Raw genomic sequence first — 56,327 nt, 5'->3', positions numbered from 1 at the left:
CTGTAGTGGCGGTCCAGCACGCGCATGGCGTGCGCGAGGCGCTCGTCGGAGAACAACCCGCGGTCGGCGAGCCGCCGGGCCGCGGCCGCGTCGGAGTCGGAGCCGACGACCTCCAGGCCCGACTCGCAGCGCGTCGTGTACGCCCGCATGCTCAGGTAGCCGCTCACACCGTCGAGCCCGGCCAGAAGCGAGGTCAGCGTCTCGGGCGAGTCGGTGGCGATGCGGCCGGTCAGCGTGTGGTCGCCGGTGTTGGCGTCCACCGCGACCACGCGGTCCTCGCGGTAGCGGGCCAGGGTGTGGCCGAGCATCAGCGTGGTCGTGGTCTGCCCCGCACCGCCCGTGCAGCCGAGGACGACGACGCGGCGGCTGCCCGCGAGCGTCGTGCGGGCCCTGGCCTCGTCCATCTCGATGCCGTCGTTGCGGTTCGGGCCGCCGCCGCCGACCACCACCTGGGCCAGCCGTCGCCAGCCGCCCGACTGGTCGCGTCCGACGACGGACTCGACGCGGCGGACGCGCGGCTCGTCTCCCGGACGGGGCACGGGCACGGGGACCGACGGCGCCGCCGGGTCGGCGGGCGCGCCCGGACCCGTGGGCACGGCGCGGATGGACAGCGGCGGCGCCGCCTGCTCGCGCGCGGCGGGCCGCGCCGGAACCCGCGGGGCGGCGGTCCTCGGAGCCTCGGTCCCGATGCCCTCGGCTCCACGACCACCCGCCCCCTCGGACGGGCGCGGCGCCGGCTCCGACCGCGAACCGGCCGCCTCGGAGGAACGCGGGGCGAAGGACGTGGCCTCGGACGGACGCGGCTCGGAGGCAGGGCTCTGGGACGCGCGCGGCGCCGAAGCCGGGGCCTCGGAGTAGCGCGGTTCAGAGGCGGGGCTCGGGGATGGACGCTCCGAAGAGAGGGCCCGGGAGGGGCGCGGCTCGGAAGCGGGGGTCTCGGAGGGGTGGGTGCGGGAGACCGGCCAGACCGTACGGGACTCGGGCAGCCGGTACTGCGGGGCGGCGGCACGAGGCGGCTGCCCCTTGCGGTGCTGCTCGCGGACGTCGGTCTCCCCGGCACCGGCCCGCGCACCGGCCACCGGCTCGCCCTGGCTCGGCTCCGCCCCAGGACGCCCGGTCCCGGCGACGCCGGGGGACCCTGCGACGCGAGAAGCGTCCGGAGCACCTGCCGTACCTGCCGTGGCGGCAGTGGCCTCCCCACCTGCTGCGGGCGCCGTATCCACCGTGCCTGCCGCGGGGAGCGTACCGGCCGTGGGCGCCGCACCAGCCGAGGACGGCGTGCCCGTCGTGGGCGCCGCACCACCCGAGGACGGCGTACTCGCCGTGCGCGCCGCACCAGCAGTGGGGGACGTATTTGTCGTGCTTGTCGTGCCTGCCGGGCTTGCCGTGGCGGCCGGATCCGGGGCAGGGGCGCCTGGGACGGGGATGCCCCCGGCGGGGATGCCGAGGCGACCGATACCCGAGGCAGGGGTGCTGCCGGGGACGCTGGTCGTGCCGCGGCTTTCCGCGGAAGCCGCGAGCCGGCGCAGGCGGCGCAGCGCCTCGGTGCCTATCGGCGGCGGCGTGGCCGAGATGCCCTGGCCCGGGGCGGGAGTCGCCTCCGCCTTCGCGCCGGACCGCTCCGGCGTCCCGGCGCCGGCGCCGCTGGTCGCGGCATCGGGCGCGGCGGAGGTGAGCCTGTGGGCGGCGGGCGCCGCCGGCGACTCGGCGGGGGTGCCCCCCGGAGCCGTGGACGCGACCGGCGATTCGGCGGAAGGCGATTCGGCGGCGGAGGCGGGCGTGCTCGGGGGGTACCCCGAAGCGGCTGCTCCCGCCTGCGGACGTCCGGAGACCGGCAGCCCGGCGGCACGGTCACGCGAGACCCCTTGCCGCTCGGAGACACGCTCACGTGACAGGCCCTGGTGCTCGGGAGCACGCTCACGTGACAGGCCCCGTTCCTCAGCGACGCGGTCACCTGACGGGCCCTGCGCCTGGAGGGCGCGGTCGCGTGAGAGGCCCTGCGCCTCGGTGACCCGGTCGCGTGAGAGGCCCTGTTCGGGAGCGGGGCGGCCGGGAGAGGGCAGGCGCGGGACGACGAGCCGGTCAGGGGCCGGATCGCGGCGGACGACGATGCGATCAGGGGTGGAGACGCGAGGCCGTGAAGGACCGGCGGGAGCCTCGGAGCCGGTCGGGGTGAGCCCGGAGACCGGCGTCGCCGAGCCGATGACCGGTGTGGCAGGGCCGATGGCGGGCCCGGGAGCGGACGTCGCGGGACCAATGGCCGGTGTCGCGCGGCCGATGCCGGACCCCGGAACGGACGTCGCGGGGCCGAGGGCGGGAGTGGCCGGGGTGGGTGTCGCGGTGCCGGTCGCCCGGGTCGCAGGGTCGTGGACGGGCGGTGCGATGGCGGGGAGGGCCGCGGCGGGTTGGGCGGCGGCCGTTCCCCGGGTGACGAGGGGGCGTTCGGCCTGGCGGGCGGGGGGCTCGGCGGCCGGCAGCGAGGTCACGGCCGCCGCGGCGGCGGCCACGGCCGGGCGCACCTCGCCCGGGCGTGCCTTGATGGAGGGGACCTGCCGTGCCGGGGCCCAGGAGGGGACGGCCCGCTTGCGGGGGGCGGTGTGCTTGGGCTTGGCGCGGGCGCCGCGCCGGGACCTGGAGGCGGACTTCGCGGTCTCGGCCGAGGCCAGGAGCGCGGCCTGCGGAGCCGACCGCCAGACCTTGGCGGTGAAGGTGATCTCGTCGGGCTCGTCGGCCGGCGCGAGGCGGCACCAGGTCTTCGGCTCGCCGAAGTAGCGGAGCTGGGACTGGAGCAGTTCGTTGAGCCGCTTGCTCTCGATCACCGGCCGGGTGGACAGCCACGTCACGATGCCCGGAGGCACCAGGTACAGCACGTGCCAGGGCATCTCCATGGGGACCTGGAGAAGGCGCAGGAGCACCGACCAGGGGACCAGCACGCCCAGGAACACACCGATCCAGACGATCGGAAGCGGCATCGGCAGCCGAAGGTCGTACAGCTTGTAGAGCCGCTTCTCAATGCGCCAGATATTGGTATAGGTAGGCAGGTCCACCCGATCCTCCTCTCCCTGTCACGGCAACCTGGTCGCGCTCATTTGATGCCGAGCGCTCCCGCGATCGCCCTGGCCGTCACCTCGATGACGTTGGGCACGTAGAAGATCACACCGATCGCGACCGCCAGAATGATGAACTGGACGAATCTGGTGATCTCCCGCGTGAAGAGGAAGAAAATGGCGACGACGGAGACCACGACGAGGAACAGCGGGGCGAAGAACCTCCGGAGGAAGTCGGCGAGCCCCGCGGTGTTCACGCCGCCGGTCGGCGGCGCCGACGGCGTCATGACCTCCAGCGCGTTCTCCACGATCATTTTCACTATCAACTCTGGTCCTCCTGCTCATGGTCGCGCTCGCCGGTCGGCCGACCCGCTTGGGATCGTCGCGCTCCCTTGGCCGCTCCCTCGCCGCCTCCCATAGTCGCCGCGGTCTCATTCAACGGTCCGCATCCCGCCGCGAATGTCCTTGACGTACCAGTTGCCACCCTGCTTGACCACCGTGAGCCGGTAGGCCTGGTCAAGCGCGCCGGTCTCTGTGGACTGGCCGCCCGAGGTGGCGGCCGGAGACGGCGCCACGCCCTGGGCGAACGTCCACTTGACCACGGCGGTGATCTCGCGGGTGGCGCCGCCCGGCGGAGCGCTGACGCTCTTCAGCTCGGCCAGCGTGACCTTCCCGTCGAAACCGTCGAGCGTCTCGCCTTGGATGACATAACGCTGCAACTGGGTCGGATCGCCGGCCGCGTAGGCCTTGAAGAAGTTCTCGAGTTGCGGTCGCAGTTCGTTTTCCGCGGTGTCGTCGTGGTCGGCCTGCGGAAGCTGGGGCAGGTTCGCCGGGCCGCCCGCGGGCATCAGCCCCGGTTGACCGGAGACGACGAACTTGCCCTCGGAGTAGTAGACCGGGACCGAGAGCTTCCAGCGCTGCGCGCCGGACTGGGCGAAAACCGTCACAACCGCATTTTGCGCGTCACTCACATCAATGCCAGAAAGCTGGAAATTACCGGCGGACATTCGCCCCACACCGTCCCAGCCGAATTGAGTGTCCGCCCCTACCGGGAGAAAAGGCTTCAATCGCTCGGCCCGGTCGTCGGGCTTGGCGGCGTCGTAATTCAAATACGCGAGCGCGAACTGGCTGGCGAACGCGGCGGCGTCGGCCTCCGGGAAGCCCGTGCCCGTAGGCGCGGCCGGCGCGCCGGTGGGCTGGTCACCCTGAGTCATGCGCTCGATGGGCGCGCGGACGCCGTTGACGACGATCACGATGATCAACGCCCACAGCACCGCTCTGCCCGTCCACACGAGCCAGCGCCCGCCCCCACCGGACCACCCGCCACGGCGTGGCGCACTGCGTCCGCGACCCGGCACGGGGTCAAGGTCCGGGTCGTAGGGCGAGGGAGGGTACGTCGAATGCTCGGGTTCGCCAGCGGTCCGCGGACCGTGCTGGACGTTTGACCTGCGAGCCATCACGCCTCCGCTCGCGCCGATCCCCCCGGCTGGCGCGGTGTCGTCTTACTATCGATCCTGTTATCCATGGTGAAGTATTCACTTTAGCGGCCTCACCAATTGTTCCAGGAAAGCCACGCCCATGGTGCAGGCATCGCCGTAGCAGACCAAGTCGGTCTTCCTCCGGTATCAGGAACGCCACTACCGAGTTCACGCAGGACAGAGTGCCCTTGTTCGTCCGCGAGCCTGGACTCACCTCCCCGACGAGATTCGCATTAAGGACAAAGCTCGCACCTGACAAGAAACCACCGTGAACCGGACATGCTGTGGAGGCATAACCGCTGCTCGGGCAGATGATGGGATCGCGTTCGCCGATCCATGGGGAGGTCGCGAAGTGCCCGCACGCACTGCCTCCCTTCCGCCAGGCCGCCCGCGCGGTCGGGCGCGCGGCGGCACGTACACGGCCGGCGGCCCCGGCGGAGCGCATGACCGACCCAAACACTGGAGAGTACGCGGGGCGCGCCGCCCTGCCGATCACCTGACGGCCACGCCTTACTATCCGCAGGTCACAGGCTCACGCACCGTCAGGCGCGTTTCGTGATGGGTGACGGCCGCACGGCCGATCCCGCTGCCTCGCACTATGTTGCCCTCTGTGGATACGCCATCCCCTCGCTTCCTCGTCGGGCGCTATCGGCTCATCTCCCTCCTCGGCAAGGGAGGCATGGGAACCGTCTGGCTGGCCTCCGACGACCTGCTGCGCCAGCACGTCGCCATCAAAGAGGTGCGGCTGCCGCCCGACCTGGACGAGGGCACGCGCGCCGAACTGCGCGAGCGCACCTTGCGCGAGGCCCGGGCGGCGGCCCGGCTGCGCGCTCACCCTTCGATCGTCACCGTGCACGACATCGTCATCGACGACGAGCGGCCCTGGATCGTCATGGAACTGGTCCAGGGCCGCTCGCTTCACCAGTTGATCCGCGATCACGGCCCGCTGCCCCCGCAGCGGGTCGCCGAAATCGGGCTGCGCCTGCTCGACGCCCTCGGCGCCGCCCACAGCTCCGGCGTCCTCCATCGGGACCTCAAGCCGGCCAACATCCTGATCACCGACGAGGGCCGGGTCGTACTCACCGACTTCGGCATCGCCACCCTGTCCGGAGACCCGTCTCTCACCCAGAGCGGCATGCTGACCGGCTCACCGGGGTTCATCGCCCCCGAGCGGCTCAGGGGCGAGGTCGACGGGCCGGCGTCCGATCTCTGGTCGCTCGGCGCCACTCTGTTCACCGCGGTCGAGGGCCATGCCCCCTACTCGCGGGAGAATCCGACGGCCGTGCTCGCCGCCGTGCTCATGCAGGAACCCCATCCGATGAGGCGAGCCGGGCCCCTCACGCCCGTTCTGGCCGGCCTGCTCGAAAAGGATCCCGCTCGGCGGGCCACCGGCGACCAGGCGATCCGGCAGCTACGGCCCGTCGCGGCCGGTGCCGCGCCACCGCCCATGCACCTCCCCAGGCCCGGCGGTCCGCCTTACGGAATCCCGGCAGGCCCGGCGACGCCTTCCGGGCAGGGCAGCGGCTTCCCGACCACCCAACCCTCTTCGAGCTCCGTGCCACCCCGACGGCCGACGCCGCGCGGCAAGTCGGTGCTTCTGGGATCGATACTCGCGGTGGTCATGGTCACCGCGGCCGGGGTCGCGACCCGCGGCGTGTGGCTGAAGACGCCGACGACGACGCCGAGAGGAAACACCGCCGCGCCAAAGAGCTCCGCGGCGCGCTCGTCCCCAGTCCAGGCCGAGAAGGGCCTGTACAAGAGAGACCCGGAGGCCTGCTCGCTGCTGACCGTCCAACAGGCCGGGCGGCTCCTCGGCACTCCGGTGAAACGCCAGTTCCAGACCCACGGTTCCTGCATGTGGATAAGGGAGGACATCGGGGTCTTCGTCAATCTGACGCTGATCCGCTCAGCGACATCGGACTTCGCCCACTCGTTCTTCGCCGCCACGCGCACCAGCATGGCGGAAGAGCCGAGAAGGAACCCTGGGACGCGGGTCCGCCAGGGACCGCCCGTGGGCGACGAGGCCTTCAGCTACACCCGAGGCGAGGTCATCGTCAGCACCCACATCTACCGGACGCAGGTCCTCTTCCGTAAGGACAACATGACGGCCGTCGTGTACCTCACGCTGCGCACGCCCGGGTACCGCCGTCCCGACCTGGCCGCGACGTGGGTGGCGGACAACCTGGAGTCATATCGATGACTACACGTTGAAGCGGAACTCCACCACGTCGCCGTCGCGCATGACGTAGTCCTTGCCCTCGATGCGGGCCTTGCCCGCCGAGCGGGCGGCGGGCATCGAGCCGGCCTCGACCAGGTCGTCGAAGGAGATGACCTCGGCCTTGATGAACCCGCGCTGGAAGTCGGTGTGGATGACCCCGGCGGCCTCCGGGGCCGTGGCGCCCTTGCGGATCGTCCAGGCCCGGGTCTCCTTCGGCCCGGCCGTCAGGTAGGTCTGCAGGCCGAGCGTCTCGAAGCCCACGCGGGCGAGCTGGGTGAGGCCCGACTCCTCCTGGCCCACCGACTGCAGCAGTTCGAGTGCCTCGTCGTCGGGCAGCTCGACCAGCTCGGACTCGATCTTGGCGTCCAGGAACACCGCCTCGGCCGGGGCCACCACCTGCGACAGGCGGGCGCGCAGCCCCTCGTCGGCGAGTTCGTCGGAGTCGAGGTTGAACACGTACAGGAACGGCTTGGCCGTCAGCAGGTGCAGCTCACGCAGGTCGGTGAGGTCCATGCCGGAGGCGTACAGCGTCGTGCCGCCGTCCAGGACCTTGGAGGCGGCCTCGGCGGCCTCCAAGACGGCCTTGCGGTCTTTGTTGGTCCGCGACTCCTTGGTGAGCCGCGGCAGGGCCTTCTCGATGGTCTGCAGGTCGGCCAGGATGAGCTCGGTGTTGATCGTCTCGATGTCGCGGCTCGGGGAGATGTCGCCGTCGACGTGCGTGACGTCGGGGTCGGTGAAGACCCGGATCACCTGGCAGATCGCGTCGGTCTCGCGGATGTTGGCCAGGAACTGGTTGCCCCGCCCCTGCCCGACCGAGGCGCCCTTGACCAGGCCCGCGATGTCGACGAACTCGACCTTCGCCGGGATGATCTTGGCGGAGGAGTAGATCTCGGCCAGTGCGGCCAGCCGGGAGTCCGGCACGCCGACGATGCCCACGTTGGGCTCGATCGTGGCGAACGGGTAGTTCGCCGCGAGGGCGTTGCCGCTCTTGGTCAGCGCGTTGAAAAGCGTGGACTTGCCGACGTTGGGCAGGCCGACGATGCCGATGCTCAAGCTCACGTTCGCCGAGTTTACGGTGCCCCGGCGCCGTTCCTGACACCCATGGGGGCGATGGGCCTGGAATCATGCGGAAGATGGACGTGATGGCACTCGCCTTCCAGCTGGCGGTGGGGCTGGCCGCCGGGCTGGTCATCGGCTTCGCCCTCGCCCGGTCGCGGGCGGCCGCCCGGCTGGCCGGCGCCGAGAGCCGGCTCGCGCTGGCCGAGGCCCGCGCGCAGGCCGCCGACGAGAAGGTCGCCTACGTCGAGGAGCAGATGACCCAGCGCTTCCAGTCGCTGTCCAACCGGGCGCTGGACGTCAACAACCTGCGCTTCCTGGAGCTGGCCGAGAGCCGGTTCGCCGCCTCCAGGGCCGACGCCGCGGGCGACCTGGAGCAGCGCAGGCAGGCCGTCGAGAACCTGGTCGCCCCACTGCGCGAGACCCTGGCCAAGGTGCAGGAGCAGCTCCGCGAGAGCGAGACGGGGCAGCGGGTGGCGCAGGCCGAGCTGGGCAAGCAGATGGAGTTCGTACGGCACAGCTCCGAGCAGCTCAAGGCGCAGACCGGCGCCCTGGTGCGCGCCCTGCGCCGGCCCGAGGCACGCGGGCGCTGGGGCGAACTGCAACTGCGGCGGGTCGCCGAGATCGCGGGCATGGCGCGGTTCTGCGACTTCGACGAGCAGGCGTCCGCCGTGACCGCCGACGGCGTCGTGCGGCCGGACATGGTGGTCCGCCTGGCGGGCGGCAAGAACATCGTCGTCGACTCCAAGGTGTCCCTGGCCGCCTATCTGGAGGCCGCGGAGGCCGCCGAGGCGGGGGCGCAGGAGGTCAGGCTGGACGCGCACGCCCGTCACCTGCGCGACCACGTCGACCGGCTGGCCGCCAAGACGTACTGGCAGGCGTTCAGCCCGGCCCCCGAGTTCGTGGTGCTGTTCATCCCCGGCGAGGCGTTCCTGGCCCCTGCGCTCGAGCGCGACCCGGGGCTGCTGGAGTACGCCATGCGCAGGCGCGTGCACATCGCCACCCCGACGACGCTGATCACCATGCTGCGCACCGCCCAGTACGCCTGGCAGCAGCAGGCGCTGAGCGAGAACGCCCGCGCGGTGTTCGACCTGGGCAAGGAGCTGTACGAGCGGCTCGGGGCGCTCGGCCGCAACGTCGACGCGGTCGGCAAGGCGCTCGGCCGGGCCGTCGTGGCCTACAACAAGACCGTCGGCTCGCTGGAGGGCCGCGTGCTCGTCACGGCGCGCAGGCTGAACGACCTGGGCGTGGTCGACGCCCCCCTCCCCCAGCCCGACCTGGTGGAGGACCTCCCCCGCACCCCCTCCATGCCCGAGCTCATCGGCGAGGAGCCCCTCCCCGGCGAAGCGGACGCGTCCCCCGACGGCGGGCAGGGACGGGAGGCAGAGACGCCGCCAGCCGCTGGTGAAGAGACGGCAAGCACGTTCCCGGCCCCTCGCCTGAACGGTAAGTTGACGCGAGACTTGTCATGAGGCCGGCCGGAGCGGCCGTGGGGCCCGGGCCCGGAGGGGGCGGCGGTGGTGGCACAGGAGCGAGCGCGACCAGGGGTCAGGCTGACCGCCCGCGGTGCCGTGGCGCTCATTTTCATCGCGACGCTCGCCTCCCGGCCGACCGGGTCGATGCTGGTCATCGGGCTGGTCTTCTGCGCCGCGTGCCTGGCCGCCGTCCTGCTCGTCCAGCCGCGTGACCTGCTCGCGCTGGTGGTCGCCCCGCCGCTGGTGTTCTTCGCCGCCACCCTGGTGAGCGCCCTGTTCGGCGGGTTGGGCGCGCCGTCGCTGCTCCAGGCGCTCGGTCTCGGCCTGTTCACCGGGCTCTCGGCCGCCGCGCCGTGGCTGTTCGGCGGCTCCGCGCTCGTGCTGGCCGTCGCCTGGTTCCGCGGACTGCCCGACAACGTCAGCGAACTGCGCGCCGAGCTGCGGGCCGGCCGCTCCGCCCCCGCGGCCACCGCGGCCGGAGCTCCCCGCCGGGCGCGGCCGGGCGCCGAGCAGGGCTACGTCCCCGAGCCCGAGGGCTATTTCGAGCCCCGCGTGTACGGCACGCCACGAGAGCCCGAGGCCTGACCGTGCGCGGGCGCCCGCCCGGGGTCATCGCCGTGGACGGGCCGTCGGGGTCGGGCAAGACGACGCTGGGCGGCGCGCTCGCCGGCGAGCTGGGCGCCACCCTCGTCCACATGGACGACCTGTACCCGGGCTGGGACGGGCTGCTCGGCGGCGCCGATCGGCTCGTCCGGTGGATCCTGCGCCCGCGCGCCGAGGGCCGTCCCGCCCGCTGGCGGCGCTACGACTGGACGCGGGGCGCGTACGCCGAGTGGCACGAGGTGCCCTCGCCGTCGCCGCTGGTGGTCGAGGGCGCCGGCGCGGGGTCCGTGGCCGCCGCGCCGTACCTCTCGCGCCTGATCTGGGTGGAGGCCCCGCCCGAGGTGCGCCGCACGCGGGCGCTGAGCCGCGACGGCGAGGCCTACCGGCCGCACTGGGAGCGCTGGGCCCGCCAGGAACGGGCCTACTTCGCCGCCGACCGCGTGCGCGACCGCGCCGACCTGGTCATCGACACCTCGCTGGTGCCCGACGCTCTGGGCGCCGTCCTCGGCGCCCGCTGACCCGCCTGCCGGAGGTGGAAAGGGCCGTCAGCGGGAGGCGGCGGGACGCAGGTCGCGGCGCAGCTCGTGGGGCAGGGCGAAGCGGACGTTCTCGGGGACCGACTCGACCTCCTCGACGTCGCCGAAGCCGCGCTCGGCCAGCCGGGCCAGCACGCCCTCGACCAGCTCTTCGGGCACCGAGGCGCCGCTGGTGACGCCGACCGTGGTGACGCCCTCCAGCCAGGCGTCCTGGATGAAGGAGGCGTTGTCCACCAGGTAGGAGGCGTCGGCTCCGGCGTCCTTGGCGACCTCGACCAGGCGCTTTGAGTTGGAGGAGTTGGTGGAGCCGACGACGATGACGAGCTGCGCCTCGCGCGCGATCTCCTTGACAGCGACCTGGCGGTTCTGCGTGGCATAGCAGATGTCGTCGCTCGGCGGGTCGATGAGGTTCGGGAAGCGCTCGCGCAGACGGGTCACCGTCTCGTTGGTCTCATCGACCGACAGCGTGGTCTGGGACAGCCAGACGAGCCGCTCGGGGTCGCGCACCTGGACCCGGCCGACCCCGTCGAGGCCGTCGACGAGCTGGATGTGCTCGGGGGCCTCACCCGCGGTGCCCTCGACCTCCTCGTGGCCCTCGTGGCCGATGAGCAGGATGTCGTAGTCCTTGGCGGCGAAGCGCTTGGCCTCGTTGTGGACCTTGGTGACCAGCGGGCAGGTGGCGTCGATCGTCTTCAGCGACCGCCGGGCGGCCTCCTCGTGGACGGCGGGAGCCACGCCGTGGGCGGAGAAGACGACGATGGCGCCCTCGGGGACCTCCTCGGTCTCCTCCACGAAGACCGCGCCGCGCTCTTCGAGCGTCTTGACGACGTGGGTGTTGTGCACGATCTGCTTACGGACGTAGATGGGGGCGCCGTAGCGTTCCAGAGCCTTCTCGACGGCCTGCACGGCGCGGTCGACCCCCGCGCAGTAACCGCGTGGCTTGGCCACCAGGACACGTCGGCTCGCAGAGGTCTCCGAAATCATGTGCTCATGGTATGTGCTCTCGCCGTCCTGGGTGGCCGTGGGCCCGGGTTCCGGCGGCACGCACGGTATATCTGCTTTCCTATGCTTGGGTGCGTGTGCGACGGCCCTGTCCGTCCGCCCCTTGACCTCATGCGGTCCAGTCCGATCAGACTGGTCGTCCAATATCAGACCCTCTGAGGGAGCCGGCATGTCACTGACCGACATCGTCCGCACCATAGCCAAAAACGTCCGACAAACCGTCACAGACCCCCGGGAACTGAAGGAGAAGGCCAAGGACCTGCCGCTCAACGTGCTGCAGACCGCGCTCAGCGGGGTCGGGCAGGCCCTGATGCTGAGCGACCGCGTCCGCACGGGCATCAAGCGGCTCATCAGCGACGACGACAAGGCCGCCGCCGACGAGCGGGCCTCCGGCGTGACCTCCCCGCAGGTCGTCATGGACGAGCGCGAGGAGCGGGAGGAGAAGCCCGCCAGGCGCGAGCCGGTCATCTTCGCCCCCCGGCCCAGGGTGTCCGCCGACCACCAGAACGGCGCGGCCGCCAAGCCCTCGGACGACGCCGCCACCACGGACTCGACCACCGCCCCGACCACGGCCGCGCCCCCGGCTCCCGCCGAGGCCGCGCCCCCGGCTCCCGTCGCGAAGCCCGCCGCCGGGACTCCGGCCCCGGCGCCCGCGGAACCGGCCGCCGCCGAGCCCGCCACGGAACCCGCCACCGCGGAGTCCGCTGTCACCGAGTCCGCCGTCGCCCCCGAGCCCGCCGCTGCTCGGGAACCCGCCGCCGCCACCGCCGAGCCCGCCGTCGCGCCCGAGCCCGCGGCGCCCGCCGCGCCCGCCGCGCCCGCCGGTGTCACGGCCGAGCCCGCGGCCGAGGCGCCCGCCGCGCCCGCGAAGGCCGCGCCCGCGAAGCGCGCGTCCCGGGCCGCCGCCAAGCCCCGCACGGCCGCGTCCGCCGCGAAGGCCGGTACCTCCGCCGCCGAGCCCAAGGCCAGGGCCACCAGGACCACCAAGGCCGCCAAGGCCACACAGAGCGCCGAGAGCGCCGAGAGCACGGCCACCGGCGAGGCCCCCGCGCCCAAGCCGCGGGCGCGCCGGGCCAAGACCGCGGAAGGCAAGCTCGCCGACGCGGTGACCACCACCGCCGCCGACGTCACCTCCGCGGCGCCTTCCCCGGCCGGCGACACGCCGACGCTCGCCGAGCCGATGCCCGGCTACTCCGAGATGACCATGGCCTCGCTGCGCGCCCGGCTCCGCGGCAAGTCCGCCGACCAGATCCGGTCGCTGATCGAGTACGAGCGCCAGACCGCCGCGCGGGACGACATCGTCCAGATGTACGCCAAGCGCCTGGCGAAGCTCGAAGCGGCCGAATAGCCGAGGACGGTTTGTAGGCTGCCCGCATGACGGCCAAGACCTCACCCGAGCAGCCACTGCCGATCCGGTCGGTGCTGCAGATGGTGGCCCAGTGGATCGGCAAGCTCGGCACCGTGTGGGCCGAGGGGCAGATCACCGAGCTGTCGTCGCGTGGCGGCACGGTGTTCCTGACCTTGCGCGATCCGGTGGCCAACGTGTCGGCGCGCGTGACCTGCCCGCGCAACGTCTACGAGGCGACCGTCCCCCGGCCGGTGGACGGCGCGCGGGTCGTCATGCTCGTCAAACCGGACTTCTGGGTCAACCGGGGCTCCTTCGCGTTCACCGCCCTGGAGATCCGTCCCGTGGGCATCGGCGAGTTGCTGGCCCGGCTCGAGCGGTTGCGGCAGGTCATCGTCGCCGAGGGCCTGGCCAACGCCGAGCGCAAGCGCCGCCTGCCCTTCCTGCCCGGCACCATCGGCCTGATCTGCGGGCGCGACTCGGCGGCCGAGCGCGATGTGCTGGAGAACGCCCGCCGCCGCTGGCCCGCCGTGCGGTTCAAGGTCGAGGCCGTCGCCGTCCAGGGGCCGTACGCCGTGGGCGAGGTGACCGAGGCGCTGCGCAGGTTCGACCTCGACCGCGAGATCGACGTGATCATCATCGCGCGGGGCGGCGGCTCCCTTGAGGACCTGCTGCCGTTCTCCGACGAGTCTCTGGTGCGCGCCGTCTCCGCCTGCCGCACGCCGGTCGTCAGCGCCATCGGCCACGAGCAGGACAATCCTCTGGTCGACCTGGTCGCCGACGTGCGCGCCTCGACGCCGACCGACGCCGCCAAGAAGGTCGTCCCGGACGTCGGCGAGCAGCTCGCCCTGGTGCGCCAGCTCCGCGACCGGGGGCGGCGCGTGGTGGGCGGCCGGCTCGACCGCGAGCTGTCCTGGGTGGCGGCACTGCGGTCCCGTCCCTCGCTGGCCGACCCGGTCCGCGAGGTCGAGCGCCGGGCGGAGCAGGTGGAGGGCCTTCGCGACCGGGCGCGCCGCTGCCTCACCTCCTCCCTCGACCGGGCCGAGGACTCCCTGGAGCACCTGCGGGCCCGCCTCGTCGCGCTGTCGCCCGCCGCGACGCTCGAACGGGGCTACGCCATCGTGCAACTGCCCTCCGGCGACGTCGTACGGCAGGCGGCGGGCCTGACGTCCGGAGACGGGCTGAGCCTCCGCTTCTCCGACGGCCGGGTCGAGGTCACCGTGGACAAGCCCGCCACCTGACCGGCCGGCGGGTCCGGATGCCCATAGGGTGGGACCCGTGGCTGAGGAGAAAGACGGGACGCCGTCGTACGAGCAGGCCCGCGAGGAGCTGACCGAGGTCGTGCGGCGCCTGGAGGCCGGCGGCCTCACCCTGGAGCAGTCGATCGAGCTGTGGGAACGGGGCGAGAAGCTCGCCGCCATCTGCGAGGAGTGGCTGCAGGGCGCGCGGGTCAGGCTGGCCGCGGCCATGGCCCGCCGCGAGGCCCCCGAGTCCGAGGCCGAGGCGGAGAACACCCCCTTCTGAGGCAGGGCTCGGCTCGCCTCCTGAGGTGGGGTCCGGCTTCCCTTCCGCCGCAGGAATCGGCTCGCCTCCCGAGGCGGGGTTCGGCCGCCCTTTCGAGGGAGGGCTCAGCTCGCCGTGGGGGTGGCGGTGATCTTGGGTTGCGCCTTGAGGGAGCTTGCGAGCCGTGTCAGCTCGTCCCAGTCGGCCAGACCGGTGACCACGACGGTCACGCCCGGCTGGACGAGCACGAGCGAGCGCTGCTTCTTGTCCGGGCGATAGCGCTCCTGCCAGGTCTGGCCGCCGATCTGCCGGCTTCCCGTGCTCTTGTCGGTGTTGGCCAGCCGGCTCGCGAACGCCTCGCCGGGCTCGTCGCTCTGGGCCAGCAGGGCGTGCGAGCGCTTGGCGGTGGCGAATCCCAGCCGCCAGGTGACGTGCCCCTTCTGGTCGACTTCGGAGCTGTTGGGCACCCAGCCGGCCGGCACCGGGTCGGGCACCCGCACCTCGTACGGGGCGACGCGGCGGAGGTTGGCGACGGTGATCGTGTAGTCCACCCGCGGGATGTGCTCTTCGCGGCTCTGGGGCGCTATGAGCAGGAAGATGCCCACGATCGCCAGGCAGAAGAGCACGGCGAACGCGTACCCGTAGAACCCTTGGGTGAATCGGCGCACAGCCAGGGAGAATACCGGCCGCGGCGGGCGCCCCCCGACTCAGCCCGCGCGGCGCGGGCTACGGGCGCGGGATCTGCCCGATGATCGCCAGGACCTCCTCGGAGAACTTCCGCGCCGCGGCGACGTCCTGCGAGAGCACGACCTCCGACACCGCGGCGGCCAGGGCGCCGGTCACCACGATGACCAGGGGGCCCTTGTCCTCCTCGAAGAGGGCGGCGTTGCGGCGCGCCCACTGGCGCATGCGGTCGCGCATGATCACCTCGAAGCCGGGCGGCCCGTCCCCGCGCAGGAACAGCGCGGCCAGTTCGCGCTCGTCGAAGCAGCCCTCCAGATAGGCGCGGGCGCCGGCGATGAACAGCCGCATCGGGTCGGTCTCGCCCTCGCCGCGGGCGGCCTGGACGGCCTGCTTGGTGCGCTGCGTCTGACGGCCCTGGAACTCCTCGAACAGGGTCAGGTAAAGGTCGGCCTTGCCGGAGAAATGGTGATAGAGGCTGCCGACACTGGCCCCCGCGCGGGAGACGACATCGGTGACCCCCGCGTCGGCGAAGCCCCGTGTGACGAAGATCTCTCTGGCGGCGTCCAGGAGCGCGCCTCGCGTGGCGGCGCCGCGTTCGGAGGTGCGCACAGTCACCGGTCGTTCCGTGTCGCTGCTCATGCGGTGACAGTATCCCTCCGTCGGCCACCGAAGGGGGACAACTACGATCGTGACGGCGTCCGCATCACGACGCCTGGATTAGACGGCGGGGAACCTGGTAGGTCCACTACAGGGCGTCCCGATCGCCATCGTCCAACTCAGAGGGGCTCGCACCATGTCGGAAGAGACGTCCGTACCCGCCGCGCTGGCCACCGAGGAGCGCGCGCCCGATCGCAACCTGGCTCTTGAGCTGGTCCGCGTGACCGAGGCCGCCGCGATGGCCGGGGCCCGCTGGGTCGGCCGAGGGGACAAGAACGGCGCCGACGGCGCGGCGGTCAACGCGATGCGCCAGCTCATCAACACCGTCTCCATGGACGGCACCGTGGTCATCGGCGAGGGCGAGAAGGACAACGCGCCGATGCTCTACAACGGCGAGAGGGTGGGCGACGGCAGCGGCGCCGAGTGCGACGTGGCGGTCGACCCGATCGACGGCACGCGGCTGACCGCACTAGGCATGCCGAACGCGATCTCGGTGATCGCGGTGAGCCCGCGCGGGTCGATGTACGACCCGTCGGCGGTGTTCTACATGGACAAGCTGGTGACCGGCCCGGAGGCCGCCGACGCGGTGGACATCGACGCGCCCGTGGCCGCGAACGTCGCCGCCGTCGCCCGGGCCAAGGGCTGCTCGCGGTCGGACGTCACGGTGGTCCTCCTCGACCGGCCCCGGCACGAGCGGCTGGCCAAGGAGGTCCGCGACACCGGGGCGCGCATCAAGTTCATCACCGACGGCGACGTGGCCGGCGCGATCATGGCGGCCCGCCGGGACACCGGCGTCGACCTGATGCTCGGCGTCGGCGGCACCCCCGAGGGCATCATCGCGGCCTGCGCCCTGAAGTGCCTGGGCGGGGTGATCCAGGGCAAGCTGTGGCCGCGGGACGACGACGAGCGCCGCCGGGCGCTGGAGGCCGGGCACGACCTGAACCGCGTGCTCACCACCGACGACCTGGTGACCTCCGACGATGTGTTCTTCGCCGCCTCGGGCATCACCGACGGCGAGCTGATGGGCGGGGTCCGCTATCGCGGCGGGGTCGCCGTCACCCACTCGCTGGTCATGCGCGGCAGGTCGGGCACGGTGCGCAAGGTCGAGAGCGAGCACCAGCTCTGGAAGCTCCGGGCCTACAGCGCGATCAACTTCGACACCGCCACCTGATCACCGGCCGGCCACCGTCCGCCGCGCTACGGCGTGCGGCGGCGCTACGGCCTGCGGCGGCGCTACGGCCTGCGGCGGCGCGCCCAGCCGCGTCTCGGCGGCCTGGGCGACTTGGCCACGACGTTGCCCATCATGATCACGCCGGTGACCTCGATGACGGGCGCGTCCGGCGCGGTCGTCTCGGGCACCTGGTTCCGCTTCCCGCCGACGACCGCCGAGGCCGGGATGACCACCCGCACGCCCTCGGGGACGATCAGCGTGAGCGTCGCGCCGACGACGGTGGCCTGCACGGTGATGTGGCTGCTCTGCAGCAGCGCCTCGCGCAGGTCCAGCGTGACGCCGCTGCCGACGGCCGTGACCGAGTAGTGCGAGGGGACCACCCAGCGGCCCTCGCGCTGTTCGGAGCGGAACAGCGCCATCACCGGACGCCCGTCGGCGCGCAGCGGCTGCAGGTGCTCGGGCAGCAGGTCGGCGGTGAGGACGGCCAGTTCGCCGAGCGTGCGGGCGGCGAACACCGCCTCGACGCGCTCCTCGTGCTCGTCGTGGGTGAGCCTGCCGTCGGCGACGGCGTCGCGGAGCACGGTGACCACGCGTTCGCGGTCGTCGTCGGACGCCCTGAGCTCCTGGGGCGCGGGCCCGCCGGCGTTGGACCGGCCGGCGGCGATGAAACCCGCCAGCAGTTGCCGCAGCACGGGAGCCCCCTGCTGCTGCCAGCGGCCGTTCCAACGGTCGTAGTGCGCTCCGCGCTCGGCTTCCACGCCTCGACACTAACTCCAGAGCCGACCCGGACCTACCCCTCTTCACAGGCCACCTGGCGGAACACGGCCGGGGAAAAGCACATTGAGCCGTGAGATCGGTCAGAATCGTGACCTCGGCCCTGTTCAGGCCGCCTTGCTCCATTGGCGGCCGCCCGTGATGACCGCCGACCCGTCCACGAAGGAGCCGAAACCGTGAACAACCGGGACGATGCCGCCTTCTGGGCGTGCCCCCACGGGCAGGACGCCCGCCGGGGCTGCGTCGCCTGCTACGAGGAGTTGGCCGCGCAGGAGCCGGAGGTCCCCATGTGGGACGTCGCCGTGTGGTTCACCTCCCGCCGGCCCATCCCCATCAAGGCCCTGAAGGACGTCCACCGGCACGGCAGCCGTTTCCTGCTGGACAAGCTCTCCGCTCCCTACATCTACTTGCTGACCGGCCACGCCCGCGCCGGCCAGGGCGTGCAGGCCGTCGCCGGGCTCGTCGGCTTCCTGGTCCACAACCGGCACGTGGTGGACGAGTTCTCGGTGCAGGAGACCCGGGCGGTGCGCATCTCGCCGTCCCCCGACACCCCCGTGACCGACCGGGTGTGGCCCTGACCTCTGGAGTGGCGTCAACAGACCATTGACCGGCGGGGGGCGCGACCGTAGCCTTGGCCAATCTTGAACCCTCCTCATGTTCTTCCGGAGCCGCAGTGCCCACCCCCCGTGACCGGCGTGCGCGCCTTTCCACCTTCGCGGTCTTCTTCGTCCAGGGTCTGACCTTCGCCACCCTGCTCACCCAGGTGGCCGAGCTACAGCGGAAACACCACCTGAGCGACGGCGAACTGTCGATCCTCCTGCTGGTGGTCCCCGTGATCGCGGGCGTCGGCAGCGTGCTCGCCGGTGAGATCGCCAAGCGGTACGGCAGCCGCCGGGTGCTGCGCGCCGCGCAGCCGGCGGCGGGACTCGCCGTGGTGTGCGCCGGCCTGGCGGCCGACGTGCCGCAGCTCGTCGCGGCCAACGTGCTGTTCGGGCTGTGTCTCGGCGCCGTCGACGCCGGCATGAACATGCAGGCGGTCACGGCCGAGCGCAGGTACGGCCGTCCCGTCCTCACCGGTTTCCACGCCCTGTGGAGCGCGGCGGCGGTCGTCGGGGCCGGGTGGGCGTCGGTGGGAGGCGCCATGCGGCTGACCCTGCCGGCCATCTTCACCGTCGCCATGGTCGTCGGCGTCGCCATCGCCCTGATCGCCGGCCGCACCCTGTTCACGGCCGAAGAGGAACACGTCGCCACACCGGCAGGCGACACCGGTCCGGCGGTCGATGCCACGCCGGTCACCGTGGCGGGCGCTGACGCCTTCCCCGCCGCCGTACCGGTCAGAGACGCCGCCCCGGCCGTACCGGTCACGGACGCCGTCCCCGCCGCCGTGGCGGGTGACGAGCGCGCGCGGGCCGCGGGCGGGGCGCGGGTGCCGTGGGGGCCGATCCTGCCGTTGTGCCTGGCGATGGCCTTCCTGTACGTGGGCGACGCGTCGATCTCGAACTTCGGCTCCGTCTACATGGAGAAGATCATGCACGCGACGGCGGCCGTCGTGCCGCTGGCGCTCGGGGCCTACCAGGCGGCCACCTTCGTCGTGCGCGTCGGCGGCGACTTCGCCGTGCGACGGTACGGGCCCGCGGCGATCGTCCGCATCGGCGGCGCGCTCGCCGCGCTCGGCTTCGCCGGGATCGTCACCGCGCCCGACCAGCCGCTGGCCATCGTGGCTTTCGGCCTCGCGGGGGTCGGCCTGTCGGTGGTGGCGCCGCAGTCCTTCTCGGCCGCCGGACGGCTGGACCCGGCGGGCACGGGCGTCGCCATCGCCCGGGTCAACATGTTCAACTATGTCGGCTTCATCGTGGGAGCCGCCCTCGTCGGCGGCATCGCCGAGGCCGCCGACTACCAGATCGCCTTCGCCGCCCCCCTGATCCTCGCCACCGCCATCATCGCCCTCGCCCGAGGCTTCCACCCCAGAAGGGCGGGTCTGTGATCGAGGGTCACAGGTAGGGGCGTTGGGTGCGTTTGTGTTGTTCGTAGCGTTCGTGGAGTTCGGGGGTGGTGGAGATCTCGGCGATGGGGACGTCCCACCAGGCGGTGGTCTGCGGGGAGGGGCCGGGGACGGTCTCGACGTGGACGACGGTGGTGCCGGTCGCCTCGCGGGCCTTGGTGAGGGCGACGCGCAGCGACTCGGGGTCGGAGGCGCGAAGGACGTCCGCGCCGAGGCTGGCCGCGTTGGCCGCCAGGTCGACGGGCAGGAAGTCGCCCTCCAGCCGGCCGTCCGCCGACCGCGCCCGGTAGGCCGTGCCCAGCCGCCGCGCGCCCACCGACTCCGACAGGCCGCCGATGGAGGCGAAGCCGTGGTTGTCCACGATCACGATGACGAGCTTGACGCCCTCCTGCACGGCCGTGGCGATCTCCTGGGCCATCATGAGGTACGACCCGTCGCCGACCAGGACGAACACCTCGCGTTCCGGCGCGGCGAGCTTGACGCCGAGGCCGCCGGCGATCTCGTAGCCCATGCAGGAGTAGCCGTACTCGACGTGGTAGGCCTTCGGGTCGCGGGCCCGCCACAGTTTGTGCAGGTCGCCGGGCATGGAGCCGGCGGCGTTGACGACCACCCCGTCGGCGCCGGCGACCTGGTTGACGACGCCGAGCATGACCGGCTGGGTGAGCTCGTCGCCCGCGTACAGCTTCGCGACCTCGTCCTGCCATTCACGCCCCAGCTCGGCGGCCCGGGACGTCCATGACGGGTCGGCCTTCCAGCCGGCGAGGTCCAGGACGGCCAGCCCCTCGCGGGCGTCGCCGACGAGCATGACGGCGGAGTGCTTGGCGGCGTCGAAGGCGGTGACGTTGAGGTTGACGAAAGGCACCTCCCCGAACAGCGTGCGCGAGGCCGTGGTGAAGTCGGTGTACCGGGTGCCGACGCCGATGACCAGGTCGGCGTCGCGGGCGATGGCGTTGGCGGCGGCCGTGCCTGTGTGCCCGATGGCGCCGAGCGCGCGCGGGTGGTCATAGGGGAGGACGCCCTTGCCGGCCTGGGTCTCCCCGACCGGGATGCCGTGCTCCTCGGCGAACCGCGCCAGCTCGTCCCACGCCTCGCTGTAGACGACGCCCCCGCCCGCGACGATGACCGGCCGCCGCGACGCCTTGATCGCCTCCACGGCGCGCTCGACGGCGGCGGAGTCGGGCAGGGGCCGGGCGACGTGCCAGACGCGCCTGCGGAACAGCTCGACCGGCCAGTCGTGGGCCTCGGCCTGGACGTCCTGTGGCAGGGCGATGGTGACGGCGCCGGTCTCCGCGGGGTCGGTGAGCACGCGCATGGCGGCCATGAGGGCGGCGGGGAGCTGCTCGGGCCGGTTGATCCGGTCGAAGAAGCGCGACACGGGCCGCAGGCAGTCGTTGACGCTGACGTCGTAGGAGCGGGGGTCCTCCAGCTCCTGCAGGACCGCGCCGGCGGCGCGGGTGGCGAAGATGTCGCCGGGCAGCAGGAGCACGGGGATGCGGTTGATCGTGGCCAGCGCGGCGCCGGTGACCATGTTGGTCGCCCCCGGGCCGATCGAGGAGGTGCAGGCGAAGGCCGACAGGCGGTTGCGCGCCTTGGCGAAGCCCACGGCCGTGTGCACCATGGCCTGCTCGTTCCTGGCCAGGTAGTAGGGCAGCGGGTCGCGCAGCCCGCCTCCCTGTTCGGCGAGGGCCTGCCCGACGCCGGCGACGTTGCCGTGGCCGAAGATGCCGAAGCAGCCCTCGATGAGCCGCTGTTCGACGCCGTCGCGCTCGCTCCACTGCTCGGCGAGGAACCGCACCAGCGCCTGGGCGACGGTGAGCCGTATCGTCGTCATGCCGGGGTCTCCGTCTCGCTGGTGCCGCCGGGGCCGTTCGCGGTGGCCGTGGTCATGGGGACGCGGGGGTCCACGGCCTGCCCCTGCCAGCCGGCGCGGATCCAGGCGTGGCGGGGGTCGTCGCAGAAGGCCATGGACCGCTCGCCGGCCGGACCGGCCAGGACGTTCAGGTAGTACAGGTCGTAACCGGGGGCGGCCATCGACGGGCCGTGGTAGCCGTGCGGGACGAGCACGACGTCTCCGCAGCCGACCTCGGCGAGCACGTCGATGGGCTTGCCCGGCGAGCCGTACACCCGCTGGTAGCCGGGGCCGCCCTCGAAGTAGTAGATCTCCTCCAGCACCGCCTCGTCCTCGCCGGGGGTGTCGTGCTTGTGCGGAGGGTAGGACGACCAGTTGCCCTCGGGGGTGAGGACCTCGACGGCGACGAGCTTGTCGCACTCGAACGCGTCCGGCGCGCAGAAGTTGTTGACCTGCCGGCTGGCCTGCCCGGCCCCCCGCACCTCCACCGGCACCTTGCCCGCGGGCCCGTACCGCACCGGGAGCCGCCGGGTCGCACGGGCGGACGGCAGGGCGAACCGGCCCTCCCCGGTGACGCGGACGGTCGCCTCCACGGGCACGTAGGCGAAGTCGGAGACGCCCTCGAACACCGACGGGCGGCCGTGGAGCGAAAGGCGCTCCCCGTCGCACTCGACCGTGCACGACCCGGAAAGCGGCAGGACGAGCATCTCCTCAGGGCCGGTGGCGAACTCGACGGTCTCGCCGGACAGGTTGAGCGTGCGCAGCCCGGCGTAGGTCCATCCCGCGAGCTCGGGCGTCACGCGCAGCGCCCAGGGAGCAGCGGCGGTCGAGCCGGCGGGGATGTAGGACATCAGGACACCTCCAGCAGCCCGGCGGCGGTGTCGACGGCCGCCGCCACGTCGTCGTCAGGAGGGTAGAGCAGGGCGCGCCCGACCACGAGCCCCCGGACGCCGGGAAGGCGCAGCGCCTTGCCCCACGAGGAGTACACCTCGTCGGGTGCCTTGGTGGGATCGCCGCCGAGCAGCAGGGTGGGAAGGGTGGTGGCGTCCATGACCCGCTCCATGTCGGCGATCACCGGGATCTTCAGCCAGGTGTGCGCGGAGGTGGCGCCGAGCGCCTGGCCGACGTGGACGGCGTGGATCATGCCCTCCGGCGACAGGTCGTGCTGGACCACGCCCTCGTCCCGGTGGGACCAGAACGGCTCGATCATCGCCATCAGGCCCTGCCCGGCCAGGCTCGTGACGGCGCGCGCGCATGATTCGAGCGTGGCGGCGGTCTCGGGCGAGCGCAGCCCGACGCGGCACAGCATCTTGCCGCCGTCGAGCCGCATCCGCACGATGGAGTCGGTGTCGTAGGCGGTGAAGCGGTCGTCGAACTCGAAGGCGCTGCCGTGGATGCCGCCGCGGTTCATCGAGCCGATCACGACCTTGTCGTGGAGCGCGCCGAGCAGCAGCAGGTCCTCGACGATGTCGGGGGTGGCGAGCAGGCCGTCCACCCCGGGTCGGGCCAGAGCCGCGCACAGCCGGTCGAGCAGGTCGACGCGGCTGGCCATGGCCATCGGGCGTCCCCGCACGCTGAGCGCGCCGCGGGCGGCGTGGTCGGCGGCGATGATGAGCAGCTGGCCGCGGTCGCGCAGCAACGGCCTGCGGAGGCGTTCGGCCGCGGCCTGCGCGATCTTCTCCGGATGCCTGGCGCGGTACTCCGCCAGGCTCCTGCGGTCCTCGTCACGCATGGGCTTCCCCCGAGAGCACGGCCTCGACCTCCTTGGCTGTGGGCATGGCCGGGGCGCAGGCGAGGCGTCCGGCCACGATGGCCCCGGCCGCGTTGGCGTACCGGAGGGTCTGTTCCAGGTCGCGCCCGGCCAGCAGGCCGTCGCAGAGCGCGCCGCCGAACGCGTCGCCGGCGCCGAGTCCGTTGACGACCTCGACGGGCACGGGCGGGACCTCCACGGTGCGCTCCGCCGTCATGCCGAGCACGCCGCCGGAACCCTGCTTGACGACGGCGACCTCGACGCCCATGTCGAGCAGCGCCCTGGCGGCCTCGCGCGGCTCGCGGGCGCCGGTGGCGACCTCGCACTCCTCCAGGTTGCCCACGGCCACCGTGACGTGCCGCAACGCCTTGCGCACCCATTCTCCCGCGGCCCGCGCCGACTCCCAGAACATGGGGCGGTAGTCCAGGTCCAGGACGGTCAGCGGCGCCCGGCCGCGCGCCTCCCAGGCGGCGAAGTGGGCGCTCCTGGACGGCTCCTGGGACAGCCCGGTGACGGTCGCCCAGAACAGGCCGGCGTCCCTGACGGCGGCGAGGTCGAGTTCTCCGGCGTGGATCTCCAGGTCAGGGGCCTTGGGGAAGCGGTAGAAGTACAGCGGGAAGTCCTCCGGCGGGCGGATCTCGCAGAAGGTCACCGGCGTCGGCAGCCCGGGCACCTCGGTGACGTACCGGTCGTCCACGTCGTAGGAGCGCAGCGCGTCGTGGATGAAGGCCCCGAACGGGTCGGCGCCGGTGCGAGTGATCACCGCGGTCCTGCGGCCGAGCCTGGCGGCGGCGACCGCGACGTTGGTGGCGCTGCCGCCGAGGTACTTGCCGAAGGTCTCCACCTCGCGCAGCGACACGCCGACCTGGAGCGGGTAGATGTCGACGCCGACCCTGCCCATCGTGAGCACCTCGAAGGCGTTTCCGCCGTGGGCGGTCCCGGGACGGGGTTCGCTCATGACGCTCTGGCCGATCCCGGGACGGGGTTCGCTCATGAGAGCGCCGCGAGGTAGGCGAGGCTCTCGCGGACCGCGATCTCGGGGCCTTCTCCCCGCGGGGGTTCGCCGGGCAGCACGACGTCCTGCTCCATGACGTACCAGCCCTGGTAGCCGGCCGCGCCGAGCCCGGCGACGATGCCGGCCACGTCCACGTCGCCGCGCCCGAGGGGGCGGTAGACGCCGGCGCGGACGGCGTCGGTGTAGGTCAGCTTTCCGGTGCGGACCTGCTCGGCGAGCGTGGCGTCCACGTCTTTGAGGTGCACGTGTGCGACCCTTGCTGCTGCCCTGGACACCAGGTCGAGCGGGTCGGTGCCCCCGATGAGAAGGTGACCGGTGTCCAGGCAGAGCGGCATCGCCGAGCCGTCGAGCACCCGGTCGACCTCGTCCCGCGTCTCGATCATGGTGCCGACGTGCGGGTGGAGCGTGACGGCGCGGCCGAACGGCTCGGCCTCCGACAGCAGCCGCCCGAGGTTGCCGAGCAGCGTCGCCCAGCCTTCGGCGTCCAGCGCCGGGCGTTCGTCGTAGCCGTCGGCGCCGGTGGCGGCGGCCAGGACGACGGTGTCCACGTCCCCCTCGGCGAAGGAGCGGAACATCGCCTTCGCCTCGGGCACCGGGTCGTAGGCCGGGTCGTGCAGCACGACCGGGACGAAGCCGCCGATGGCCCGCAGGCCGTAGGAGTCCAGCAGCGAGCGGCGATGCCCGGGGGACGGCGGCAGGAACCCATCGGGGCCGAGTTCGGTGGCCGTGAGGCCGAGCGCGCGCATCTCGCCGAGGACGCGCTCGCGGTCGAGCTGGTGACCCCAGTCGGGCACCTCGCACACGCCCCAGCTGATCGGCGCTCCCGCGATGCGCAGGGCCCCGCCCTGGCCGTTCTCCGTCGTGCCGCTCACGTTCACCTCTCCGGTCGGGTGGTTCATGCCGTCACCTGGGCGATCTCGGCGACGCGGACGGGACGTCCCTCGCGGCGCGACAGCTCGGCCGCCTCGGCGACGCGCAGCGCCGCGAGCGCGTCGCGGACGCCGCACAGGCTGGGCCCGCCGTCGCGCACGCTCGCCAGGAACGCACCGATCTCTGCCACGTACGCCGGCTCGAAGCGCGCCCCGAAGTCCGGCCACGGCTCGCCGCCGGGGAAGGCGACCCCGGGCTCCGCCGAGGCGAGGGGCAGCCGCTCGTCCAGGCCGACCGAGAGGGTGCGCCGGGTGCCGGCCAGTTCCATGCGGACGTCGTACCCCGCGCCGTTGTAGCGGGATCCCTGGAGCGTGACGAGCGTGCCGTCATCCATGGTGAGCAGGGCGGCGCTGGTGTCCACGTCGCCCGCCTCGGCGAAGAACGCGGCGCCGCGGTTGGCGCCCGTCGCGTAGACCGACTCGACCTCGCGGCCGGTCACCCAGCGCAGGATGTCGAAGTCGTGGATGTGGCAGTCGCGGTAGATGCCGCCCGACAGCGGGATGTACTCGGCGGCCGGGGGGCGCGGGTCGGCGGTGAGCATGTGCACGCGGTGCAGGTCGCCGAGCTCGCCGCCGGCCAGCGCGCGGCGGGCCTCGGCGTACCCGGCGTCGAAGCGCCGCTGGAAGCCGATGTGCACGAGCACGCCGCTGCGGTCGGCGGCGCGCAGGACGCGCGCGGTCTCCTCGATGGTGGGGGCGACGGGCTTCTCGCAGAAGACGGGGACGCCGGCCTCGCAGGCCCGCAGGATCAGCTCGGCGTGGGTGGAGGTCGGGGTGGCGACGACCACGGCGTCGGTCTGGAAGGCGTCCCCCACGAGCGCCCCGACCCGGCCGGCCACCTCCTTCGCCCTGACTTCGTCCGCGTCGGACACGATCAGCTCGTCCACCTCCGGCCGAGCGGCGAGCGTCGTCGCGTGGAACGCGCCGATACGGCCAAGACCCAACAGACCCACACGCATGCTGCCTCCGGCGCTCCGATCAGCTCATGACGGTTCGTCCCCAGTTCTAGGGATCAGAATGCCGCGAGTCAAGACTTTGTCCTGACATTCGGACGATCTATCCTCATGGCGGCCGGCCGCCCGGAGGGGAGGCCAGGGGGGCGGACGGCCGACGGGCCCGGCAGCCCCATGGAGGAGGTCCGGGCCCGTCGAAGGGAAGGCATGACGCGGCTCACCACCACCGCGCCCGCCCCGGCAGGGCGTGCTTCTCGTCACGGGCGCCGGCCGGGCGCAGGTCGTCGCCGGCCAGGTCCCTGCCGGTCCATTCCGGGTGCTCGCCGCCCTCGCGGGGGCCCGCGCCCTCGCCGCCCTCGCCGCTCTCGATGCCCTCGCGCCGCCGCCTCTCGATCTCGCGCCGCCGGGCCCGGCCGTCGGGGGCCACCGGCCACTGGACCGGCTCGCCCCTGATGCCGCGGAGCACGATGGTGACGAGCGCAACGCCCAGGACGGCCGCGACCACCGACACGCCGAAGATGACCACCACAATGTAGCCCGGGTCCATGATTTCCCCCCGATCTCGGACACGTGCCTACGTCCATTATCGAACGCGTACTTATCGACCTTCGGAGGGTGCCCTACCGGCGGACGTCATCGCCTTCCCACGAATACCCCAGGTGACACGGCCCGGCCACCACAGATCCCCCGCCCGGACCCCCGGCACGGCGCGGCCCCGGGTCGGCGGGCGGCCGCGGAGAGCCTTACCCTGCAACAGGACGGCGGCGAGCACGCCACACTACGGAGGAGCACGAGCGATGCCCGAGTTCGACTACACCGACCTTCTCCCGCTGGGTCCGGATGAGACGGAGTACCGTCTGATCACGGCGGAGGGGGTGCGCAAGGTCGAGGCGGCGGGCCGCACGTTCCTGGAGGTGGACCCGGAGGCGCTGCGGTTGCTGACCGCGACCGCGATCCACGACATCTCCCACTATCTGCGCTCCTCCCACCTCGCCCAGCTCCGCAAGATCATCGACGATCCGGAGTCCAGCGGCAACGACCGCTTCGTGGCCCTCGACCTGCTGAAGAACGCGAGCATCTCGGCCGGCGGCGTGCTCCCCATGTGCCAGGACACCGGCACCGCCATCGTGATGGGCAAGCGCGGCCGCCACGTGCTGACCGACGGCGCCGACGCCGAGCACATCGCGCGCGGCGTGTACGACGCCTACACCGAGCTGAACCTGCGCTACTCACAGATGGCCCCGCTGACCATGTGGGACGAGAAGAACACCGGCAGCAACCTGCCGGCCCAGATCGAGCTGTACGCCGAGGACCCGCACGGCCACCCCGACGAGTACAAGCTGCTGTTCATGGCCAAGGGCGGCGGCAGCGCCAACAAGTCGTTCCTGTACCAGGAGACCAAGGCCGTCCTCAACGAGAAGCGGATGCTGGAGTTCCTGGAGGAGAAGATCCGCTCCCTCGGCACCGCCGCCTGCCCGCCGTACCACCTGGCCGTGGTCGTGGGCGGCACGAGCGCCGAGTACGCGCTGAAGACCGCCAAGTACGCCTCGGCCCGCTACCTGGACGCGATCCCCACCGAGGGCTCGACCTCCGGCCACGGCTTCCGCGACCTGGAGATGGAGAAGAAGGTCTTCGAGCTCACGCAGAGGCTCGGCATCGGCGCCCAGTTCGGCGGCAAGTACTTCTGCCACGACGTGCGGGTGATCCGCCTGCCACGGCACGGCGCCTCCTGCCCGGTGGCCATCGCGGTCTCGTGCAGCGCCGACCGGCAGGCCCTGGCCAAAATCACGCCGGAGGGGGTCTTCCTGGAGAAGCTGGAGACCGACCCCGCCCGCTTCCTGCCCGACACCACCGACGAGCACCTGTCGGACGACGTGGTGCCGGTCGACCTCAACCGGCCGATGGCCGAGATCCTCGCCGAGCTGTCGCGGTACCCGGTCAAGACCCGGCTGTCCCTGACCGGCCCGCTGGTCGTGGCGCGCGACATCGCGCACGCCAAGATCGCCGAACGGCTGGACGCCGGCGAGGAGATGCCGCAGTACCTCAAGGACCACGCGGTCTACTACGCCGGACCGGCCAAGACGCCCGAGGGGTACGCCTCGGGCTCCTTCGGCCCGACGACGGCCGGCCGTATGGACTCCTACGTGGAGCGCTTCCAGGCGGCGGGCGGCTCGCTGGTCATGCTGGCCAAGGGGAACCGTTCCAAGCAGGTCACCGAGGCGTGCCGGGCGCACGGCGGCTTCTACCTCGGCTCCATCGGCGGCCCGGCGGCCCGCCTCGCGCAGGACTGCATCAAGAAGGTCGAGGTCATCGAGTATCCGGAGCTCGGCATGGAGGCCGTCTGGAAGATCGAGGTGGAGGACTTCCCCGCCTTCATCGTGGTGGACGACAAGGGTGACGACTTCTTCCAGGACACCAGTGGTCCCGTGCTCACGATCGGTCGCCGAACCTGACCAAATCTGACCGAAGATCTCAACAGAGAATCGGCATGGCCTCTACAGGCGGCGATGAACAAATCGGTAAGCTGCCACCCATGCGCGCGCCAGTCGGATACGAGCTAGCCTCGCGATACCGGCTTGTGGAGCCGGTGGGGCGTGGCGGCATGGGCACGGTCTGGCGCGCCCACGATGTCCTTCTGGACCGTGACGTGGCTGTCAAGGAGGTCCGCCTCCCGCTCGTGCTGGACGAGGAGCTGCGGGCCGAGCTGTGCGCCCGCACCGAACGCGAGGGCAGGGCGACCGCCATGGTCGCCCACCCGTCGGTGATCACCGTCTTCGACGTCGTGACCGACGACGACCGGCCCTGGATCGTCATGGAGCTGCTGCGCGCGCAGTCTCTGGAGGAGATGGTCAAGGAGCAGGGGCCGCTGCCGCCGCGCCGCGTGGCCGAGATCGGCCGCCAGGTGCTCGGGGCGCTGCGCGCCGTGCACGCCAAGGGCATCCTGCACCGCGACGTCAAGCCCAGCAACGTCCTGGTCACCGAGGACCGCGCCGTACTGACCGACTTCGGCCTGGCCGCCCTCGAAGGCGACGCGTCCATCACCCAGGCCGGCATCGTGCTCGGCTCGGCCGGCTACATCGCGCCCGAGCGGGTCCTCGGCGACCGGGCCAGCCCCGCGGGCGACCTGTGGTCGCTCGGCGCCACCCTGTACACGGCCGTGGAGGGCCGCGGCCTGCACGGCCGCCGCACGGCCGCCGCCGCGCTGGCCGCGCTCACCAGCGGCGAGCCGATCCCCATGGAACGCGCCGGGCCGCTCGCCCCCATCTTGAGCGGCCTGCTGCAGATCGACCCGGACGCGCGGCTCGACGGCATGCGCGCCTCGCTCATGCTGGCGCGCGTCGCCGCCGGAGGCTCGGCGGAGGAGCCGCTCGGCGGTCCGGCCCAGCGCACGGGCCGCACGCCCGTGACGTCGTCCGGCGGCCCGCAGGCGCCGCACGCCGCGATGGGCGCGCACGACACCGTGCGGGGCGGACGACGGGGCGGGCCGCACGACTCCCCGAACGGCGGTCCCGGCGACGGCGACGGGCCTCGGGACGGCGGCGGCCGGGTGTCGACCTCGCCGCGCCGCACGGCGCACCGGGGCCAGCACCGCGCGGACGCCCGGCCCGAACGGGCGTTCACCGCGCCTTCCGACAGGCCCTCCGAGAGCCCGGCGCCCGTGCCGGCGCCGCGTGGGCCGCGAAGGCCCGCCGAGGGCGTGCACCGCAAACCGGTGGACCCCGCGGCCGGTCGCCGGCGCTCTCCGGCCAACCCCGAAGTGGGCCAGATGATCCGCCAGCTGTCCGATATCGTGCGGATGGTGCTGCCCCGTCGGTTTTGGCCGAGAAATATGCGTAAGTAAGGGGAAAGCAAGGCTCAAGGCACTATCGCTATCTTCTTAGTCATGCCCGAACAGCAGATGCGGCTGCTCGCCGACCGGTATGAGTTGATCGCCGCCCTCGGGCGGGGGACGATGGGCACGGTCTGGCGGGCGCACGACCGCCTCCTCGGCCGTGACGTCGCCGTCAAGGAGATCCGGCACGACCCGGGTCTCACCAAGGAACAGCGCGAAGAGCTGCGCGAGCGCATGATCCGCGAGGGGCGCAACGCCGCCAAGATCGTGCATCCCTCGGTGGCGACCGTCCACGACGCCATCCTGGTGGACGGCAGCCCGTGGATCGTCATGGAGCTCGTCGAGGCCCGGTCGCTGGAGCAGGTGGTCGACGAGGAGGGCCCGCTGCCGCCACGGCTCGTCGCCGAGATCGGGCTCGACCTGCTCGGGGCGCTCGGCGCGGCCCACAAGCAGGGCGTCCTGCACCGCGACGTCAAGCCCAGCAACGTGCTGCTCACCGACACCGGCCGGGTCGTCCTCACCGACTTCGGCATCGCCAAGTCCGAGGGCGACAGCAACATCACCAGGACCGGCATGGTCATCGGCTCCCCCGGCTACACCGCGCCCGAGCGGGCCAGGGGCGACCACACCGGCCCCGAGTCGGACCTGTGGTCGCTGGGCGCGACACTGTACTTCGCGGTCGAGGGACGTCCCGCGTACGAGCGCAAGTCGGTCAGCGAGACCTTGGCGGCCTTGATGACCGAGCAGGCCGACCCGCCCACGCAGGCCGGGCCGCTGCGCCCCGCGCTGGAAGGGCTGCTGGAGAAGGACCACACCAAGCGCCTCAGCTTCGACCTGGCCGTCGCCATGCTCCGCCGCGTGGCCAAGACCTCCTCCGCCCCGCCGCCCTCCCCGGCGTCCGCCTCCGCCGGATCCCGCCCCACCCCGGCCCCCTCCCCCGGCGCGAGGCCCTCCGCTCCGTCGTCGACCTCGGGCACGTCGCCGTCCGCTCCAGCGCCGGGCCCGGCCGCCTCGCCCTCCGGCCCGCGCCCCGCCGCCTCCTCCGCTCCGGAGCCCGACCGGCGGGCCTCCGCCGCCACGGGAAGGGACGCCGGTCGACGCGACTCCGCCGCCACAGGTCAGGCATCCGCCGCCGAGGGGCAGGACGCGCGGACCACCGTCCCGAAGGTCCAGGCCTCCGCCCCCGACCCGCAGACCACCGTCCCCAAGGCCCAGGCCGCCGCCGCGTCCGCCGAGGGTGAGCCGGACACCGACCAGACCATGATGGTCATCCGTCCCAAGGGCGGCCTGCGCATCCCTGGCGGCCCTGGCGGCGCTGGTGGCCCTGGCGGCGCTGGTGGCCCTGGTGGCCGTGGCGGCGCTGGTGGCCCTGGCGGCCCTGGAGAACCTCCCGGGACGGACGAGCCGGCCGCCGGCCCCGCGGGAGCCGCCGCGGCCGACCAGGCGACCGTGGTCAGCCCGCTTCCCCCCGCGCCCGCCGCCCCCTCCCGGACGCACGGCCCCGCGTCCCCGCCGCACGGACCCGCTTCTCCGCCGCACGGACCCGCGTCCGGGGGGCCCGGCCGACCGCCGGGCGCCGCGCCTGGACGGCCGGGTAGCGCCCCGGCCGGGATGCCGCCCGCCTCGCAGGCGCCGGGCCCCCGTCCCGGGCCGGGAGCGTACGCACCCGGCGAACCGGCGGCGCCGTACTCGGCCGGCATGGGCGCACCGGACGGCGCGGGCGGCCTCGGTGGCCCCGCCTGGCCAGGCGGTCCGGGCGGTCCGGGCGGTCCCGGCCTCATGGGCGGACCGGGCGGGACCGGTGTACCCGGCGGGACCGGTGTGCCCGGCGGCTCTCATCCGCCGGCGGGGTCGGGCGGGGCGTGGAGCGGGGACGGGGACGTCGCGACCCCGCCCAGCGGCCTCGGCACCGATCTGTTCTCCTTCCAGGGCACCGCGCCGCCGAGGGGCAGCAGCCCCGTGGGGATGATCGTCCTGGTGGTCGTCGCCCTGCTCGGCCTGGCCACCATCGTCATGCTCGTCGCCTCGGCGGTCTCCGGCGGCGGTTCGCCGTCGCGCCCCGGCGGCGCGAAGGCGCCCGCCGGAGCCGGTTCCGTGCGGGCGCCCGCCACCGCCGTCGATGCCCGCGCGAGCACGACGCTCGGTCCAGGAGGCGGCGCCGACCTCAGCACCCGGGACGGCGCCTCCCCGGCCGCGGCGGACGGCACGACTCCCGGGACGGGTGACAACGCGTCCCCCGGGACGGGTGACAGCGCGTCCCCCGGGACGGCGGGCGGCGCGACTCCCGGGGCGGCGGAGGAGGTGTCGTCCGCCGCCGGCCAGGCCGGGGAGGGCACGGCACCGGCGCCGGGGATGCGCCGCTACATGGACAGGTCAGGCTTCGCCATCGACGTGCCGGCCCCCCTGCGGGCGGTGGCCAAGGGCTCCGGAGTCGCCTTCGCCGCCCCCGGCGACGCGCGCGCGGTCCGCGTCGCCCGGTCGGCGGACGGCACCGCCGACGTGCTGAACTCCGCCAAGGCCGCCCAGGCCCGGGCGCTCGCGGCCGGCACCTACCCCGGGTACGCGCTCATCCGCCTGGCCGCGACCCGCCCCGCGCCGTACACGGGGACGGACGTGGCCGACTGGGAGTTCCGCTACACCTCGGCCACGGGCTCGACGCGCGTGCTGTCGCGCTGGGTGTCGGTGCCGGGCGGCTCGCTGTACGCGATCTCCTGGTCGGCGCCCGACGCGCGCTGGCAGGCACAGCACGCCCAGCGCGACGCCGTGCTCTCTTCGTTCCGGCCGGCCCGCGAGGACACGCCCGGGGGTTCGTAGAGCAAGACTGGGGTCATGGAGGATTTCCGGATCGAACATGACTCGATGGGCGAAGTGCGCGTCCCGGCCGCGGCCAAGTGGCGGGCGCAGACGCAACGGGCGGTGGAGAACTTCCCGATATCCGGGCGCGGCCTCGAGCCCGCCCACATCGCGGCGCTCGGGCTGATCAAGGCCGTGGCCGCCGAGGTGAACGGCGAGCTGGGCGTCCTCACGCCGGACATGGCCGAGGCGATCTCCGAGGCGGCCACCGACGTCGCCGAGGGCGAGTGGAACGACGAGTTCCCGATCGACGTCTTCCAGACCGGGTCGGGCACCTCGTCCAACATGAACGCCAACGAGGTGATCGCCACCCTCGCCGAGAAGCGCCTGGGCCGGCCGGTGCACCCCAACGACCACGTCAACGCCTCGCAGTCGTCCAACGACGTGTTCCCCTCGTCCATCCACGTGGCGGCGACGGTGGACGTGGTCTACGAGCTGATGCCCGCGCTGGACCATCTGGCCGTCGCGTTGCGCCAGAAGGCCGAGGTGTTCGGCACGACGGTGAAGGCCGGGCGCACCCACCTGATGGACGCCACGCCCGTGACGCTCGGCCAGGAGTTCGGCGGGTACGCGACGCAGATCGAAAACGGCATCGCGCGGCTGCGGGCGACGCTTCCGCGCGTCGCCGAGCTGCCCCTGGGCGGGACGGCGGTCGGGACGGGCATCAACACCCCGCCCGGCTTCGCCGCCAAGGTGATCGAGAAGCTGCGGGAGGCCACGGAGCTGCCGTTCACCGAGGCGCGCGACCACTTCGAGGCGCAGGGCGCCCGTGACGCCCTTGTCGAGCTGTCCGGGCAGCTCAAGGTGATCGCGGTGTCCCTCACCAAGATCGCAAACGACCTGCGCTGGATGGGCTCCGGACCGAGGGCAGGGCTGGGCGAGGTCAACCTGCCGGATCTCCAGCCGGGCTCCTCGATCATGCCCGGCAAGGTCAACCCGGTGATCCCCGAGGCGGTGTGCATGGTGGCGGCCCAGGTCATCGGCAACGACACCGCCGTGACCTTCGCCGGGGCCTCGGGCAACTTCGAGCTCAACGTGATGATGCCGGTGATCGCGCGCAACGTGCTGGAGTCCACGCGGCTGCTGGCCAGCGTGTCCCGGCTGCTCGCCGACCGCTGCGTCCACCGGCTCACCGCCAACCCCGAGCGGCTTCGCGAGTACGCCGAGTCCTCGCCGTCCATCGTCACCCCGCTCAACCGCCACCTGGGGTACGAGGAGGCGGCGAGCATCGCCAAGCAGTCGCTCAAGGAGCGCAGGACCATCCGTGAGGTCGTGATCGAACGCGGCCACGTGGCCTCGGGCAAGCTGACCGAGGAGGCCCTCGACGCCGCCCTCGACGTCCTGGCCATGACCCGCCCGCCCCAGCCCACCACCCCCGAGCGCCCCGCTCCCGAGGACCCCGCTCCCGAGGACCCCGGCCCGTCCTGACCCGCGTGCATCCCGGGGCGCCGTTCCGGCCCCGGGGCTCCACTCCGCCGGAGGGTCCCCGGGTTTGTCGGTGGGGGTGGTTAGGGTGCGGGGTGTGGACGGGCGGCAGGGCCCGGCCGGCCGCGTCGCCGGGGAGGCGGCGGCACGAGGAGGTCGGTCATGACGGTGCTGGACATCAAGGCGCTCAACCGCGCCACGCTCGAACGGCAGCTGCTGCTGCGCCGGGCCTCACTGACCGCGCTCGAGGCCGTCGAGCGCCTGGTCGGCATGCAGGCCCAGGCGCCGTTCCCGCCGTACACCGGGCTGTGGACCCGCCTTTCCGGCTTCCAGCCCGACGAGCTGTCCAAGCTGCTCATCGACCGCGGCGTCGTGCGCCTCGCGCTCATGCGCAGCACGGTCCACCTGGTCAGCGCGGCCGACTGCCTGGCTCTGCGCCCGGTGCTCCAGCCCATGCTCGAACGCACCCTGCGCGCGGCCCACGCCGGGCAGCTCGCCGCCCTCGACGTCGAGGAGGTCGTCGCCTTCGGCCGCGCCCTGGTCGAGGAGCGGCCGCGCGACACCGGCGAGCTGGGCCGCCTGCTCATGGAGCGGTGGCCGGGCCTCGACCGCCAGGCGCTGCTCAACATCGTCCGCACCTACCTGCCGCTCGTGCAGGTGCCGCCCCGCGCCGTCTGGGGCAAGAGCGGCCGGCCGACGGTCACCACGGCCGAGTCCTGGCTCGGCCGGCCGATGGCGGCGTCGGCGGCTCCCGACGCGATGGTCCTGCGCTACCTTTCGGCCTTCGGCCCGGCGACGGTGGCCGACGTGCAGAAGTGGTCGGGCCTGACCCGCCTGCAGGAGGTCGTCGACCGGCTGGGGCCCGCCCTGCGGGTGTTCCGCGACGAGCGCGGGGCCACGCTGTACGACCTCCCGGACGCCCCGCGCCCCGATCCCGAGGTCCCCGCGCCGGTGCGGTTCCTGCCCGAGTTCGACAACCTGCTGCTGTCCTACGCCGACGGCTCCCGGGTCGTGGCGGCCGAGCACCGTCCCGCCCTGTTCACCGTCAACGGCATCATCCGGGCGAGCGTCCTGGTCGACGGCGTGGCACGGGCCTCCTGGAAGATCACCGAGTCCAGGGCCGGCAAGGGCGCGAGGGGCATTACCCGGCTGGTCGTCCAGCCGTTCACCCGGCTGTCCCCCGGCGAGGTCTCCGCCGTCCAGGACGAGGGCGCCCGGCTGCTCGCCTTCTCCGCCCCCGACGCCCCGCACGAGATCGAACTGGCCCCACCCCCATGACCGAGGGCCGGGCGGCGTTGCGGGGGCCGGGTCAGGCCCCGATGGCGTCGAGGGTGGTGAGGGTGTCTTCGGTGAGGACGAGGTCGGCGGCGGCGATGTTCTCGCGCAGGTGGTCCGGTGAGGACGTCCCGGGGATCACCGTCATGGTGGCCGAGCGCCGCAGCAGCCAGGCGAGCGCCACCTGCTGGGGTGTCGCGCCGATCCGCGCGGCCACCTGGTCCAGGGCATCCGACTGCAGGGGCGTGAACCCGCCGAGCGGGAAGAACGGCTGGAAGGCGATGCCCTCCCGCGCGCACCGGTCCACCAGCGCGTCGTCGCCGCGCTGGGCGATGTTGTAGAGGTTCTGCACGGTCACCACCGGGGCGACGCCCTGCGCCTCGGTGAGCTGGGCCGAGGTGACGCCGCTCACGCCCAGATGCCTGATCAGGCCCTGCTGCCGCAGCTCGGCGAGTACGCCGAACGACTCGGCCAGCGGCTCCTCGGTGGGCTCGGTGTGGCCGCCGACGCGCAGGTTGACCACGTCGAGCGCCTCGACACCGAGGTGGGTGAGGTTGGCGTGCACCTGGTCGATGAGGTCCTGCCGCGAGCGGGCCATGATCCACGACCCGTCGTCGCCTCGCGTGGCGCCCACCTTGGTGACGATCCTGAGGTCGTCCGGATAGGGGTGCAGGGCCTGCCTGATCAGCTCGTTGACGACGGCGGGGCCGTAGAAGTCGGCGGTGTCGATGTGGGTGACGCCGAGTCGCACGGCCTCGCGCAGCACCGCCACGGCCTGGTCGCGGTCCTTCGGCGGGCCGAACACCCCGGGTCCGGCCAGCTGCATCGCGCCGTAGCCCATCCGGCTCAGTGTGAGGTCCTCGGCGAGGGTCAGGCTGCCGCCGGGAGTCGTGGTGGTCATGATGTCGTCTTCTTTCCTCAGGCTTCCTCGGAACCGCCGCCGTGCGGGGCGCGGTCGGAGCCGGCCCGGCCCGGGTGGGCGGGGGGCGGGCCGACGGGTGGGGCGTCGTCGAGAGGCGACGGCCCACGTCACGAGTCTGGGTGACGACTCGGGAGTCAGAGGATGCCGCGCGGTTCCTGGGACTCGCAGGGACAGCCTAATTTCGTCCATGACTCGTAGGATTTATGCCGTGGACAGCAAAAACGCGCTCGGCGAGTACCTCCGTGCGCGTCGTGAACTGGTGCGTCCCGAGGACGTCGGCCTGGTGCCCGGCGGTCGCCGGCGGGTGCCCGGCCTGCGGCGCGAAGAGCTCGCCCTTCTCTCCGGGATCAGCTCCGACTACTACCTGCGCCTGGAGCAGGGCAGAGATCAGTGTCCCTCCGCCCAGGTGGTGGACGCCCTCGCCTCGGCGCTGCGGCTCGACGTGGACGGCGCCGCCTACCTGCACGAGCTGGCGCGGCCCCGCAAGCGACGCGCCCCCCGCACCCCTCCTGAGCGGGTGCCCACGGGCGTCGCCATGCTGCTCGGCTCCCTGACCATGCCGGCGTTCGTGCAGGGCAGGTACATGGACGTGCTGGCCGCCAACCCGATCGCCCAGGCGCTCTCGCCGAACTTCCGGCCGGGCGTCAACGTGTTGCGGGCGCTCTTCCTCGACCCGGCCGACCGCGAGCTGCACCAGGACTGGGAGCGGGCGACGAAGGCCGTCGTGGCCGGGCTGCGCGCGAGCGCCGGCCCCGACGCGGCCGGCGATCCGCGGCTGGAGTCGCTGGTGGGCGAGCTGTCGCTGCGCAGTGAGCGCTTCCGCAAGCTGTGGGCGCGGCACGACGTGGAGCGCCGGGCCGGCGGCACGAGTCACATGCTGCATCCGCTGGTGGGCACGCTGCACCTGCGGCGCGAGAAGCTGGCGCTCAACGGCGTGGACGGCCAGCTCCTGGTGGTCTACCACGCCGAGCCGGGGTCGGAGTCCGCCCAGGCGCTGGCGCTGCTCGGCTCCTACGCCGCCACCACCGAAACCGGCGACCCCGGTTCGCCGCTCTACTCCTCCGGGGCGGAGGGCAGGTAGCGCTGCTGGACGGCGTGGGCCATGCGGAGCAGGTACCTGCCGCCGGGCAGGCGCGTGAGGGTCCTGGCCAGCGACGAGCGCTTCGGGAGCAGCCTTCCGGGTTCCGCGCCGGCCTCGACGCGCACCCGGCCTCCTCTGGCCATCTCCAGGACGAACCGCAGGTCGGCCTCCTTGCCGTCGACGCGCAGGCGCGGCGCCCACACCCCGGGCCCGATGTGCCCCTCGCCCGCGAACCGGCGCGTGGCGACCTTGGCGACGAGCTGCCCGGGGTAGCGTCCGGGGACTCCGGGCTCGACCAGCGCCGGCACGCTGACGACGCGTCCGCGGTTGACCAGGTGGCGCAGCACCAGTTCGGCCGGCGGGCCGCCGCTCGGCGGGACGTACGGGACGGGCAGGACGACGAAGACGCTCCCGTCCCGGTGGGTGACCGCGGCCGCCGGCGAGACGAGCACGATCGACTCGGCGAAGGATTTGGGCTCGACGCAGACGCTGAGCTCGCGCTGCTCCGACCAGCAGGGGATGACCAGCCTGCTCGGCCGCCCGGCCAGGACGCCGACGCAGCTGAGCTGGGCGCCGCGGTGCCCGGCGACCCGGGTGCGGGCATGGTCGACGCCGGTGTGCATGCGGACGTGCACCTCCCACTCGCCGGGGCGCAGCGGGCGGCCGAGCGCGGCGGTGCCCACGTCCATCCGGGCCCGTCCGACGGCCCACAGGCGCACCCGGTCGCCCTCCTGGGACCGGCACATCTCGCCGGACACCGGCAGGAAGAAGATCAGCCCGTGGTCGGCGTGGCGGACGTAGACCTCCATGCGGGCCCGTTCCACCGACTCGGTGACGTCGGCCAGCCGCGGCGGGAGGGTGAACCCGTCCAGCGGCGGCGTCCACAGCAGCCGGTCGCCGTCCGCGCGGAAGGCGATGGGCGTCCCCTCGGCGTCGACGATCTCCACGGCCAGGTCGAGCAGCAGGACGTCGTCGTCCCAGCGCACCTCGCGTAGCTCGGCGCGCAGGGAGATGCCCCTGGAAGCCTCGCTGAGGGCCACCAGGCGCCTGAGTTCACCACTTCTGAGCAGAACCGCCCGCGCGCGCAGATGGACCGGCAGACCGGCGTCCAGCGCCTCGGGGAAGCGTTCGCGGGTCAGGTCGCGCAGCGCGGCGAACAACGCCGAGCGCTGGTCCGACCGCGCGGACAGCAGGCGGCGTCCGCCGAGCGGGCGCAGTACGGCCGTGCGGAACAGGTGGGCGTACAGGCGCTCCCGCTGCTCCCCCGGGTCGCTGTGGGCGTCGGCGACGGCCAGGACCGCGCGGACGCCCTCGACGAGCGCCGCCGGGTCGGCCGGGCGCTCGGGCTCGGCGCCCAGGTGGCAGCAGACCTGGTCGGCGAGGATGGTGATGACCTTGGCGGTGAGGTAGGCCGCAAGGACGAACGCCTGCTCCGACAGCTCCGGGTCGACGTCGGCGAAGCGGATCTCGCGGGTGTCCAGGAAGCTCCTGCGGAACAGCTTGTGCGCCGTCGGCAGGGCGAGCAGGCGGTCGCGCAGCACGTCGGCGCGTTCGCGGTTGCGGGAGAAGGCCCGCGGCGGCGGGTGGTCGCCCTGGACGAGCCGGCCGATCAGCACGTCGGCGTCGGTCTCGGCGGCCATGCGGTACATGGCCTCCAGCGCCACCCGCTCGAGGCGGTCGCGCTGGCCGAGCAGGTAGACGTACTCGCCGCGCGCCACGGCCAGTCCGACGTTGCGCCCGCGCACGGGCGAGCCGGTGTGTTCGAGGTGCAGCACCCGGACGTTGGGCCGCACGGCGGCGACGGCGTCGAGGCGCTCGCGCGTGCCGTCGTCCGACCTGTCGTCCGCGAAGATCACTTCGTACTCGTCCGACGGCATCGTCTGCTCCAGCAGCGAACGCACGCACGCGTCGAACGCGTCATCGTCCGGGCCTGGCTCCGCTACCGGCACCACCACGCTGACCTTCACACCCATGCGGCCAGCGTGCCGCCGCGCATCGCCCGCGCGCCCCCAGGCTTGCCGAAACCTCGAACAACCCTGACTAAGAGTTCGCGCGGATCATGACCGGTACGCCGGGCGTGGCGCCCGCCCGCGGGCGGGACCGCCGCGGCGGACGGACCGCGGGGCGGCCGGCCGGTATCGGCTCAGCTCGACGGACGGAGCGGATCGGTTGCGGCGGACGGACCGCGAGGCGATCAGTACCAGCCGGTGGCCTGGGAGTGCGCCCAGGCGCCGCAGGGGGACTTGTAGCGGGCGGCGATGTAGCCCAGGCCCCACTTGATCTGAGTGGCGGCGTTGACCTGCCAGTCGCCGCCGGCGCTGGCCATCTTGCTGCCGGGCAGCGCCTGGGGGATGCCGTAGGCGCCGCTGCTGCGGTTCATGGCCCGCTCGTTCCAGTGGCTCTCGCGGTCCCAGAGCTTCTCCAGGCAGCCCCACTCGCCGGCCCAGCCGCGCGCGGCGGCCAGTTCCTGGCCGAGCGCCTTGTTGCTGCCGGGGTTGGGCTGGGCTCCGGGCGGGAAGGCGTGCGCGGCGAAGCCTCCGCCGCCGGGCGCGGTCTTGACGATCTTCACCGAGTCCCACTTGGGCGCCGACTTGCTGCGGGCGGCCTTGATGTCGCGCTCGCGCTGCGCCTGGGCGGCGACGGCCTTGAGGGCGTCGGCCTCGGCGTCCGGCGCGAAGGGGTCGGACATGCGGGTGAGCTCGTTCAGGCTGAGCGGGGTCGCGGGGGTGGCGGCGTTCTCGCGCATCGTCTGCACGGTGAAGACGCCGAGCGCGGCGACCACGGCGAAGGAGAGGCCGATGACCACGACGCGCTTCGGGGTGAACCATGACTTGCGCGCGGGCCGCTGTTCGACACGGCCACGTGGCGGCGCGGCGTCGTCGTCGCCGTCCCGCCTGCTTCGCCTGTCTCTCACCTGCTGACCAGAGCTCACGGCCTATGAGCTTGCCGTGAGTTGGGGGGTGGTCCGCAACCCAAACGTAAAAGTTATTTGACGGTTACGTGGCTAACCGGCGAGTAACGTGCGGTTTCCCCGGCCGATGTGATTTTCGTCACACCACGCCGCCGGCCCGCCCTCCAGACCCCCGATCCGGAGGGCGGCGGGGCGCTCGTCCGCCCCGGAGGCGCGTCCGCGCGGGCGGACCGGATGCCCGGCCCACACCGTGCCCGCCCTCGGCGCGCGGGCGCGTGAGACGGGACGGCCGCGGACGCGCTCAGCGTGACGGCTTACTGTCGGGTTCCCATGCGGGCCATGTCACAGATCTGTGACACCTAAGGAGGTAACCGGGTTTCGGCCATAATGTGCTGATGGCCGGCATCCTCCTCGTCGAAGACGACCCCTCGGTCCGGACGGGCCTCGAGCTGGCCCTGACCCGCCAGGGGCACTCCGTGACCGCGTACGCGACCGGCGAGGAGGCCCTGGACCACGTACGCGCCCGCAGACCCGAGATCGTGATCCTCGACGTCATGCTGCCGGGCATCGACGGGGTCGAGGTGTGCCGCCGCATCCGCAGGCTGGACTCCCTGCCCATCATCCTGCTCACGGCGCGCGGGGACGATCTGGACGTGGTCGTCGGGCTGGAGGCCGGCGCCGACGACTACGTCGTCAAGCCGGTGGAGCCGCGGGTGCTGGACGCCCGCATCCGGGCGGTGCTGCGCCGCCTGGAGTCGGCCTCCGCCGACCGCATCAGCTTCGGCGACCTGGTGGTGGACCGGGGGGCGCTCAAGGTGACCCTGGCGGGACGCGAGGTCCACCTCACCCCCACCGAGCTGCGGTTGCTGCTGGAGCTCGTGCGGCACCCCGGGCAGGTGCTCAATCGCCGCTACCTGCTGCGCGCGGTCTGGGACCACAACCACGTCGCCGACTCCCGGCTGGTGGACGCCTGCGTCCAGCGCATCCGCGCGAAGATCGAGCCCGTTCCCGCCGAACCCGTCTACATCCACACGGTGCGCGGTTTCGGCTACCGGTTCAGCCCGCCGTGAGTCTCGGCCTGCGGCGTCCCACCGGGCTGCGCGGCCGGCTGGTCATCACCTTCGTCCTGGTCGCGGTGACCGCCTCCGCCCTGGTGGCGGGGATCGGCTACCAGCTCGTCCGCCGGGCGCTGCTGGACCGCGCCGAGACCGGCGCCGTCGTGGACGTCCGCGACGTCCTGCAGCGCATCGCGCTGCCGCTCGGCACCAGTGACCTGCTGTGGCCCACCGACGCGGTGGTGACCGACAGCGACCTGACCAACCTGGCCGAGTCCCTCGGCGGGCCGGACCGTCAGGTGATCCTCAAGTACGGCGAGCAGGAACGGCTGAGCACCGGCACGACGTTCGGGCTGGACGACGTCCCCGCGGAGCTGCACCACCAGGCCGCCGAGCGCATGGTCCGCCAGCGGCTGCTGATCAAGGACGACCCGTGGCTGCTGATCGGCACCCAGGTGCACCGGCGGACCCGCACCGGCGCGGTGCGCCCCACCGGCATGACGATCTACGTGTTCGTGTCGCTGAAGGAGGAGGAGGGCGTCCTGGCGCGGCTGCGCACCGCGCTCGGCCAGGCCTCGGGGATCACGCTCGCGGTCGCGCTCACCGTCGCGCTGGTGTCCGCCCGCAGCGTCCTGCGGCCGGTGCGCAGGCTGGGCGACGCGGCCCGCGCCCTGGGCGCCGGACGCCTGGACACCCGCCTGCCCGTCCACGGCCGCGACGAGCTGGCCGGGCTCACCGCGACGTTCAACGACGCCGCAGGCGCTCTGGAGCAGACGGTGTCCGAGCTGCGCGCCCTGGAGGCCATGTCGCGGCGGTTCGTCGCCGACGTCTCCCACGAGCTGCGCACGCCCCTGACCGCGATGACCGCCGTGACCGACATGCTCACCGAGGAGGCCGCGAACCTGCCGCCCGACGCGGGCAAGGCCGTGGACCTGGTGGTCCGCGAGATCAACCGGCTCAGGGTGCTGGTGGAGCACCTGATCGAGGCCAGCCGGTTCGACTCGGGCGCGGCCGTGCTGACCAGGGAGAACGTCGACGTCGGCATGGCGCTCGCCGACTGCCTGGAGATCAGGGGCTGGACCGGGCGGGTGCGCCTGGACGTGCCGCGCGGCCTGTCGTTCTCGCTGGACCCCCGGCGGTTCGACGTGATCGTGGCCAACCTGATGGGCAACGCCCTGCTCCACGGCGCTCCCCCGGTGAGCGTCGCCGCGCGCGTGCTGCGCAGCGGCCTTGAGGTGAAGGTGCGCGACCGGGGCAAGGGCATCCCGCGTCAGGACCTCCCGCACGTCTTCGACCGCTTCTACAAGGTGGGCGCGGGGCGGGCGCGCAGCGAGGGCAGCGGGCTGGGCCTGGCCATCGCCAAGGCCAACGCCGAGCTGCACGGCGGGACGATCAGGGTGGAGCTGTGCGACCCGGGCACGCAGTTCACGGTCTGGATCCCCTCCTCATGAGAGGGCGCCGAAGGATCGCGGCGGCGGCGGCGCTCGGTGCGCTGCTGGCCGGGACGGCGGCCTGCGGGGTGGACCCGACAGGGGTGGTCGACGCCGGCCCGGCCCCGGTGATCAGCGCCAAGGGCGCGATCGCGAACGTCTACCTGCTGCGGGACGGGCGGCTGGCCGCCAAGCAGGTGTCCACGGCCTCCAACGCGGCCGAGGACGTGATCAGGGCGCTGTTCGAGGTGAGCAAGCGGTCCGGGGACGGCCTGGGGTCGGCGCTGTCGTCCTTCACGGTCGAGCAGAGCGTGCTCGGCCGGTACGGGGTGGACAGCGGCGTGCGCAACGACCCGGAGAACCCGGTGGGCCTGCGGCTGCATGTGATCGTCAACGGGCCCGGCCGGCTCGGCAGGACGGCGATGGCCCAGATCACCTGCACCGCGCGGCTGCGCGAGGAGATCTGGGCCGTGAAGATCACCCAGACGACGCCCAAGGGGCCGCTGGCGCTGGGCGAGCACACCTGCCGCGAGTACCACGACCTGGCCGCGCCCGGCGTCAACCTGCCCCCGTGACCGCCCGCCGGCGAACCGCGGGCGGGCGGAGACGGGCGGGCGGCGTCAGGGGGTGATGTCCTCCAGCATCTCGGTCACCAGCGCGGCGATCGGGGAGCGCTCGGAGCGGGTGAGCGTGACGTGCGCGAACAGCGGGTGGCCCTTGAGCTTCTCGACCACGGCGACCACGCCGTCGTGCCGGCCGACCCTGAGGTTGTCGCGCTGGGCGATGTCGTGGGTGAGCACGACCCGCGAGTTGGCGCCGATGCGCGACAGCACGGTCAGCAGGACGCCGCGCTCCAGCGACTGCGCCTCGTCCACGATCACGAACGCGTCGTGCAGGGACCGGCCGCGGATGTGGGTGAGGGGCAGGACCTCCAGCATTCCCCGGTCGAGGACCTCCTCGATGACCTCGGGCGTGGTCACGGCGCCGAGCGTGTCGTACACCGCCTGGGCCCACGGGCCCATCTTCTCGTTCTCGGAGCCGGGCAGGTAGCCGAGGTCCTGGCCGCCGACCGCGTACAGGGGGCGGAAGACGATGACCTTGCGGTGCTGGCGGCGCTCGAGGACCGCCTCCAGGCCCGCGCACAGCGCGAGGGCGGACTTGCCCGTGCCGGCGCGGCCGCCGAGGGAGACGATGCCCACCTCGGGGTCCATGAGCAGGTCCAGGGCGATGCGCTGCTCCGCGGAGCGGCCGTGCAGGCCGAACACCTCGCGGTCGCCGCGCACGAGCCGCACCGACTTGTCGGGCTGCACGCGCCCGAGCGCCGAGCCCCTGCTGGACAGCAGGCGAAGGCCGGTGTGGGTCGGCAGCTCGCGCGCCTCCTCCAGCTCGGCGGTGCCGTTCTCGAACAGCGTCTCGACGTCATCGGTGGTGACCTGGAGCTCGGCCATGCCGGTCCAGCCGGACTCGACCACCAGGTCGGCGCGGTACTCCTCGGCGGCCAGGCCGATGGAGGCCGCCTTGACCCGCATCGGCAGGTCCTTGGACACCAGCACCACGTCGTGGCCCTCGGCGGCGAGGGATCGGGCGACGGTCAGGATGCGGGTGTCGTTGTCGCCGAGCCGGAAACCGGCCGGCAGGATCGCGGGGTCGCTGTGGTTCAGTTCGACTCTGATCGTGCCCTCGCCTATCGGCATGGGCTCGTCCAGCCGGCCGTACCGCACACGAAGATCGTCGAGGAAGCGCAACGCCTTGCGGGCGAAGTAACCGAGCTCGGGGTGGTGGCGCTTGGCCTCCAGCTCGGTGATCACGACGATCGGAAGGACGACTTCGTGCTCGGCGAAGCGGCTCATCGCCGCAGGGTCGGCCAGCAGGACAGAGGTGTCCACTATGTACGTGCGCCTCGATGGCGTGAGGCTACTGGAGGTAGTGGACGGGTTGCTCGAGGACACTGCCACGCGTTCTCCCCCGGGCGCCAGGAGTCAGCGCCCTGCCTATGAGGTGGTGAGCGGACCGGGCCCGATCGTGCGCCCCCACCTGCGCGAGGCGACGCCGGATCCCGGCCCTCCTCGTCAAAAGGCGACGCAAGGGCGGACCCTCTCCCGAAGTAGGCCGTACGGACTGCCTACTCCTTACGGTACGTCGTGGACGCCCCCTACCCAACAGCCGGACCAGGGCTGATAGGGGGTGTTCACGGGGTGTTTCAGTTTCCGTACCGCCGGTGCCGCGCGGCATACGACCGCAGCGCCCGCAGGAAGTCGACTCTGCGGAAGTCAGGCCAGTAGGCCTCGCAGAAGTAGAATTCGGAGTGAGCGCTCTGCCAGAGCAGGAATCCTGAGAGTCGCTGCTCTCCCGACGTGCGGATGAGGAGATCCGGGTCGGGGAGGCCGCGCGTGTAGAGATGCTCCGCGATGTGCTCGACATCGAGGACCTCGACGAGTTCCTCGATGCTCGCGCCCTTGCTGGCGTGCTCCTGGAGGAGGGAGCGCACCGCATCAGCGATCTCACGCCTTCCTCCATACCCAACTGCAACGTTCACAATCAGGCCAGGACGGCGTGATGTCACTTCTTTCGCATCTTTAAGGATGCGAGCCGTGCGATCGGGCAAAAGGTCCAGGGCTCCGACCGGGTTCACCCGCCACCCGCCGGCCACCAGGCCCTGCACGGTGTCCTCGATGATCTCCACCAGCGGGTCGAGCTCTTCTTTGGGCCGCGAGAGGTTGTCGTTGGAGAGCAACCACACCGTGACGATCTCCACGCCTGCCTCGCGGCACCACACCAGCAGCTCGGAGATCTTGTCCGCGCCCTTCTGGTGGCCGTGGCTGACGTCGCGCAGCCCCATGGCCCTGGCCCAGCGGCGGTTGCCGTCCACGACGACGCCCACGTGCCGGGGTATCTGGTCGCCGGACAGCTTGGTCTCCAGACGGCGCTCGTACAGCCGGTACACGAGATCGCGCACGCTCATGGAGACCTCCCCTTCGCCGCCCGTCCGCTGTCGGACGTTGACAACAGGCAATTATCACGTGCCCGGACCCGTGCCCGCCCCCCGCTTTGGGTTGCCGTTGCTTCCCGGAACGGGGAACGGGCGGCGAATGGATCACTTCGCCCCTGGTCGCGCGCTCGACGGCACCCGGTCGACGCCGGTCGGTCAATGCCGGCCCGTCGATGCCGGTCGCCCGGGCACCGTCGCCCGCGCACCGCCGTCGCCCGCGCGCTGACACCCGCTCACGGCCCGAGCGTCATCCCAGGCGGTCAACCAGGGAGTGGTACTCCTTCCACAGCCCCTTCGGCAACTGGTCGCCGAAGGTCGAGAAGTACTCGGGGATCAGCGCGGCGTCCTGCCTCCACACCTCCCGGTCGACCGAGAGCAGCGTGGTCAGGTCCTCCTCGGCGATGTCGAGGCCCTCGGTGTCCAGCGCGTCGCGCGTCGGCAGCAGCCCGATCGGGGTCTCCACCGCGCCGGCCCGGCCGTTCAGCCGCTCGACGATCCACTTGAGCACCCGGCTGTTCTCCCCGAAGCCCGGCCACAGGAAGCGGCCGGAGGCGTCCTTGCGGAACCAGTTGACGTAGTAGATGCGCGGCAGCCTGCCCGGATCGCCCGTCTGGCCGATCTTGAGCCAGTGGGCGAAGTAGTCGCCCATGTTGTAGCCGCAGAACGGCAGCATCGCGAAGGGGTCGTGGCGCAGCTCGCCGACCCTGCCCTCGGCGGCGGCGGTCTTCTCGGAGGCGACGTTCGCGCCGAGGAAGACGCCGTGGCGCCAGCTGAACGACTCGGTCACCAGCGGCACGGCCGTCGCGCGGCGCCCGCCGAACAGGATGGCCGAGATCGGCACGCCCTTGGGGTCGTTCCACTCGGGAGCCATGGTCGGGCACTGGGAGGCCGGAGTGGTGAACCGCGCGTTCGGGTGGGCGGCCGGCTCGCCCGAGGCGGGCGTCCAGTCGCGTCCCCGCCAGTCGGTCAGGTGCGCCGGCGGCTCGTCGGTGAGCCCCTCCCACCACACGTCGCCGTCGTCGGTCAGGGCCACGTTCGTGAAGATGCTGTTGCCCCAGAGCGTCCTGACGGCGTTGACGTTGGTCGACTCGCCCGTCCCGGGCGCGACGCCGAAGAAGCCGGCCTCGGGGTTGATGGCGTAGAGCCGTCCGTCCTCGCCGAAACGCATCCAGGCGATGTCGTCGCCGACGGTCTCGACCTTCCACCCGGGAATGGTCGGCTGGAGCATCGCCAGGTTGGTCTTGCCGCAGGCCGAGGGGAAGGCGGCCGCGACGTAGCGGGACTCGCCGTCCGGCGGGGTGAGCTTGAGGATCAGCATGTGCTCGGCGAGCCAGCCCTCGTCGCGGGCCATCACGCTCGCGATGCGCAGCGCGTAGCACTTCTTGCCGAGCAGCGCGTTGCCGCCGTAGCCGGAGCCGTAGGACCAGATCTCGCGGGTCTCCGGGAAGTGGCTGATGTACTTGGTGGAGCTGCACGGCCACCGGACGTCCTCCTGGCCGGGCGCCAGCGGGGCGCCGACCGAGTGGACGGCCTTGACGAACTCGCCGCGCTCCTCGATCAGCCGCAGGGCCTGGTCACCCATGCGGGTCATGACGCGCATCGAGACGGCCACGTAGGGCGAGTCGGTGATCTCCACGCCCAACTGGGAGATCTCGCCGCCGAGCGGGCCCATGCAGAACGGCACGACGTACATCGTGCGCCCGCGCATGCAGCCGCTGAACAGCTCGTCGAAGGTGGCGCGCATCTCCTTGGGCGCGATCCAGTTGTTCGTCGGGCCCGCGTCACGCGGGTCCTCCGAACAGATGAACGTGCGGTCCTCCACCCGGGCGACGTCGCTCGGGTCCGATGTCGCCAGGAAGCTGTTGGGCCGCGCGGCGAGTCGCGTGAGCGTGCCCTGCTTGACGAGAAGGTTCGTCAGGCGCGTCCATTCGGCCTCCGACCCGTCGCACCACTCGACGCGGTCGGGACGGGTGAGCTCGGCGATCTCTCTGACCCAGGCGGCGAGCTCGGCATGGGACGTCGGGGCGGTCATTTCAATGGAAAGTGACACGGAGCCGGCTCCTTACTCTCAGGCCAAACATCATCAACGACGGACCGCGCCGAATCCAATTGGCATAGACCAGTCGTGGAAACAGAGGTTCAAGAGCCCCTCAAAAGAGGAGATCCGGCGCCTGCTATTTCGACTCCGTTCGTGCCGGTGAATTCGGGACAGCCGTCGTCAGCCCTGCGCACTGCCCATCCGAGCGGCGTCATAACGTGCAGGGACCCCGATGGTTTCCCGGGAGTTTAACCATCTTGCCGAAGATTGGAGAGCCGCTTTCCGGCCGGCGGGCCGATCGCCCGCCGGCGCCGGAAGGTGTCATTGGTATAAACCAGTGAAAATGGTCTAGGCCATTCAAAAGATTGGTTTGCACCAATCTACGCGGTCACGTCGGGGCCCTCCGAGCGCACGCGGTCGACCTGCTGGAGGGCATCGCGCAGGTCAGCGAGCCAGGTGTCGGTGTGGCCGCCCACCAGGCGGACGCACCAGGCGAGGGCGTCGCTGCGGCTGCGCGCGACCCCGGCGGCGACCAGGGTGTCCAGCACCCGCCGTTCCTGCTGCCTGAGCCGGGTCATCACCGGGATCGAGAGGGTGGTGAACATCACTGTCCGGTCCTCGCAGGAGACGCCCCAGGAGACCTTGCGGCGGAAGCGGTGCTCGGCCTCGCGTGCGATCTCGATGCGGCGTTCGCGGGTCTCCTCGCGGTAACGCCCGATGTGCCCGTCCAGCAGGGCGGCCCGCTCAGCCCCGGACGTCGCCTCGGCGGCCTCGGGCACCGGCAGCGTGCCGATGACCGCGATCTCCTCGCGGTCGATCACGAACTCCGGCTGCCCGGTGAACCACTCCTCCGGCAGGCGACCGATGAACCACGATGTGATCACTGTTTCGTCTGTTTCCATGTAATCAGGATTACACCCCTACTCGATCGTCTCAAGAGGAGGCCCCCCGCCACTGCCATCTCTTGAAGGCGACGGTCACCTATCTCCGTCCCCGCCGCGACACCGGCGGACGACTTTCACCCCCGGCCGTGACCATGACCATGCCCCTCGAACGGCCCCCATCCGGCATCCGGGTGAGCACTCCGGCAAGGCCGCGCGTGGGCGGGCACAGCTGCGCCGTTCAAGGACCCACCCCCCAAGCAGGCGAGTGGGCCGACACCGCTGCCCACCCCCACTCAAGCGAGTGGCCAGATACGGCCGCCCAGCCAACGACCCCACCCCGCAAGCAGGTGAGCGCTCCAGCACTGCTGCCCACCCAACAACCCACCCCGTACCCAGGCGGGTAGGCGGGCACGGCTGCCTGCTCAAGGACCCACCCCTCAAGCAGGTGGGCACTCAAGCATTGCCGCCCACCCAACAACCCACCCCCTACCCAGGCGGGGTAGGCGGGCACGGCTGCCTGCTCAAGGACCCCACCCCGCACCCAGGCGGGTGAGCCGACACGGCTGCCCACTCAAGACCCCCACCCCGCGAGCAGGCGGGCGGCTGCCCCACTTAAGGACCCCACCCCGCACGCAGGCCGGTGGGCCGACACCGCTGCCCACCCAACACCCTCACCGCGCAGGCGAGTGGGCGGACACGGCTGCCGCCCCGGGGTTCGTCACCGACAGCGGGGGCGCCCCTGTCCCTCCGGCCGAAGAGGGGCATTCCACCGCACCCCCCACAGGCGCCGCGACGGCGAGAAGGGGGTACGGCGAAGTCGGCGCCTTGTGCGGCGGAGTCGACCCTTGTGCGGCGAAGTCGGCGCCTTGGGCGGTGGAGGCCCGGCTCGGTCACGCGAGAATTGGAAGATGAGCTCTCCCGCGAACGCCCAGCAGCGGTATCCCGGCCTCCGCGAGCGCAAGAAGGCCAAGACCCGGCGGACGATCCAGGAGCACGCCATGAGGTTGTTCGTGGAGCAGGGCTACGACAGCACCACGATCGAGCAGATCGCCGAGGCCGCGGAGGTCTCGCCGAGCACGTTCTTCCGCTACTTCCCCACCAAGGAAGACGTGGTGATCCAGGACGACTACGACCCGGTGATCGCCGCCGCGTTCGTCGCCCAGCCCGCCACGCTCACCCCCCTGGCCGCGTTGCGCGCGACGATCCGCCAGGTCTTCGACGAGGTGTTCCCTCAGGAGAAGGACACGATGCTGCGGCGCATCGAACTCGTATGGTCGATCCCCGCTCTGCGCGCCCGTCAGGTGGAAGGACAGATCGCCACCATGGCCACACTCAGGAACGCCATCGCCCAGCGCACCGGTGTCCCGGAGGACGACTTCCGGCTGCGCGTGTTCACCGGCGCGGTCATGGGCGCCTGGATGGCCGCCATCGAGCTGTGGATCGAATCCGAGGGAACCGAACCCCTGGCCGACCTGATGGACCGCGTCCTCGGCCTCCTCGAAGAAGGCCTGCCCCTCTGAGCCTGCCCGTCTGAGCCGGTCCTACCTGGCCGTGGTCACGATGGACAGGACCATCGCCCCGAGCGCCGCCACTCCCACGATCATCGCCGCGACCCGTACGAGTTGCAGGCCGACGCCGTCCTGCTCGGATCTGATCTTGCGACGACCGTCCCTCATCATCGCGGCGGCGATGCCGACGGCGGAGACGAGCGCCGCCCCCGCGACGCCCTCACCGGTCGGCCCGTCGTCGCCGGCCATGCCGAGAAAATAGATGATCTCGATCACGACCAGCCCGGCGACGCCGCCCAGCGCCCATCGCCCCCAATAGCCCTTCGGCACGAACACCTCACCTGGCGGCGCCGGAGCACCGCGACAGCCGCTCACCCCGTCGTCCGCTAGACGACCGCGTCCCAAGGGAAGTTCCCCTCTCCACCGCTGCCGGGACGATCGTGGCGCCGTGGACTGGAGTGGCTCCAGCGGGCCCAGACGGTCTTGCCGGTGGCGCCGGTCAGCGGGGTGACGCCGTGACCGTGGGCGAGAGCCGCGACGATGGCCAGGCCGCGCCCGTGCGTGGAGTCCAGTCCGAGGTCCAGGCGGTGCGGCTGTCCGGCGCCGTGATCGGTGACCCACACGAACAGGTCGCCGTCCCCCGCCCACAGCGAGACCCTGATCGGTGGCTCGCCGTAGGAGATCGCGTTCGCCAGCAGTTCCCCGACGACCAGAACGACGTCGTCCGCGAGACAGGACAGCTTCCACCCGCCGAGAGCCTCCTTCACCATGGCGCGGACCTTGCCCACGACCGAGGCGTCGCCCGGGACCTCCCAGCAGGCGACACGAAGACCGTCCGATATCTCCGGCATCGGCACTCCTTACCGTTGCAGTGACGGTGGGACATTCGGGTAATGGCTCGTATTCGTACGTACAAAACGGACCTAATATCGAGGGATCGACATATCCGGCTGAATGGATTCAGCGCCGAGGACAGGAGAGACCCCCACACCGTTCTTCCGTACGACGGAACTCCACAGATGGCCCTTACCCCTTCCCATGTTCCCTACCAGCGTCTTAGGGTCCGGCCGAAGAGGCCGCGTGTACCCCGGAAGGGTGACCTCGGCGACGATTCCGTGAACACCTGTGAGGGGCATCGTGAACGGCAACCGCATGACACCGCTCGAATTCTTCGCCAGGGAATTGCGGCAGGCCCGCGAGTCCGCCGGCCTCAGCCAGGCACAGCTCGCCACCGCGATCGTCGGCTACTCCCCGTCCTTCGTCGCCATGGTCGAGACCGCCCGCAGAGTCCCCAAGCCCGACTTCGCCGAACGCTGCGACCGCACCCTCGAAACCGGCGGCATCCTCACCCGCCTGGCCCAAGACCTCGTCTGCAAGGCCATGCCTCCGGAATGGGTCGGCAAGTGGTTGCTGATCGAGGGGAGGGCCACGTCACTGCTCTGGTACGAGCCACTGCTCGTGCCCGGGCTGCTGCAAATCGAGCCCTACGCCCGCGAAGTGATCGCGAACTCGGGAAGGCAGTACGACGTCGACGACCAGGTGGAGGCACGAGTGGCACGTCAGCGAATCCTGAACGGAGATACACCACCCATGTTCGTCATCGTCCTGGACGAGGGCGTGCTGCGCCGCCCGATCGGCGGGCCTCAGGTGATGCTCGACCAGATTACGCATCTGCTCGAAGTCGCGAAGCGTCCCAGGGTCGTAATACAGATTGTGCCGCTCGATGCCGGTGCTTATCCTGGCCTCGCCGGACCCCTCGTCGTCACGACTTTCGAGGGACGCGAGGTCGTCTACGTGGACAATGCACTGAGTGGCGACGTCTTCGAACACGCCCCCGACGTAGCGGCTCTGAAATGCCTGTGGGAATCCCTGCGAGCCGAGGCGCTTCCGGCACGACAATCCATCGAGCTGATGACAAAGGTGGCAGAGACATGGAAGTGACCAACTTGCACTGGCGCAAGTCGTCGTACAGCAGCGGCAACGGCGGCGCCTGCGTGGAGGTCGCGTCCCTCGCTGGCGGCTTGGCGGTACGAGACAGCAAGAATCCCACCGGACCCATGCTGCGCTTCACCTCCGACGAATGGCACACCTTCGTTCGCGGCCTCAAGAACATCGAACTCACCAGCGAGTAACCCCGGGGCGCCAGCGCCGCCCCGAGTGGTGGCGGTGCCGATACAAGAAATCCGAGGCCGGGGGCCGTTCGGGCCCCCGGTGCGGGCTTGTGGATTACGTGCTCAGCTCGGTGACAGGCCGACCAGCTCGATGTCCCCCGTCATGAAGGCCGTGAGGAAGCGCTCGCGACCGACGAGCTGGAAGATCTGGTCCGCGTACGCGCCGCTCTCGGCGTAGCCGAGCGTGGTCTTCCTGACCGGCGGGACGAGTTGCCCCTCCACCCCCATCATCAGCCGTTTCGTGGACGCCTCGCTCCTGTTGTCGATCATCCAGTTGAACACCTCCCTGGTGACCACCTCGATGAACCCCTCCTTGATCACCATGGGCCTGCGCACCTTGTCCACCTGCGCGAGGAGGGTCGGATGGATGAGGTTGTGCGTCATCTCGTGGACGATCGTCTCGATGGTCTCCCAGCGGGCCTGCGACTCCGGGCGGTCGGTCCTGAACTCGGTGACCAGGCCGACACCGCCGCCGCCCTCCGCGCCCGCGTGGGAGTTGGAGCCGATGTGCTGGAAGAAGTAGACCGCGAGTTTGCGCACCGAGGGCTCGTCGGCGATCCACTGTCCGAGCATCTTGAACAGGAAGACCCTGTCGTCCGACCGCATGGAGTCATATCCGGCGAGGGTGAAGACGGGCTTACCCGCCGAGGTGTCCTCGCCGACCACGTAGGCCCGGTTCATCAGGTGCTTGACGAGGTCCTGCCCGGTCGGCATCGTCCTGGTCTTGTCGTAGATCTTCGAGAAGTAGTCGAACCCCGTGAAGAAGGGACCGTCCTCGCGCGCCGCCGCGTACGGCTGAAGCATCTGCCAGGCCACGGCCTGGGCGAGCCGCGCGATCAGGCCGAGATCTTCCCACTGCTGGAACCTGGGTTCCTGCCCCGGCTGCCGTCGCCACTGCACGACATGGTTCAGCAGGAGGTTCTGCAACTTCGGCAGGAGCTCCTTGCGGAGAAGGTCCTTGTCGAGCGGCGGTGACTGCCCACCCGGCCCGCTGGAGGCACCGGGCCCGCTCGGGGCGTTGGAGGTGGAGGGCGGGGGACCGTAGCAGGCGGCGGCCTGCTGTCGCACCTGGTCGGGAAGCCGGGCCACCTTCGCCTTCAGCGCGGCCCGCAGCCACCCGGTGCGGCCGAGCACCTGGAGCTCGAACTCGGCGCGGTTCGGGGCGGGCATCACCGGCTCGGCGGGGATGTTGCGCACCAGCCATGTCAGCGCCCCCTTGAAATCGAACCCGGGGACGGCTTCGCGGTTCACCGCCAGCAGATTGGCCGCGTACAGCAGCCAGAGGCGCAGTTGCGTGTCGGTCAGCTCTTGGGCGAGGGCGGGGTCGTGACCGGCGATCCGGTAGATCCTGATGAGCTGGGCCGTCACTTCCTGGTCGCCGAAGCCGAGCACGTCGCCATGCTTGACGTTGACCTGGAGCGGCGGGAGATCCAGAGTCCGGTTCACCGGCTGATCTCGCTGGACGACCGCCAGGGCGTCGTCCATGGTGGGGATCTTCGGAGTGGTCACACGTCCTCCTGCCGCCGGCCATTGGTACGTTCCATCAGATCCCACCCCCGCCGGAATCGAGCTAACAATTCGGCGGCACTTACACGGCCATCATTTTCGACCGTCCGGAAACACCAACCGCGCGAAATCCGGTCCCGACCCCCGAGTATGGATATGTCCGTACAGCGGAGCACGAATAGATAGACCATTTACGAGCATTTGCACCATTGGCGACGATCGTCCAATTCTTCGTCGCCCGTTCGCCCGTTCGGCCGTTCGGCTGTCATCACCGGTTTCGGCACGAGGGACGGCCCGGTCACGGCTGAACGCCGCCGTGGCGCAGGCCGTTCACGAGAAGGGCGAGCAGGCGGTCGGCCTGGGCCGGGCCGTCCGGGGCGTCCTGGGTGGCCCAAGCGATGGCGCTGACCATTTTCAGCACATCCCCCTCATCCGCGTCGGCGGCGACCACGCCCGCTCGACGTGCCCGCGCCACCAGCGCGGCCCCCACCTCGAACATCTCCGCATGCCAGGTCGACACCAGGCCGTTCCCGCGGTCGAGCGCCGAGTTCATCACGGCGGCCGCGAGACCCCGGTAGGTCAAGGAATGCGTGAGGGTCGCGCGCAACCACGTGAACAGCGCGTCGAATCGGTCCTCGGCACTCAGCAGCCCGCGACCGAGGTCGACCAACTCGGCTATCTGCTCGCCGAGCACCGCCTCGATGAGATCCAGCCGCGTGGGGAAATGCCGGTACAGCGTTCCGCTGGCCACCCCTGCCCGCCGGGCGATCTCGTCCAGGGAGGCGTCCACGCCGAACTCGGCGAACGCCCGTCGCGCCTGCTCGACCAACTGCTCGTAGTTGCGTCGGGCGTCCGCACGCTTCGGACGTCCGGCACGCGGCTGCGATTCCTGGCCTGCCAGCGCGATCACCACACCCTTGCTAAGCGGGGACACAGTCCGGTAACGTCCGCACCTAACCGGACCATGTCTCACCTTTACGACGTGATCCACCTTACGGCATGGAGGGCCGCCCCTATGGCGCTGTCGGAGCAGGACCGAATCGACATCAACGACCTGATCAATCTCCACGGCCACCTCACGGACGCGGGCGAGCTCGATGAGGCACTTGAGCTGCTCACTCCCGACGTCACCTATGACGTGAGCGACCTCGGCTCAGGCGCGCAGCACGGGACCGCGGCCATACGTGACGCGGCGCTCGCGTTGGGCGACGCCAACCCGGTCGGCCACCACGTCACCAACATCGTGATCACTCAGATCGACGAGCACTCCGCGAGGGCCCGGTCGAAAGGGATCGGCATCAAGGCCGACGGATCCGCCGGCAGCGTCGTCTACGACGACGTCCTCACCCGCCGGCCCGACGGCTGGAAGATCCACTACCGCAAGGTGACCGCCAGGCGAGCGCCCCTCGGCGGGCGAGAGGCCGGCCCGCGCGAGGTTCTGGAACGTTGGCGTCAAGCCGCCATCGACCAGTCCGCCGATGACATGAGCCGTCTGTACGCGGTCGACGCGGTCCACGAATTTCCGTTCACCGCTCCCGGCTCACCGTCCCGGCTTGAGGGCCGGGAGGAGATCGTGAACTGGATAGCCGCAGGCTGGAAGGCCGGCCCGCTGAAGTATGAGCGCTATCGCACTCTTGCCGTCCACGACACCGGCGATCCAAAGACGATCATCGTCGAGCAGGAGGCCCTCGGGACCAGCACGGCAACCGGCGAGTTCGCGCTTCCCAACATCGTCGTGCTCACCGTGCGCGACGGGCAGATCGTACGTCTGCGCGACTACGTGAACATCCTGGCAGCCGCGGCCGCCATGGGACGAGACGTATGACCGCGCACCGTAGGTTCGGGAAGATCGTCGCCACCGTCCGCGCGTAGGCGAGCGGGTCCTGGGCCGTGCCGTAGGCGCCGCCGACGCCGGCCACCATGTCGGCGACGGTCTTGCCGTGCGTCTGCAGGTCGTCGGCGGGCACCCCGGCGTTCAACCGGTTGCCCCAGCCGGTCCGGGCGCTGTCGTCGGCTTCAGCTGACGCGATGTCTGCGAAGGCGACTTCGGTGGACGCGGCTTCGGCGAGCGTGACCTCGGTGGGCGCGGATTCGGGGTGGGTGGCGGCTATGGGGGAGCGGAGGCGGGCGACCGACGCCTCGGTGACGACCAGGTCTTTGGTGCCTATTCTGGCCTGGCCGGGCCCTTCGTCATCGCCGATTTCGCTGGCAGGGAGGTCGTCTACGTGGACAACGCCCTGAGCGGTGACGTCGTGGAACACGCGCCTGATGTGGCGACCATGAAACGCCTGTGGGAATCGCTACGGGTGGAGGCCCTGCCCATGAAGCAATCCCTCGAGCTGATGGCAAAGGTGGCAGAGACGTGGAACTCGCGCATCTGAGCTGGCGCAAATCCTCCTA

52 protein-coding genes (2 of these 52 running past the window's edge) are annotated in these 56,327 nt (G+C 71.9%); 25 read left to right on the top strand and 27 right to left on the bottom strand.

Annotated features, from left to right (window positions below; all coding sequences use genetic code 11):
* The 3 genes from ACWEN6_RS12395 to ACWEN6_RS12385 all read right to left on the bottom strand — a co-directional run.
* Positions 1-3,047: the 5' portion of a TcpE family conjugal transfer membrane protein gene (locus ACWEN6_RS12395; protein ID WP_452570261.1), read on the bottom strand. Its footprint begins 415 nt before the window's first position; only the first 3,047 of its 3,462 coding nucleotides appear in the window; it begins with the start codon at positions 3,045-3,047; its stop codon lies off the left edge, out of view.
* Positions 3,048-3,085: 38 nt separating this feature from the next.
* Positions 3,086-3,361, bottom strand: a complete 276-nt coding sequence (locus ACWEN6_RS12390; protein ID WP_452570260.1) for a hypothetical protein — start codon at positions 3,359-3,361, stop codon at positions 3,086-3,088.
* 117 nt (positions 3,362-3,478) lie between these two features.
* Positions 3,479-4,300, bottom strand: coding sequence for a conjugal transfer protein (locus tag ACWEN6_RS12385; RefSeq protein ID WP_452570324.1), 822 nt, complete (start codon positions 4,298-4,300; stop codon positions 3,479-3,481).
* A gap of 823 nt (positions 4,301-5,123) precedes the next feature.
* Between ACWEN6_RS12385 and ACWEN6_RS12380 the strand changes: the two genes are divergently transcribed.
* Positions 5,124-6,725, top strand: coding sequence for a protein kinase domain-containing protein (locus ACWEN6_RS12380; RefSeq protein WP_452570259.1), 1,602 nt, complete (start codon positions 5,124-5,126; stop codon positions 6,723-6,725).
* Here the strand turns inward: ACWEN6_RS12380 and ychF are convergent, their stop codons facing one another.
* Positions 6,726-7,802 carry a redox-regulated ATPase YchF gene (ychF, locus tag ACWEN6_RS12375; protein ID WP_354922826.1) on the bottom strand — a complete coding sequence of 359 codons (1,077 nt, stop codon included), beginning with the start codon at positions 7,800-7,802 and terminating at the stop codon, positions 6,726-6,728. It abuts the gene before it with no gap.
* A 74-nt stretch (positions 7,803-7,876) separates the two neighbouring features.
* On the opposite strand from ychF, the gene ACWEN6_RS12370 reads away from it, so the two are divergent.
* The 3 genes from ACWEN6_RS12370 to ACWEN6_RS12360 are packed head-to-tail and all read left to right on the top strand — an operon-like array spanning position 7,877 to position 10,395.
* Entirely contained in the window at positions 7,877-9,271 is a 1,395-nt protein-coding gene (locus tag ACWEN6_RS12370; protein WP_452570258.1) for a DNA recombination protein RmuC, read from the top strand.
* A 45-nt stretch (positions 9,272-9,316) separates the two neighbouring features.
* Entirely contained in the window at positions 9,317-9,859 is a 543-nt protein-coding gene (locus tag ACWEN6_RS12365; protein WP_452570257.1) for a DUF6542 domain-containing protein, read from the top strand.
* A gap of 2 nt (positions 9,860-9,861) precedes the next feature.
* Positions 9,862-10,395, top strand: coding sequence for a hypothetical protein (locus ACWEN6_RS12360; RefSeq protein ID WP_452570256.1), 534 nt, complete (start codon positions 9,862-9,864; stop codon positions 10,393-10,395).
* A gap of 27 nt (positions 10,396-10,422) precedes the next feature.
* Here the strand turns inward: ACWEN6_RS12360 and ACWEN6_RS12355 are convergent, their stop codons facing one another.
* Positions 10,423-11,397 carry a 4-hydroxy-3-methylbut-2-enyl diphosphate reductase gene (locus ACWEN6_RS12355; protein WP_354840181.1) on the bottom strand — a complete coding sequence of 325 codons (975 nt, stop codon included), beginning with the start codon at positions 11,395-11,397 and terminating at the stop codon, positions 10,423-10,425.
* 187 nt (positions 11,398-11,584) lie between these two features.
* Between ACWEN6_RS12355 and ACWEN6_RS12350 the strand changes: the two genes are divergently transcribed.
* Genes ACWEN6_RS12350 through ACWEN6_RS12340 form a run of 3 tightly spaced genes read left to right on the top strand, consistent with a single transcriptional unit; the run spans position 11,585 to position 14,284 of the window.
* A complete protein-coding gene (locus ACWEN6_RS12350; protein ID WP_452570255.1) occupies positions 11,585-12,763 on the top strand; it encodes a hypothetical protein in 1,179 nt (392 codons plus the stop codon).
* A gap of 26 nt (positions 12,764-12,789) precedes the next feature.
* Positions 12,790-14,001, top strand: a complete 1,212-nt coding sequence (gene xseA, locus ACWEN6_RS12345; RefSeq protein WP_452570254.1) for an exodeoxyribonuclease VII large subunit — start codon at positions 12,790-12,792, stop codon at positions 13,999-14,001.
* Between the two features lie 37 nt (positions 14,002-14,038).
* Positions 14,039-14,284, top strand: coding sequence for an exodeoxyribonuclease VII small subunit (locus ACWEN6_RS12340; protein WP_380832441.1), 246 nt, complete (start codon positions 14,039-14,041; stop codon positions 14,282-14,284).
* Between the two features lie 104 nt (positions 14,285-14,388).
* On the opposite strand, the gene ACWEN6_RS12335 is transcribed toward ACWEN6_RS12340, so the two are convergent.
* Both ACWEN6_RS12335 and ACWEN6_RS12330 read right to left on the bottom strand, forming a co-directional pair.
* Complete coding sequence (locus tag ACWEN6_RS12335) at positions 14,389-14,931, bottom strand: DUF4245 domain-containing protein (protein ID WP_452570253.1); 543 nt, start codon at positions 14,929-14,931, stop codon at positions 14,389-14,391.
* 58 nt (positions 14,932-14,989) lie between these two features.
* Entirely contained in the window at positions 14,990-15,586 is a 597-nt protein-coding gene (locus ACWEN6_RS12330) for a TetR/AcrR family transcriptional regulator (RefSeq protein WP_380832438.1), read from the bottom strand.
* A gap of 154 nt (positions 15,587-15,740) precedes the next feature.
* Between ACWEN6_RS12330 and glpX the strand changes: the two genes are divergently transcribed.
* A complete protein-coding gene (glpX, locus tag ACWEN6_RS12325; RefSeq protein ID WP_354840165.1) occupies positions 15,741-16,775 on the top strand; it encodes a class II fructose-bisphosphatase in 1,035 nt (344 codons plus the stop codon).
* A gap of 62 nt (positions 16,776-16,837) precedes the next feature.
* Here glpX and ACWEN6_RS12320 read toward each other — a convergent pair whose 3' ends face one another.
* Positions 16,838-17,533 carry a DUF1707 SHOCT-like domain-containing protein gene (locus tag ACWEN6_RS12320; protein ID WP_452570252.1) on the bottom strand — a complete coding sequence of 232 codons (696 nt, stop codon included), beginning with the start codon at positions 17,531-17,533 and terminating at the stop codon, positions 16,838-16,840.
* A 192-nt stretch (positions 17,534-17,725) separates the two neighbouring features.
* On the opposite strand from ACWEN6_RS12320, the gene ACWEN6_RS12315 reads away from it, so the two are divergent.
* Both ACWEN6_RS12315 and ACWEN6_RS12310 read left to right on the top strand, forming a co-directional pair.
* The gene (locus ACWEN6_RS12315; protein WP_452570251.1) at positions 17,726-18,127 is read left to right on the top strand and encodes a hypothetical protein; all 402 of its coding nucleotides are present in this window, start codon (positions 17,726-17,728) and stop codon (positions 18,125-18,127) included.
* A 95-nt stretch (positions 18,128-18,222) separates the two neighbouring features.
* Positions 18,223-19,533, top strand: coding sequence for an MFS transporter (locus ACWEN6_RS12310; protein ID WP_452570250.1), 1,311 nt, complete (start codon positions 18,223-18,225; stop codon positions 19,531-19,533).
* Positions 19,534-19,540: 7 nt separating this feature from the next.
* Here the strand turns inward: ACWEN6_RS12310 and iolD are convergent, their stop codons facing one another.
* The 7 genes from iolD to ACWEN6_RS12275 form a co-directional block, all read right to left on the bottom strand.
* Positions 19,541-21,382, bottom strand: coding sequence for a 3D-(3,5/4)-trihydroxycyclohexane-1,2-dione acylhydrolase (decyclizing) (gene iolD, locus ACWEN6_RS12305; protein ID WP_452570249.1), 1,842 nt, complete (start codon positions 21,380-21,382; stop codon positions 19,541-19,543).
* Positions 21,379-22,251, bottom strand: coding sequence for a 5-deoxy-glucuronate isomerase (iolB, locus tag ACWEN6_RS12300; protein WP_452570248.1), 873 nt, complete (start codon positions 22,249-22,251; stop codon positions 21,379-21,381). Before iolB ends, iolD begins: the two co-directional genes overlap by 4 nt.
* Positions 22,251-23,132, bottom strand: a complete 882-nt coding sequence (locus ACWEN6_RS12295; RefSeq protein WP_452570247.1) for a Cgl0159 family (beta/alpha)8-fold protein — start codon at positions 23,130-23,132, stop codon at positions 22,251-22,253. The genes iolB and ACWEN6_RS12295 overlap by 1 nt, the downstream gene beginning before the upstream one ends.
* A complete protein-coding gene (gene iolC, locus ACWEN6_RS12290) occupies positions 23,125-24,108 on the bottom strand; it encodes a 5-dehydro-2-deoxygluconokinase (RefSeq protein WP_452570323.1) in 984 nt (327 codons plus the stop codon). Before iolC ends, ACWEN6_RS12295 begins: the two co-directional genes overlap by 8 nt.
* A 32-nt stretch (positions 24,109-24,140) precedes the next feature.
* Complete coding sequence (locus ACWEN6_RS12285) at positions 24,141-25,064, bottom strand: TIM barrel protein (protein WP_452570246.1); 924 nt, start codon at positions 25,062-25,064, stop codon at positions 24,141-24,143.
* Positions 25,061-26,053, bottom strand: a complete 993-nt coding sequence (locus ACWEN6_RS12280; protein WP_452570245.1) for a Gfo/Idh/MocA family protein — start codon at positions 26,051-26,053, stop codon at positions 25,061-25,063. Before ACWEN6_RS12280 ends, ACWEN6_RS12285 begins: the two co-directional genes overlap by 4 nt.
* Positions 26,054-26,264: 211 nt before the next feature.
* Positions 26,265-26,594: a hypothetical protein gene (locus tag ACWEN6_RS12275; protein WP_452570244.1), complete on the bottom strand. Its 330-nt coding sequence runs from the start codon at positions 26,592-26,594 to the stop codon at positions 26,265-26,267.
* A gap of 250 nt (positions 26,595-26,844) precedes the next feature.
* Here ACWEN6_RS12275 and ACWEN6_RS12270 point away from each other — a divergent pair, with 250 nt between their 5' ends.
* The 5 genes from ACWEN6_RS12270 (at position 26,845) to ACWEN6_RS12250 (ending at position 35,435) form a co-directional block, all read left to right on the top strand.
* Positions 26,845-28,500 (top strand): fumarate hydratase, encoded by a 1,656-nt coding sequence (locus tag ACWEN6_RS12270; RefSeq protein WP_452570243.1) that lies wholly within the window; start codon positions 26,845-26,847, stop codon positions 28,498-28,500.
* Positions 28,501-28,535: 35 nt separating this feature from the next.
* Positions 28,536-29,888 (top strand): protein kinase domain-containing protein, encoded by a 1,353-nt coding sequence (locus tag ACWEN6_RS12265; protein ID WP_452570242.1) that lies wholly within the window; start codon positions 28,536-28,538, stop codon positions 29,886-29,888.
* A 42-nt stretch (positions 29,889-29,930) separates the two neighbouring features.
* Positions 29,931-32,693 carry a protein kinase domain-containing protein gene (locus ACWEN6_RS12260; RefSeq protein WP_452570241.1) on the top strand — a complete coding sequence of 921 codons (2,763 nt, stop codon included), beginning with the start codon at positions 29,931-29,933 and terminating at the stop codon, positions 32,691-32,693.
* Between the two features lie 15 nt (positions 32,694-32,708).
* Positions 32,709-34,160, top strand: a complete 1,452-nt coding sequence (locus ACWEN6_RS12255; RefSeq protein WP_452570240.1) for a class II fumarate hydratase — start codon at positions 32,709-32,711, stop codon at positions 34,158-34,160.
* A 159-nt stretch (positions 34,161-34,319) separates the two neighbouring features.
* The gene (locus ACWEN6_RS12250; protein WP_452570239.1) at positions 34,320-35,435 is read left to right on the top strand and encodes a winged helix DNA-binding domain-containing protein; all 1,116 of its coding nucleotides are present in this window, start codon (positions 34,320-34,322) and stop codon (positions 35,433-35,435) included.
* Positions 35,436-35,466: 31 nt separating this feature from the next.
* Here ACWEN6_RS12250 and ACWEN6_RS12245 read toward each other — a convergent pair whose 3' ends face one another.
* On the bottom strand, positions 35,467-36,333 hold the full coding sequence (locus tag ACWEN6_RS12245) for an oxidoreductase (RefSeq protein ID WP_452570238.1): 867 nt from the start codon (positions 36,331-36,333) through the stop codon (positions 35,467-35,469).
* A gap of 229 nt (positions 36,334-36,562) precedes the next feature.
* Here ACWEN6_RS12245 and ACWEN6_RS12240 point away from each other — a divergent pair, with 229 nt between their 5' ends.
* Positions 36,563-37,435 (top strand): helix-turn-helix domain-containing protein, encoded by an 873-nt coding sequence (locus ACWEN6_RS12240; protein ID WP_452570237.1) that lies wholly within the window; start codon positions 36,563-36,565, stop codon positions 37,433-37,435.
* Here the strand turns inward: ACWEN6_RS12240 and ACWEN6_RS12235 are convergent.
* Positions 37,408-39,408 carry a glycosyltransferase family 2 protein gene (locus ACWEN6_RS12235; RefSeq protein WP_452570236.1) on the bottom strand — a complete coding sequence of 667 codons (2,001 nt, stop codon included), beginning with the start codon at positions 39,406-39,408 and terminating at the stop codon, positions 37,408-37,410. The genes ACWEN6_RS12240 and ACWEN6_RS12235 overlap by 28 nt on opposite strands.
* Positions 39,409-39,629: 221 nt before the next feature.
* Entirely contained in the window at positions 39,630-40,349 is a 720-nt protein-coding gene (locus ACWEN6_RS12230; protein ID WP_452570235.1) for an aggregation-promoting factor C-terminal-like domain-containing protein, read from the bottom strand.
* 392 nt (positions 40,350-40,741) lie between these two features.
* On the opposite strand from ACWEN6_RS12230, the gene ACWEN6_RS12225 reads away from it, so the two are divergent.
* Genes ACWEN6_RS12225 through ACWEN6_RS12215 form a run of 3 tightly spaced genes read left to right on the top strand, consistent with a single transcriptional unit; the run spans position 40,742 to position 43,406 of the window.
* Entirely contained in the window at positions 40,742-41,416 is a 675-nt protein-coding gene (locus ACWEN6_RS12225) for a response regulator (RefSeq protein WP_380828786.1), read from the top strand.
* Entirely contained in the window at positions 41,413-42,852 is a 1,440-nt protein-coding gene (locus ACWEN6_RS12220; protein WP_452570234.1) for a sensor histidine kinase, read from the top strand. The genes ACWEN6_RS12225 and ACWEN6_RS12220 overlap by 4 nt, the downstream gene beginning before the upstream one ends.
* Positions 42,849-43,406, top strand: a complete 558-nt coding sequence (locus tag ACWEN6_RS12215) for a hypothetical protein (protein ID WP_452570233.1) — start codon at positions 42,849-42,851, stop codon at positions 43,404-43,406. The genes ACWEN6_RS12220 and ACWEN6_RS12215 overlap by 4 nt, the downstream gene beginning before the upstream one ends.
* Before the next feature lie 45 nt (positions 43,407-43,451).
* On the opposite strand, the gene ACWEN6_RS12210 is transcribed toward ACWEN6_RS12215, so the two are convergent.
* From ACWEN6_RS12210 to ACWEN6_RS12195, 4 genes are all read right to left on the bottom strand, one after another.
* Positions 43,452-44,720 carry a PhoH family protein gene (locus ACWEN6_RS12210; RefSeq protein WP_452570322.1) on the bottom strand — a complete coding sequence of 423 codons (1,269 nt, stop codon included), beginning with the start codon at positions 44,718-44,720 and terminating at the stop codon, positions 43,452-43,454.
* A gap of 311 nt (positions 44,721-45,031) precedes the next feature.
* Complete coding sequence (locus tag ACWEN6_RS12205) at positions 45,032-45,793, bottom strand: isoprenyl transferase (RefSeq protein ID WP_452570232.1); 762 nt, start codon at positions 45,791-45,793, stop codon at positions 45,032-45,034.
* A 274-nt stretch (positions 45,794-46,067) separates the two neighbouring features.
* Positions 46,068-47,852, bottom strand: a complete 1,785-nt coding sequence (locus tag ACWEN6_RS12200; protein WP_452570321.1) for a phosphoenolpyruvate carboxykinase (GTP) — start codon at positions 47,850-47,852, stop codon at positions 46,068-46,070.
* 386 nt (positions 47,853-48,238) lie between these two features.
* A complete protein-coding gene (locus ACWEN6_RS12195) occupies positions 48,239-48,760 on the bottom strand; it encodes a hypothetical protein (protein WP_452570231.1) in 522 nt (173 codons plus the stop codon).
* A gap of 890 nt (positions 48,761-49,650) precedes the next feature.
* Between ACWEN6_RS12195 and ACWEN6_RS12190 the strand changes: the two genes are divergently transcribed.
* A complete protein-coding gene (locus ACWEN6_RS12190) occupies positions 49,651-50,262 on the top strand; it encodes an acyl-CoA-like ligand-binding transcription factor (protein WP_354922750.1) in 612 nt (203 codons plus the stop codon).
* Between the two features lie 21 nt (positions 50,263-50,283).
* Here the strand turns inward: ACWEN6_RS12190 and ACWEN6_RS12185 are convergent, their stop codons facing one another.
* On the bottom strand, positions 50,284-50,580 hold the full coding sequence (locus ACWEN6_RS12185; protein WP_452570230.1) for a hypothetical protein: 297 nt from the start codon (positions 50,578-50,580) through the stop codon (positions 50,284-50,286).
* Positions 50,581-50,636: 56 nt separating this feature from the next.
* Positions 50,637-51,101, bottom strand: a complete 465-nt coding sequence (locus tag ACWEN6_RS12180) for an ATP-binding protein (protein ID WP_452570229.1) — start codon at positions 51,099-51,101, stop codon at positions 50,637-50,639.
* 286 nt (positions 51,102-51,387) lie between these two features.
* Here ACWEN6_RS12180 and ACWEN6_RS12175 point away from each other — a divergent pair, with 286 nt between their 5' ends.
* Together ACWEN6_RS12175 and ACWEN6_RS12170 are read left to right on the top strand one after the other, a co-directional pair.
* Positions 51,388-52,191, top strand: coding sequence for a helix-turn-helix domain-containing protein (locus tag ACWEN6_RS12175; protein ID WP_452570228.1), 804 nt, complete (start codon positions 51,388-51,390; stop codon positions 52,189-52,191).
* Positions 52,182-52,382, top strand: a complete 201-nt coding sequence (locus ACWEN6_RS12170; protein ID WP_452570227.1) for a DUF397 domain-containing protein — start codon at positions 52,182-52,184, stop codon at positions 52,380-52,382. Before ACWEN6_RS12175 ends, ACWEN6_RS12170 begins: the two co-directional genes overlap by 10 nt.
* A 102-nt stretch (positions 52,383-52,484) precedes the next feature.
* Here the strand turns inward: ACWEN6_RS12170 and ACWEN6_RS12165 are convergent, their stop codons facing one another.
* Positions 52,485-53,930: a hypothetical protein gene (locus tag ACWEN6_RS12165; RefSeq protein WP_452570226.1), complete on the bottom strand. Its 1,446-nt coding sequence runs from the start codon at positions 53,928-53,930 to the stop codon at positions 52,485-52,487.
* Positions 53,931-54,225: 295 nt separating this feature from the next.
* Positions 54,226-54,837, bottom strand: coding sequence for a TetR/AcrR family transcriptional regulator (locus ACWEN6_RS12160; protein WP_452570225.1), 612 nt, complete (start codon positions 54,835-54,837; stop codon positions 54,226-54,228).
* A gap of 105 nt (positions 54,838-54,942) precedes the next feature.
* On the opposite strand from ACWEN6_RS12160, the gene ACWEN6_RS12155 reads away from it, so the two are divergent.
* Positions 54,943-55,752, top strand: coding sequence for a nuclear transport factor 2 family protein (locus tag ACWEN6_RS12155; protein WP_452570224.1), 810 nt, complete (start codon positions 54,943-54,945; stop codon positions 55,750-55,752).
* Here ACWEN6_RS12155 and ACWEN6_RS12150 read toward each other — a convergent pair.
* Positions 55,667-56,188, bottom strand: coding sequence for a hypothetical protein (locus ACWEN6_RS12150; protein ID WP_452570325.1), 522 nt, complete (start codon positions 56,186-56,188; stop codon positions 55,667-55,669). The two genes, ACWEN6_RS12155 and ACWEN6_RS12150, sit on opposite strands and share 86 nt — an antisense overlap.
* Here ACWEN6_RS12150 and ACWEN6_RS12145 point away from each other — a divergent pair.
* On the top strand, positions 56,102-56,308 hold the full coding sequence (locus tag ACWEN6_RS12145; protein WP_452570320.1) for a Scr1 family TA system antitoxin-like transcriptional regulator: 207 nt from the start codon (positions 56,102-56,104) through the stop codon (positions 56,306-56,308). The two genes, ACWEN6_RS12150 and ACWEN6_RS12145, sit on opposite strands and share 87 nt — an antisense overlap.
* A protein-coding gene (locus ACWEN6_RS12140) for a DUF397 domain-containing protein (RefSeq protein WP_452570223.1) crosses the window boundary here: on the top strand, positions 56,290-56,327 show its beginning. 163 nt of this gene lie beyond the right edge of the window; only the first 38 of its 201 coding nucleotides appear in the window; its start codon is at positions 56,290-56,292; its stop codon lies off the right edge, out of view. The genes ACWEN6_RS12145 and ACWEN6_RS12140 overlap by 19 nt, the downstream gene beginning before the upstream one ends.

This window comes from Sphaerisporangium sp. NPDC004334 (assembly GCF_053602655.1).
The sequence above is the reverse complement of the archived record's forward strand: the minus strand, read 5'-3'. Positions and strand labels throughout refer to the sequence as shown.

Excerpts from the sequence above, each read along its gene's own strand:
- ACWEN6_RS12190 (WP_354922750.1), top strand. The coding sequence starts at position 49,651 with ATGAGCTCTCCCGCGAACGCCCAGCAGCGGTATCCCGGCCTCCGCGAG.
- iolD (WP_452570249.1), bottom strand. The coding sequence starts at position 21,382 with ATGACGACGATACGGCTCACCGTCGCCCAGGCGCTGGTGCGGTTCCTC.
- ACWEN6_RS12270 (WP_452570243.1), top strand. The coding sequence starts at position 26,845 with ATGCCCGAGTTCGACTACACCGACCTTCTCCCGCTGGGTCCGGATGAG.
- ACWEN6_RS12225 (WP_380828786.1), top strand. The coding sequence starts at position 40,742 with ATGGCCGGCATCCTCCTCGTCGAAGACGACCCCTCGGTCCGGACGGGC.
- ACWEN6_RS12275 (WP_452570244.1), bottom strand. The coding sequence starts at position 26,594 with ATGGACCCGGGCTACATTGTGGTGGTCATCTTCGGCGTGTCGGTGGTC.
- ACWEN6_RS12370 (WP_452570258.1), top strand. The coding sequence starts at position 7,877 with ATGGACGTGATGGCACTCGCCTTCCAGCTGGCGGTGGGGCTGGCCGCC.
- ACWEN6_RS12330 (WP_380832438.1), bottom strand. The coding sequence starts at position 15,586 with ATGAGCAGCGACACGGAACGACCGGTGACTGTGCGCACCTCCGAACGC.
- glpX (WP_354840165.1), top strand. The coding sequence starts at position 15,741 with ATGTCGGAAGAGACGTCCGTACCCGCCGCGCTGGCCACCGAGGAGCGC.
- ACWEN6_RS12285 (WP_452570246.1), bottom strand. The coding sequence starts at position 25,064 with ATGAACCACCCGACCGGAGAGGTGAACGTGAGCGGCACGACGGAGAAC.
- ACWEN6_RS12200 (WP_452570321.1), bottom strand. The coding sequence starts at position 47,852 with ATGACCGCCCCGACGTCCCATGCCGAGCTCGCCGCCTGGGTCAGAGAG.
- ACWEN6_RS12280 (WP_452570245.1), bottom strand. The coding sequence starts at position 26,053 with ATGCGTGTGGGTCTGTTGGGTCTTGGCCGTATCGGCGCGTTCCACGCG.
- iolC (WP_452570323.1), bottom strand. The coding sequence starts at position 24,108 with ATGAGCGAACCCCGTCCCGGGACCGCCCACGGCGGAAACGCCTTCGAG.
- ACWEN6_RS12255 (WP_452570240.1), top strand. The coding sequence starts at position 32,709 with ATGGAGGATTTCCGGATCGAACATGACTCGATGGGCGAAGTGCGCGTC.
- ACWEN6_RS12390 (WP_452570260.1), bottom strand. The coding sequence starts at position 3,361 with ATGATCGTGGAGAACGCGCTGGAGGTCATGACGCCGTCGGCGCCGCCG.
- ACWEN6_RS12215 (WP_452570233.1), top strand. The coding sequence starts at position 42,849 with ATGAGAGGGCGCCGAAGGATCGCGGCGGCGGCGGCGCTCGGTGCGCTG.
- ACWEN6_RS12380 (WP_452570259.1), top strand. The coding sequence starts at position 5,124 with ATGTTGCCCTCTGTGGATACGCCATCCCCTCGCTTCCTCGTCGGGCGC.
- ACWEN6_RS12155 (WP_452570224.1), top strand. The coding sequence starts at position 54,943 with ATGGCGCTGTCGGAGCAGGACCGAATCGACATCAACGACCTGATCAAT.
- ACWEN6_RS12250 (WP_452570239.1), top strand. The coding sequence starts at position 34,320 with ATGACGGTGCTGGACATCAAGGCGCTCAACCGCGCCACGCTCGAACGG.
- ACWEN6_RS12355 (WP_354840181.1), bottom strand. The coding sequence starts at position 11,397 with ATGATTTCGGAGACCTCTGCGAGCCGACGTGTCCTGGTGGCCAAGCCA.
- ACWEN6_RS12205 (WP_452570232.1), bottom strand. The coding sequence starts at position 45,793 with ATGAGCGTGCGCGATCTCGTGTACCGGCTGTACGAGCGCCGTCTGGAG.
- ACWEN6_RS12295 (WP_452570247.1), bottom strand. The coding sequence starts at position 23,132 with ATGCGTGACGAGGACCGCAGGAGCCTGGCGGAGTACCGCGCCAGGCAT.
- iolB (WP_452570248.1), bottom strand. The coding sequence starts at position 22,251 with ATGTCCTACATCCCCGCCGGCTCGACCGCCGCTGCTCCCTGGGCGCTG.
- ACWEN6_RS12350 (WP_452570255.1), top strand. The coding sequence starts at position 11,585 with ATGTCACTGACCGACATCGTCCGCACCATAGCCAAAAACGTCCGACAA.
- xseA (WP_452570254.1), top strand. The coding sequence starts at position 12,790 with ATGACGGCCAAGACCTCACCCGAGCAGCCACTGCCGATCCGGTCGGTG.
- ACWEN6_RS12265 (WP_452570242.1), top strand. The coding sequence starts at position 28,536 with ATGGCCTCTACAGGCGGCGATGAACAAATCGGTAAGCTGCCACCCATG.
- ACWEN6_RS12180 (WP_452570229.1), bottom strand. The coding sequence starts at position 51,101 with ATGCCGGAGATATCGGACGGTCTTCGTGTCGCCTGCTGGGAGGTCCCG.
- ACWEN6_RS12170 (WP_452570227.1), top strand. The coding sequence starts at position 52,182 with ATGGAAGTGACCAACTTGCACTGGCGCAAGTCGTCGTACAGCAGCGGC.
- ACWEN6_RS12195 (WP_452570231.1), bottom strand. The coding sequence starts at position 48,760 with ATGGAAACAGACGAAACAGTGATCACATCGTGGTTCATCGGTCGCCTG.
- ACWEN6_RS12235 (WP_452570236.1), bottom strand. The coding sequence starts at position 39,408 with ATGGGTGTGAAGGTCAGCGTGGTGGTGCCGGTAGCGGAGCCAGGCCCG.
- ACWEN6_RS12245 (WP_452570238.1), bottom strand. The coding sequence starts at position 36,333 with ATGACCACCACGACTCCCGGCGGCAGCCTGACCCTCGCCGAGGACCTC.
- ACWEN6_RS12260 (WP_452570241.1), top strand. The coding sequence starts at position 29,931 with ATGCCCGAACAGCAGATGCGGCTGCTCGCCGACCGGTATGAGTTGATC.